This is a genomic window from Delftia sp. WSY_16 (assembly GCF_043104415.1).
GTDB lineage: Bacteria > Pseudomonadota > Gammaproteobacteria > Burkholderiales > Burkholderiaceae_C > Comamonas > Comamonas tsuruhatensis.
In genome coordinates, this window is the sequence record NZ_JBICKS010000037.1 from 168,075 (window position 1) to 224,094 (window position 56,020).

A 56,020-nucleotide genomic window follows, 5' to 3' on the forward strand; every position below is an offset into this window, starting at 1 on the left:
CCGTCTGCCAGTTGCCCTGCAGCACCATGCACAGGCCGGCGTCGGCGCGGCCGGCGTCGGCAGCGCTGTCCAGCACCTGAACCTGCGCCCGCCACCGGCCGCGCCGCGCCATCACGTTGAAGTCGGTGGAAGTGCCGCCCAGCAGCGAGCAGCCCAGCGCCACATCGCCGGAGAAGGCAAACGGCTGCCAGCGCGCGTCCAGCACATGGTCGATGCCTTCGCCGCGCAGGTGCACGCCGTCGCCATCGAGCAGCATGATCTGCCGGTCCACGCCCGCAAAGGCCGAGAACGGGCCGGGCTGGTCAATGGTGGCCACGCTGATGCGCCAGCCAAAGGCCTCCATGCCGGCCCCGGGCGGCCAGCAGGCGATCTCGCGCGTGCTGCCGCCCCCGTTCTTCCAGGGGCTGGCGGCGATCTGGTTCAGGTCGAAACGCTGCATGGCCGTGGTGTCCTGCAAGCGGCTCACTTGACCATGGGCAGGTTCAGCTGATGGCGCTTGGCGGCCGCCACGGCAATGTCGTAGCCCGCATCCGCATGGCGCATCACGCCGGTGGCCGGATCGTTCCAGAGCACGCGGCCCAGGCGGGCGGCGGCCTCGTCCGTACCGTCGGCCACGATGACCACGCCCGCATGCTGGGAGTAGCCCATGCCCACGCCGCCGCCGTGGTGCAGGCTGACCCAGGTGGCGCCGCCTGCGGTGTTGAGCAGGGCGTTGAGCAGCGGCCAGTCGCTGACGGCGTCCGTGCCGTCCTTCATGGATTCGGTCTCGCGGTTGGGGCTGGCCACCGAGCCGCAGTCCAGGTGGTCGCGGCCGATCACGATGGGGGCCTTGAGTTCGCCGTTCTTCACCATCTCGTTGAAGGCCAGGGCCGCCTTGTGGCGCTCGCCCAGGCCCAGCCAGCAGATGCGCGCGGGCAGGCCCTGGAAGCTGATGCGCTCGCGCGCCATGTCCAGCCAGCGGTGGGTGTGCTTGTTGTCGGGGAACAGTTCCTTGATCTTGGCGTCGGTCTTGTAGATGTCCTCGGGGTCGCCTGACAGGGCCACCCAGCGGAACGGGCCCTTGCCCTCGCAAAACAGCGGCCGGATGTAGGCGGGCACGAAGCCGGGGAAGTCGAAGGCGTTCTTCACGCCCTGGTCCAGGGCCACCTGGCGGATGTTGTTGCCGTAGTCCACCGTGGGAATGCCCATGGCCTGGAAGTCCAGCATGGCCTGCACGTGCTGGGCGCAGCCCTGGGCGGCGGCGGCCTTGAGCTGGGCATGGCGCGACGGGTCTGCCGCGGCGGCACGCCACTCGTCCACGGTCCAGCCCACGGGCAGGTAGCCGTTGATCAGGTCATGGGCGGAGGTTTGGTCGGTCACGATGTCGGGGCGGGCGCCGCCGGCCTTTGCGCGGCGCACCAGCTCGGGCAGGATTTCGGCGGCATTGCCCAGCAGGCCGATGGAGATGGCCTCGCCCGCGGCCGTGTGCTGGGCGATGAGCTCCAGCGCGTGGTCGATGTCGCGCGCCTGCTTGTCCAGGTAGCGCGTGCGCAGGCGGAAGTCGATGCTGCTTTGCTGGCATTCGATGGCCAGCACGCAGGCACCGGCCAGCACGCCGGCCAGGGGCTGGGCACCGCCCATGCCGCCCAGGCCCGCCGTGAGGATCCACTTGCCCGTGAGGTCGTTGTTGTAGTGCTGGCGGCCGGCCTCGACGAAGGTCTCGAACGTGCCCTGCACGATGCCCTGGGCACCGATGTAGATCCAGCTGCCGGCCGTCATCTGGCCGTACATGAACAGGCCCTTCTGGTCGAGCTCGTTGAAGTGCTCCCAATTCGCCCACTGGGGAACGAGGTTGGAGTTGGCCAGCAGCACGCGCGGTGCGTTCTCGTGCGTCTTGAACACGCCCACGGGCTTACCCGACTGGATCAGCAGCGACTCGTCGGCCTCCAGCTTTTTCAGCGACTCCAGGATCTGGTCATAGCACTCCCAGTTGCGCGCCGCGCGGCCGATGCCGCCGTAGACCACCAGGGCCTTGGGGTTCTCGGCCACGTCGGGGTCCAGGTTGTTCTGCAGCATGCGGTAGGCGGCCTCGGCCAGCCAGTTCTTGCAGTGCAGTTCGCTGCCGCGCGGGGCGCGGATGACGCGGCTGGCGTCATAGCGGGGATTGGTGGCAGCCGTGGCAGCGTTGGCGTTGAGGATGGCGTCGTTGGCGTTCATGGCGATCTCCTGGGTGCGTAGGGTGAGCGGTTGCGGGGTTCAGGCAGCCTGGTGGCTGGGCAGGTGGCGGACGATGGCCTGGGGCCAGTCCGTGGCAAGCGCCCACTGGCGCATGGTTTCGATGTCGGGTGCCAGGTAGCGGTCACGGTCCAGGTGCGGAACCTGGCTGCGGATCAGCGCGTACTGCGCCTCGATCAGCTCGGAGCTGCTCAGGCTGCGGTCGAAGTCCATGCCCTGGGCGGCGGCCATGGCTTCCACGCCCACGATGACGGCGGTGTTGCGCGCCATCTCGCCCAGGCGCCGCGCGCCGTAGGTGGCCATGGAGACATGGTCTTCCTGGTTGGCCGAGGTGGGCAGGCTGGTGACGCTGCTGGGATGAGCCAGGCACTGGTTCTCGGCAGCCAGGGCGGCGGCCGTGACCTGGGCGATCATGAAGCCCGAGTTCACGCCGCTGTCGGCAATCAGGAAGGCCGGCAGGCCCGACAGGCCGGTGTCCAGCAGCAGGGCCATGCGGCGCTCGGAGATGGCGCCGATCTCGGCCAGGGCCAGGGCGATGATGTCGGCCGCGAAGGCCACGGGCTCGGCATGGAAGTTGCCGCCCGAGATCACGTCGCCGTTGTCGAAGACCAGCGGGTTGTCCGAGGCGGCGTTGGCCTCGATCACCAGCACGCGGGCCGCATGGCTGAGGTTGTCCAGGCAGGCGCCCATGACCTGGGGCACGCAGCGGATGGAGTACGGGTCCTGCACGCGGCCGCAGTGGGGGTGGGAGGTGTCGATGGCGCTGCCGTCCAGCAGTTCGCGCACGGCGGCGGCCACGGCGATCTGGCCAAGCTGGCCGCGCGCCTCGTGGATGCGGGCGTCGAACGGCTTGACCGAGCCCTTGATGGCCTCCAGCGTCAGGCAGCCCGCCACCAGGCCGGCCGCGAACACGCTCTCGCCCTGGAACAGGCCCACCAGGGCCAGGGCCGTGGATACCTGGGTGCCGTTGAGCAGGGCCAGCCCTTCCTTGGGGCCGAGCACGAAGGGCTCCAGGCCCACGTGGCGCATGGCCTCGGCGCCGGACACCACCTGTCCATCGATCTTGGCCTGGCCTTCGCCGATCAGCACGCAGGCCAGGTGCGACAGCGGCGCCAGGTCGCCGGAGGCGCCCACCGAGCCCTTGGCGGGAATCACGGGCAGCACGTCGGCGTTGGCCAGGGCCAGCAGCGCGTCCACCAGCTCGGGGCGCACGCCCGAGTGGCCGCGCGCCAGGCTCACGGCCTTGGTGGCCAGCACCAGGCGCACCACGGCGTCGGGCAGCGGCTCGCCCGTGCCCACGCTGTGCGACAGCACCAGGTTGCGCTGCAGTTCGGCCAGGCGGTCATGGGCGATCTTGGTGGAGGCCAGCTTGCCGAAGCCGGTGTTGATGCCATAGACGACCTGGTCCTCATCCACGATGTGCTGCACATGGGCCTGGGCGGCGCGCATGCGCTCGTAGGCGGGCGCCGCCATGGACAGGCGCACGCCGCCCTGCTGTATGGCCCGCAGCTGGGCCAGGGTGACCTGGCCGGGCTGCAGCGTCAGCGCGGTGCCGGGACGGGAGGTGAGGCCGGGAGTCGTGATGGTGTTCATGGTGATGCCCTGTCGGTGTCTGGAAGGATGTGCCAGGATTGATGTCTATGCCTGTCTATACAATATCAATCGAAGCGGAACAGCGCAAGAGCGGGAACCCCGCCTTTCCGGCCTCAGCCGTCGTGCGATCCGCCGTCGGTGCGAAAGCGGCTGCCCAGCCGGTAGCGCATGCCCGGATGCACGCAGTGCACCCAGGTCACGGGCGTGCCCAGGTACCAGGTGCGGCGCGTCAGCGTCAGGCAGGGCTGGTCGGTCTCCATTTGCAGCCAGCGTGCCTGCTCGGGCGTGGGCAGCATGGCGTCCACCACATGCTCGATCTGGTCGAAGGGCACGTTGCGCACCAGGTACACCGAAGGCTGGATCAGCGAGAAGTCCTGCTCCATGAAGTCCGGCGCCATGCGCGGGTTCACATGGCGGTCTTCCAGCTGCACGGGCACGTCGTTCTCGAAATGCACGCCCTGCAGGTGGAACACCGAGCTGCCGGCGGACAGCTGCAGCGAAGCCGCCGCCTCGGGCGAGGCCGACTCGCGGCGCACGCTGATCAGCTCGAAGCGGTGGTCATGGCCGCGCTGGCGGATTTCCTCGGCGATGTTGGCGATGCGCAGCAGCGTGGACTGCGGCTTTTCCTCGGCCACGAAGGAGCCCACGCCCGCCACCCGCACGATCACGCCCTGCTCGGCCAGCTCGCGCAGCGCGCGGTTGGCCGTCATGCGGGCCACGCCGAACTCCTGCACCAGCTCCTGCTCGGACGGCACGCGCTCGCCGGCCGACAGCGAGCCATCGGCGATCTTGCGCATCACATGGTCCTTGACCTGCTGGTACAGGGCCATGGGCACCTCCGCCGTCGTTGCGGAAAGACGAGAAGCCGTGGAGCGGGAAGACATGGTGTGGGCAGTGGTCATGAAAAGCGTCAGTGTGCAGCAGCAGCCAGCGACTCTGCGCGAATCTCTTCGGTCAGCCGGGCTTTCAGCTCCATGAACTCGGGCGATGTCTTGACCGTGTAGTGGCGCGGATGCGGCAGGTTCACGGGGATGTCGGCCTTGATGCGGCCCGGGCGCGCGCTGAACACGGCCACGCGGTTGGCCATGAAGATGGCCTCGTCGATGTCGTGGGTGACGAACATCACGGTCTTGCGCTCGGCCTCCCAGATGCCCAGCAGCAGCTCCTGCATGAGCACGCGGGTCTGGTTGTCGAGTGCGCCGAAGGGCTCGTCCATGAGCAGGATCTTGGGATCGTTGGCCAGCGCGCGCGCAATGGCCGTGCGCTGCTGCATGCCGCCCGACAACTGCTTGGGAAAGTGGTTCTCGAAGCCGCGCAGCCCCACCTTGGCGATGAAGTAGTCGCTGCGCTCCTTTTGCAGCGCCTCGCTCACGCCCTTCTCGCGCAGGCCGAAGCGGATGTTCTGGGCCACCGTCAGCCACGGGAACAGCGTGTAGCTCTGGAACACCATGCCGCGGTCGGCGCCCGGCCCGTCCACGGCGCGGCCGTCCAGCAGCACCTGGCCCGTGGTCGGGAAATCCAGCCCCGCCGCAATGCGCAGCATGGTGGACTTGCCGCAGCCCGAGGGGCCGAGGATGGTGACGAAGTCGTTCTCGCGGACCTCGAAATCCACAGGCAGCAAGGCCTGCGTGCTCGTGCCCTTGTGGCTGGTGAAGGTGCGCGAAACACCTTGAATGGACAGCAGATTCATCACAGGGTGCTCCACTCGAACATGCGACGGTTCAGCGATTTGAAGATGAAATCGGACACCAGGCCGATGAGGCCGATCACGATGATGCCGAAGATGATCTGGCCCGTGTTCAGCAGCGCCTGGCTGTCGGTGATCATGTGGCCGATGCCCGAGGACGAGCCGATCAGCTCGGCCACGATCACATAGGTCCAGGCCCAGCCCAGCACCAGGCGCAGCGTCTCGGCAATGCCGGGCGCGGCGCCCGGGATCAGCACGCGGCGCACCACGCCGGTGTTGGAGGCGCCCAGCGTGTAGGCGGCCTCCACCAGGTCCTTGCGTGCGCCGCCCACGGTCACGGCCACCATCAGCGTGATCTGGAACACCGAGCCGATGAAGATGACCAGCAGCTTCTGCGTCTCGCCCACGCCGGCCCACAGGATCAGCAGCGGGATGAAGGCCGAGGCCGGCAGGTAGCGGCAGAACGAGACAAAGGGCTCGAAGAAGGCCTCGACCGGCTTCCAGGCGCCCATGGCGATGCCCAGGGGCACGGCCACGACCGAGGCCAGGATGAAGCCGCCCATCACGCGCCAGACCGTCATGCCGATGTCGTGCAGGAAGCCGTACTCGGTGAACAGCAGCACGCCCTCGCGCGCCATGGTCATGGGGCTGGCCAGGAAGGTCGGGGAGACGAAGCCGCCCAGCGTCACAGCCGCCCAGACGAGAAAGAACAGCACGAAGAAGGCCACACCCAGCACCCACTTGGCCGTGGGGCTGACGGGCTCCAGCGGCGCCATGCGGCGGCGGCGGACGGGGGCTGGCGCCGCGGCGGGCGCGGGAGCGTGCGGTGTGGCGTGGGTCATGGGCTTGTTAGCCGGCTGGACTGCGGAAGTGGATGCGGCTTGCATGGTCATCCCCTGGCGGGCTTACTGGATGAAGCTGGCGTCGTACATCACGCCATAGTTCTCGGGGATGGAGCGGATGATGCCGGCCTCCTTGAGGATCACGGCCGATTCCTTCATGAACGGCACCAGCTCGTTGGCGAAGAATTTCTGGTTGGCTTCCTTGTCGGACCACTTGAGGTAGGAGGCCGACTTGCCGAACTGCTCGCCGCTTTGCTTGACGGCCGTGCCCATGATCTCGAAGGACTTGGTCTTGTCGGCCTCGATCATGGCCACCGCATCGAAATACGACTGGGCCAGGGCCTTGGCGGCGGCCGCGTTGGCCTTGAGCCACTTGGGATCGCAGCCCACGGTGTCCATGACCATGGGGTAGTCGATGGTGGTGGCCAGGATCTTGCCCGCCGCCGGGTTGGCGCGGATGGTGGACAGGTAGGGCTCGTAGCTCATGGCCGCATCGTTCTGGCCGGCCACGAAGGCCTGGGCCGCGGGCTGGGGCTCCAGGGAGACGGTCTTCACATCCTTCATGGTCATGCCGTTCTTGTGCAGCATCCAGGCCAGGCCGAAGTACGGCGCCGTGCCCGGCGCGCTCACGGCCACCGTCTTGCCCTTGAGGTCGGCGAAGCCCTTGACATCATTGCGCACGGCGATGCCGTCGGCACCGTAGGACTTGTCCATCTGGAAGATCTGCACGATGGGCACGCCGTTGGTGTTCCAGGCCACATGCGTCTCGATGGTGGTGGCCGCGCACTGGATGGCGCCAGAGGCCAGGGCCAGGTGGCGGTCCTTCTGCGGAATCATCTTCAGGTCCACCGCCAGGCCGTTCTTCTTGAAGATGCCGGCCTTGTCGGCCAGGGTCAGCGGCGCGAAGCCGGTCCAGCCCGACATGCCCAGGGTGATCTTGGTCTCCTGCGCGGCAGCGGGCTGCAGTGCGGCGGCAAGGCAGAGGGCGGCGGCCAGCGGCCCCAGGGGCAGGCGGCGGAACGTGGGGATCGAACTCATGTGGCACTCCTCGGTCGGGAAAGCAAGTTGGCAATGGCAGTTTCGGGGTCCGCGGGCAGACCGGTGCGGAAGCCCGAAGTGTGTTTTTGCCGACCAAACATGTATATACAGGATTACCCGGCAAACCTGGCAAGGGCGGAAACCTGCATCCATCTGCGGTCAACACAGAGAGCGAGAGCAAGCACCGTGCCAACCCATCTTGTCCATACAAGCTGGGGAAAGTCCCTGGTCGCGATTCACCACCGTGGTGCAGGCCACCGCACGGCGCGCCGCTACGGTGCAATCACAGCCCGCGCCACCTTCAAAAAAGGTGCAATCAGCGGCGAGGCATTGCCCGCCGACACAGCCAGCACCACGGGCTGGGGGGCCACACGGCCCCGGATGCGGCGGCAGGCCAGGCGCTGGCCATCGTGGGCGCGGTCCACCACCGGTCGCGTGGTCAGCACGCTCAGGCCGTGGCCATTGGCCACCATGGAACGCAGCATCTCGATGGAGGCGAACTCATGGGCCACCAGCGGCGTCACGCCGGCCTCGCGGAACAGCGACAGGAAATACTCGCGGCTGTGCGGCAGGTTGATCAGCACCAGCGGGTGGGCCGCCACTTCGGCCAGGCTCACGCTGGTCCTGGCCGCCAGCGCATGGCGATGCGGCAGCAGCACATAGGGCGGCAACGCCGCCACGGGCAGCAGCTCCATGCGGGGACGCGCCAAGCCCGTGTTGTACTGCAGGGCCGCATCGAGCTCGCCGCGCTCCACCTGCTGCGTGAGCGAGGCGATATCGCCCTCCACCAGCTCCAGTGCAATGCCGGGATGGCGGCGCTGCATCTGCGCCAGCAGCGCCGGCACCCAGCGCGCGCCCAGCGTGCTCAGAAAGCCCAGGCGCAGCACGCCCGCCACCGCCGCCGTGCGCGGCCCCTGCAGGCTGCGTGCGCCGTCCAGCAGCGCCTGGGCATCGCGGCTGCGCACCGCGCCGGCCGCCGTGAGATCCAGCCCCCTGGCATGGCGGCGCACGAACAGCGCCTCGCCCCACTGCGCCTCCAGGTCGGCAATCGCCTTGGAGATGGACGGCTGGGACACGCCGATGGCTTCTGCCGCGCGCGCCGCACTGCCATGGCGTGCAGCGGCCACGAAGTACTCAAGCTGCCGGAGGCTGATATGGATCATCTTTTTGAATGCATTGCATCAGGATTGAATATTTTCCATTGATTCAATTGCGGGCCAGCATGCAGCCATCCACCACCTGTCCATGGCTGCATCAATGACCGAATCCGCCTCGCCCCCCGCCCCTGCCAGTACCGCCCGCCCGCTGGACGGCGTGCGCATCCTCGACTTCACGCGCGTGCTGGCCGGGCCGCTGTCCACGGCCCTGCTGGCCGACCTGGGCGCCGAGGTCGTCAAGATCGAGCCGCCGCAGGGCGACGACTACCGCGCCATCGGCCCCATGAACAACGGCGAAAGCGCGCTGTTCACGGTGATGAACCGCAACAAGCAAAGCCTGGTGCTGGACCTCAAGCACCCCGAGGCCGTGGCCCTGGTCCGCGAGATGGCCGCCCAGGCCGACGTGGTGGTGGAGAACTTCCGCCCCGGCGTGGCCGAGCGCCTGGGCATAGGCGCAAGCCAGTTGCGGGCGCTCAATCCGCGCCTGGTCTATGTCAGCGTCTCGGGCTTCGGCCAGACCGGGCCGCTGGCCCACCGGCCGGCCTACGACATCATCGTGCAGGCCATGAGCGGCCTCATGGAGGCCACGGGCGAGCCCGATGGCGCGCCCACCGTCGTGGGCGAGGCCGTCAGCGACGTGGTGGCCGGCCTGTTCGCCTCCTGGGCCACGCTGGCCGCGCTGCTGCAGGCCCGCGCCACCGGGCAGGGCCAGCAGGTGGACGTGGCCATGTTCGACACCACGCTGAGTTTTCTGGCCACCTCGGTGGCGCGCTACCTGTTCACGGGCCGGCCCGCGCGCCGCGTGGGCAACCGCCATCCGCTGTCGGCCCCCTTCGGCGTGTACCGCGCAGGCGATGGCCACTTCGCGCTGGCCGTGCTCAACAACAAGCTGTTCGCTGCCGCCCTGCAGGCCATGGAGCTGGGCAGCCTGGCCGGCGACCCGCGCTTTGCCAGCGATGAATCACGCTCGGCCCACGAACCCGCGCTGCGCGAGGCCATCGAGGCCTGGGCCGGCCGGCATGAAGTGGCGCAGGTGGTGGCCGCGCTGGATGCAGCGGGCGTGCCCGCCGCCCCCATCTGGAACATTGCCCAGGCGCTGGAGTCGCCCCAGAGCCAGGCGCGCGGCCTGCTCGGCGCGGTGCAGGACCCGCGCCTGCCCGGCCTGCGCCTGCCCACCCAGCCCGTGCATTTCAGCGGCGCCGCACCCAACCGCGCCGAGCGCGCACCGGCCCTGGGCGAGCACACCGAGGCCCTGCTCTCGCAGTGGCTGGGCCGGGGCGCCGAAGCCATTGCCGCGCTGCGCGCATCCGGTGCCCTGGGCACCGCAGGCGCAGCCCCCTCTTCCCCATCACATTAAGCGAACCTCCATGAACTTTCAACGACTGGGCACTACCGCCGACGACCACGCCATTGCCGATGCCGTGGCCCGCTTTGCCGACGACGCACTCGCCCCGCTGGCGCAGCGCATGGACGAAGAGGCGCTGTCCGCCACCTGCCATGTGCCGGGCCTGGCGGCCCTGGGCGTGATGGGCATGAACCTGCCCGAGGCCCTGGGCGGCCCCGGCGTCACGCCCACGGCCATGCTGCTGTCCCTGGTGGCCATCTCGCGCGCCTGCGCGGCCACCTCGTCCATGATCGGCGCCCACTACCTGGGCACGGACGCCGTGCTCATCGGCGGCGACGACGCCCAGCGCCAGCAGTGGCTGCCGCGCTGCGCCAGCGGCCAATGGCTGGCGGCCTTTGCGCTGACCGAGCCGCGCGGCGGATCCCACCCGGCCGACATGCGCACGCGCGCCGTGCGCGATGGGGACGACTATCTGATCACGGGCGTCAAGCACTTCATCTCCAACGCCGCCGAGGCGCGCTTCATGGTCGTCTTCGCCAAGACCGACATGGAGGCCGGTGCACGCGGCGTCAGCGCCTTCATCGTGCCGCGTGACCTGCCCGGCATCCAGATCTCGGCCCCCGAAAAACTCATGGGCATCCGCGGCGGCCATGCCTTCGAGGTCTCGCTGGACGGCGTGCGCGTGCCTGCCAGCCACCGGCTGGGCGCCGAGGGCACGGGCTTCAAAACGGCCATGAAGGTGCTGGACAACAGCCGCCTGGACGTGGCGGCCACCGCCCTGGGCGTGGCCGAGGCCGCCCTGGCCGCCGCCGCGCAATGGGCCAATCAGCGCCTGGTCGGCGGCGAGCCACTGGCCACGAAACAGGGCATCCAGTGGAAGCTGGCCGACATGAAGCTGCGGCTGGAGTCCTCATGGGCGCTGACCATGCAGGCCCTGGCCTTGCGCCAGGCAGGCCAGCCCTTCACCCAGCACTCGGCCATGGCCAAGCTCCATGCATCCGAAATGGTGGGCTTCGTCACCGACGAAGCCCTGCAGATCCACGGCGGCTACGGCTACACGCGCGAAATGCCGCTGGAGCGCCTGGTGCGCGATGCGCGCATCCTGCGCATCTACGAAGGCTCGTCCGAAGTGCAGCGCAGCATCATTGCGCGCGGGGTGCTGGGCGGCAGCTGAATGCAGCAGCGGGTGGCTAGGAGAAATCTGAAAATGGCACCCTCGCGCCCGGAAAAGGCCGTTGATGCAGAGCGGTTCAAACCCCAGGTCTTCCCTGGACCTTGCGAGGGGGCGCAAAATGGCGGCTGTTGCGGCCTTCGGGCCGCAGCGCATTTGTTGCGGGAAGCGCCCGCATCCCGCCCCCTCCCGCGCCAGCCGCCCCTGCCGAAAGAAGCCTCCGTTGTCCGCCGCGCATTCCGTCCTGCAAGCCGTGTTCGGCTACGAACAATTCCGCGGTCCGCAGGAGGCCATCGTCTCGCATGTGGTCGCCGGCGGCGATGCGCTGGTGCTCATGCCCACGGGTGGCGGCAAGAGCCTGTGCTACCAGGTGCCGGCCATCGTGCGCCAGCAGCAGGGCCACGGCGTGGCGGTGGTGGTGTCGCCGCTGATCGCGCTGATGCACGACCAGGTGGGCGCGCTGCACGAGGCCGGCGTGAGCGCGGCCTACCTGAACTCCACGCTGTCCTATGACGAGACGCAGGAAGTCGAATGGCGCCTGCAAAGCGGCGACATCACCCTGCTGTATGCCGCGCCCGAGCGCCTGAACACGCCGCGCTTCCTGGGCCTGCTCGACGACCTGCATGCCCAGGGCAAGCTGTCGCTGTTCGCCATCGACGAGGCGCACTGCGTGAGCCAGTGGGGCCATGACTTCCGGCCCGAGTACCGCGCGCTGAGCGTGCTGCACGAACGCTATGCGGGCGTGCCGCGCATTGCGCTCACGGCCACGGCCGATGCGCTGACGCGCGCCGACATCGTCGAGCGGCTGCAGCTGGAGAGCGCACGGCACTTCGTCAGCAGCTTCGACCGCCCCAACATCCGCTACCGCATCGCCGAGAAGAAGGACGTCAGCAACCAGCTGCTGCGCTTCATCGAGCGCGAGCACGAGGGCGAGGCCGGCGTGGTCTATTGCCAGTCGCGCAAGCGCGTGGAGGAGCTGGCCCAGACGCTGAGCCAGGCCGGCGTGCCCGCCCTGCCCTACCACGCGGGCCTGCCCTTCGAGACGCGCCAGCTGCACCAGGACCGCTTTCTGCGCGAGGACGGCATCGTCATCGTGGCCACCATCGCCTTCGGCATGGGCATCAACAAGCCCGATGTGCGCTTCGTGGCGCACGTGGACATGCCCAAGAACATCGAGGGCTACTACCAGGAAACCGGCCGCGCAGGCCGCGACGGGCTGCCCGCCGACGCCTGGATGGCCTACGGCCTGTCCGACGTGGTCAACCAGCGCCGCATGATCGACGAAAGCCCGGCCGAGGACACCTTCAAGCAGGTCATGCGCGGCAAGCTCGATGCCCTGCTGGGCCTGGCCGAGGCCACGGACTGCCGCCGCGTGCGGCTGCTGGCCTACTTCGGCGAGCAGTACGGCCTGGGCGCACCGGGAGAAGACGCAGAGACGGACATTGAAGGCCGGCCGCTGCAGCGCGTGGCAAAGACCGCCTGCGGCAACTGCGACAACTGCCTGGAGCCCCCGGCCCTGTGGGATGGAACGGACGCCGCGCGCAAGCTGCTGTCCACCATCTACCGCGTGCACGAGGCCAGCCAGCTGACCTTTGGCGCGGGCCACATCATGGACGTGCTGCGCGGCAAGGACACCGAGAAGGTGCGCCAGTACGGGCACGAGAAGATCTCCACCTTCGGCCTGGGCAAGGACTACAGCGAGCCCCAGCTGCGCGGCGTGATGCGCCAGCTGCTGGCCACCGGCGCCCTGGGCCTGCACAAGATCACCAGCGAGAACAGCGGCCACAGCTTCGACACCCTGTGCCTGGCCGAAGGCTCGCGCGAAGTGCTGCGCGGCAATGTCCAGGTGCAGCTGCGCGAGGCCGTCGCAGCGCCGCGCACGCGCACCTCCAAGCGCGCCACCCAGCCCAACGCGGCCGCCGCCAGCCTGGGGCCTGATGCCCAGGTGCGCTTCATCAACCTCAAGGCCTGGCGCGCCGAGGTCGCACGCGAGCACAACCTGCCGGCCTATGTGATCTTCCACGACGCCACGCTGGCCGCCATTGCCGAGCGCAACCCGGCCTCGCTGGACGACCTGCAGGGCATCAGCGGCATGGGCGCCAAGAAGCTGGACGCCTATGGCGCCGAGGTGCTGCGGGTGGTGGCCACGGGTTGAGGCGCATAGCCCTCATGCACATCGCCTGGGGCTGGGCTTCACCATGAGAAAAGGCCTGCACCTCCATGGCGGCAGGCCTTTTTCGTGAAGCCGGAACCCCTTACTGCGCCAGCACCCTGAACGTCAGCGTGTAGTTGTTGCCGTACTGCGGCGCGGCGGCGCCGGCGGGGGCGTCGGCGCGGTAGCGCACCAGGGCCAGGTAGATGCCGGACTTGGGCAGGGCGTAGGAGATGCGGCCCTGGCCATCGGTGGTCAGCGCGTCCACGCTGTGCTGGCTCGCCAGGTCCATGGCCGAGCGGAAGATTTCCACCTTCTGCGCGGCCAGCGGCTTGCCGTCGTATTGCACGGTGAAGTCGAACTTCTCGCCCGCGAACAGGTCGGCCGGATGCGTGACGGGCACGATCTCCAGGCCCTTGCCTGAGGGCGCGAGCGCGGCCCGGCTGGGCTTGCCCACCGTGATGTAGGTCTCGGAGACCGACAGCGACTGGTAGTGGCTCAGCAGCTTGGCATCGGCCGGCGTGGGCGTGGCGGGATCACGCGCCGTCTCGACCTTGCCGTTGCGCTCCCACGAACGGAAGACGGCGCCCAGGCGCGGGCCGGTGCTCACGCGGTAGGTGCCCTTCTCGTCGGGCAGTTGGTGCTCGGCCACGGTGCGGGTCTTGAACTGGCGCACATCGGCCATGGGCGTGACCGAGCCGTCGGGCGCCGTCACGGCGAAGCGCGTTTCGCCAAAAGCCACTTCGGGGATGAAGAACTTGTCGGCAAAGCTGGCGTCCACGCTGATGACGGCCCGGGGCTGGGCCTCGAAGCTGGTGGGCAGCAGGTAGGGCGTGTGGGCCTGGGCGGAGATGCACACGGCCGACAGCAGCGGCAGCCACCAGGCCAATCGCTTGGATGGGGTTTTGGCCATGTCCGCTCAGGGCTTCTTGACGTCGTTCTTGTCCACGACGCCATCGGCATTGACGTCGGCTTCCTTGAAGCTGCGTTCGGCGATGGCCATGTCTTCTTCCACGGTGTATTTGCCGTCGCGGTTCCTGTCCACGATGCCGAAGCGCACATGGGCCTGCTTCATGGACTGGGCATAGCGCTCGTCGGGCTGGCGGCCCGCGTACTGCTGCTTGAGGCGGGCCTCGAACTCGTCCACGTACTCCTTCTCGCTGAGCCAGCCGTCGCCATTGGTGTCGCCGGCCAGGAAGCGCTGCTTGCGCACGGTGTCGTACTCCTGGCGCGTGACCACGCCATCACGGTTGGCGTCGTAGCTGCCCATGAAGGCAGACTGGCCATGCCCGCCAGCAGGCTGGGCCGGGCCGCTGGCGGACGGTGCCGTGGGCGATGCGCAGGCGGTGAGCAGGGCCGCCAGGCCGGCAGCGGCCAGCATGCGGTGGGACAGAGAGAACTCGATCATGAAACGACTCCTGAAGTAGGCAGATACAGCGGCGGCTGCGATGGTGGTGGAGGCTTTCCGGCCGACACCGCCGCTGTAGGGAAGGCCGGCCGGCCCCTGGAGAAACTCCTCGGATCCGCGCCACGCGGCAAGTGAAGGTGGCGTGGATGCAATGGCATGGTGCGCAGGGTGCTCAGAACGCAACGTTCATGGACACGGCGAAGGTGCGGCCCGGGTTGCTCAGCAGCTCGATGTCGCGGCGGTCGCGCGCCACGCCGGGCTGCAGGCTGCGGGTGCTGGAATAGTCCCAGTAGCGCTTGTCGCCCAGGTTGTAGATGCCGGCGTTCAGGCGCACGTTCTTTGCGACCTGCCAGTAGCCGGCCAGGTCGAAGATGGCATAGCCGGGCACGCGGAACAGCTCGGTGGTCGAGTCGGTCAGGCCGGTGCCCGCGTTCTGGTAGCTGTCGCGGTTGGTGGCCACGGCCTGCTTGCCCGCGACGAAGGTGCCGGTCAGGTTCAGGCCCCATTGCCGGGCCGGTGCGTCATAGCCCACGCCGACGATGGCCTTGCGCGGCAGCACGCTGTCCAGCGGCACATCCTTGTCGCCTGCGTAGTAGGACTTGGAGGTGCCGCGGCTGAGGCCCAGCGCCCAGGTGGAGTACAGGCCCCTGGCGGCGGGCATCCACTGGCCGTGGTCCAGGCGCGCGCTGGCCTCGAAGCCGTAGATCTTTGCGCTGTCGCGGTTCTCGGCCTGGTAGATGGTGCCGATGTGGGCGGGCACGTTGACGAACAGGTCGGGACGGCCCGCGCGCAGGTAGCGCGTGTAGGCGATGAAGTCGGAGTACCTGGTATAGAAGACCGAGCTGTTGAAGGTCACGCCCGGCGTAGGCGAACCCTTGAGGCCGAAGTCGAAGGCATTGCTGCTTTCCTCCTTCAGGTTGGGGTTGCCCACCAGGGCGTACTGGCCTGCCGCGTTGTAGTTGCTGGCCATGTTCCACGAGCCGAAGATCTCGCCGGCCGAGGGCGCGCGCCCGCTGCGCTTGAACTGGGCATAGGCGCTGAACGTGGGCGTGAGGTCATAGACCAGGGCGAGGCTGGGGCTGAGGATGGTGTTGCCGCGCGTGCCGCCGTAAATCTTTTCCACATCGGCGGCCGTGAGCACGCCCGAGACGAAGTTGTCCAGGTCGCGTGTCTTGATCTCCACGCGGTCCACGCGCAGCGCGGGAATCAGCGCCAGGCGGCGGCCGCCGGCCTGGAAGCTGATCTCGTCCTGCAGGAAGGCGCCGTAGCGGCGGGTGGTGGTGTCGGGCTGGGGCTTCATGCTGCCGGACACGGCCCAGGGGCGCTCCGTGTCCTGGGTCGAGGCATTGACGCCAAAGCTCAGGCGGTGGCGGTCGATGCGCTTGTCGCCCGTGCTCGAGAAACCCCAGGTGCGCGTCTCGTTGCCCGAGACGTTGTGCACCTTGGCGCCCGTGGCCAGCGTGGTGGTGTCGGTGACGTCGTTGGTGTCCGTGTTCTGGAAGTACAGCCGCGTGTCCAGCTGGTCCACCCAGGCGCCGGCCGGTGTCCACAGGTGCTGCAGCTGCAGCGTGTTGCGGCTGGTGTCGCTGTTCTGGCGCGAGCTTTCGGTGATGCTGGTGTTGGTGGTGTCCCAGCCGTGGAAGGAGGTGTCGTTCTTGCGGCGATACAGGTCGGCCGACAGCACCAGGCGGTGGGCCGGGTTGATGCGCAGGCCGCCCTTGAGCAGCAGGGCGTTGGAGTTCCAGTCGTCGGGATAGCTGTTGACGATGGCGCTGTGGTTGCGCGTCTCGTGGCCGTCGCGGCGCGAGTAGGCGATCAGGCCGTCGAGGTCGCCCGAGCGGCCAGCGGCCGTGAAGCTCTCGTTCCAGGAGCGGTCGGCCGTGTCGTGGCCGATCTTGCCGCCCAGGTAGGAGGTCTTGCCGCCCACCAGGTAGTCCTCGGCGGACTTGGTGCGAAAGCCCACCGAGCCGCCGATGCCACCGGCCGCGCGCCGCGCCGTGGTGGTGCCGGAGTGGATGTCCACGCCCGAGAACATTTCCGGATCGATGAAGTCACGGCCCACGCCGAAGGTGTTGGCGCCGACACGGCTCACATAGGGGCGCGTGGTGGCGTCGGGCATCTCGACGCCGTCCACATCCATGCCGATGCGGTTGCCCTCGATGCCGCGGATGTTGTAGCCCGTGGTGCCCGAGCGGTCGAAGCTGCTGCGGTTGCGGCTGGTGCCCGAGGCCGTGCCGGGCGCTGAGACCAGGGGCTGGTAGCGCACCACGTCGGCCATGCTGCCGGCCTGCTCCAGCGCCGGGCCGCTGACGGTGGTGGAGGCGCCCGGGGTTCGCTGCGCGGGCTCGGCCGTGTCGACCACGTCGACCTGGGCCAGTGCCTTGGTGGGTGCCTGTGCCATCAGCCGGGCCTCATCGTCCAGGGCCCGAGGCCGGGGCTGGGCCCAGGCGCTGGACGTGGCCAGACCGATCACGGCGGCCTGCACGGCCACGGCCAGCAGGCTGGGCCGCAAGGCCGGCGCAGCGCAGGGATTCCAGAAAAGGGAGACAGGGGCGCAGGAGCGTGAAGATGGAGCCATGGCAGGAATCGGGGAACGAGGGTTGCTGGCTAGCTGCCGACCTCTTCGCGGAGTGCTCTTGCGAGACCATTGATTCCCCCCGGGTGTGATTTCTTCCTGCTGGCTTTCCGCGATTCTCCCATCAATTGATAATGATTATCATTTGTTTTGTATCATTTACGTCACAGGGGCAGATCACGGTCCCGCGCGGACCTCCTCCACAAACCCCACACAAAGACTCGACAGCGCAGCAAGATTGCCCGCTCACACTGCGGCGGCTGAATATCTGGAGCCCTTTGCTGTGACCAATAACGCCCAACTCCTGGCCGACGAAGCCAAGTACTGCTCGTTCGGGGATACCGTCCACTACGTCAATCCCCCCAAGATCTTTTCGGGCTGCGAAGGCAGCTACATGTACGACGAGGCCGGCACGCCCTACCTCGATCTGCAGATGTGGTATTCGGCCGTGAACTTCGGCTACAAGAACAAGCGCCTCGAGCAGAAGATGATCGAGCAGCTGCAGACCCTGCCCCAGGTCGCCAGCCAGTACCTGCACCCGACCAAGATCGAGCTGGCCAAGTTCATCGCCCAGGATGCGGAGCGCAAGTGGGGCCATGCCGGCCGCGTGCACTTCAACGTGGGCGGCGCCCAGGCCATCGAGGACTCGCTCAAGGTCGTGCGCAATGCCAGCGGCGGCAAGAGCCTGATGTTCGCCTTCGAGGGTGGCTACCACGGCCGCACGCTGGGCGCCTCCAGCATCACCTCCAGCTACCGCTACCGCCGCCGCTACGGCCACTTCGGCGACCGCGCGCAGTTCATCCCCTTCCCCTACCCGTTCCGCCGCCCCAAGGGCATGACGTCGGAGGAATACGCGGACTCCATCGTCCGGGAATTCGCGCGCAAGTTCGAGAACGAATACCACGCCATCTGGGACCCCAAGACCAACCAGTGCGAGTACGCAGCCTTCTACGTGGAGCCCATCCAGGGCACGGGCGGCTACGTCGTGCCGCCGCCCAACTTCTTCAAGGGCCTCAAGAAGGTGCTGGACGACCACGGCGTGCTGATGGTGGTCGATGAAATCCAGATGGGTTTCTGGCGCACCGGCACGCTGTGGTCGGTGGAGAACTTCGGCGTCAAGCCCGACGTGCTGGTCTTCGCCAAGGCGCTGACCAACGGCCTCAACGCCCTGTCGGGCCTGTGGGCGCGCGAGGAGCTGATCAACCCCACCATCTTCCCGCCGGGATCGACGCACTCCACCTTCGCTTCCAACCCGCTGGGCACGGCCCTGGGCCTGGAAGTCATGAAGATGACCCACGAGATGGACTTCGGCCGCCAGGTGCGCGAATCGGGTGCCTACTTCCTCGAAGGCCTCAAGGAGCTGCAAAAGCGCCACAAGGAAATCGGCGATGTGGACGGCCTGGGCCTGGCGCTGCGCGCCGAGATCTGCACCGAGGACGGCTTCACGCCCAACAAGGCGCTGCTGGACAAGATGGTGGACATCGGCCTCGAAGGCGGCCTGGAATACAAGGGCAGCAAGCGCGGCCTGGTGCTGGACGTGGGCGGCTACTACAAAAACGTGATCACCTTCGCGCCCTCGCTGATGATCTCGCGCCCCGAGATCGACGAGGCCATGGTCCTGCTGGACCAGTTGCTCACGAAAGCCAAGGCGGCCTGAAGGCGCGATGCCCGCAGAGCGCCTGCACAACCAGCTCGAACCCCCAGGCCTGCTCGCGCAGTTCGCGGCCCATCCTCCCGAGGGCTTCGCACTGCTGCAGGACTGGCCGGCGCCGGCCTTCACGGCGCCCTTCGATCTTCTGACCACGGCGGACGACGCGCTCAAGGCGCGTCTTTTGTCGTTGCCCGGTGGCGGCTGGCTGTCGCGCCGGCTGCGCCTGTCCACCGACTTCGTGGGCACCACGGTCAGCGAGTACGCCGTGCTGCCCATGGGCACCCCTGCCGCCCAGCAGGCTGCCGCGCTGCGTGCGCGCGCAGGCCGGCGCATGCTGACCATCGTCAAGGACCTGCCCCAGGATTCCCCGCTGCTGCCGGACGCCGACAACGCCCACGCACGGGCGCTGGCGCAGGCCCTGGCCGATGCGGGCTTCATCCTGGTCGAAGGCCAGGCCCTGGCCCATGTGCCCATCGACTTCTCCAGCCTGGACGAGTACCTTGCGCGCCTGTCCAGGAGCCGCCGCCAGAACCTGCGCCGCAAGCTCAAAAGCCGCGCGCAGCTGCAGGTGCAGCGCATTCCCACGGGCGCGGCCTTTGCCGATGACGCCCGGGTCGATGCCTACTACGCGCTGTTCGATGCGGTGTATGCGCAAAGCGAGATCCACTTCGACAGGCTCACGCGCGATTTCTTCGCGGCCGTGCTGCGCGATGCAGGCAACGGCGGCCTCGTCTTCGAGTACCGCGCGCTGCAGGACGACGGCGCGCCCGGCGCGCTGCTGGGCTGGAACCTGTGCTTCGAGCACGGCGGCAAGCTGATCGACAAGTACATCGGCCTGTCCTACCCGGCCGCACGCGAGGCCAACCTCTACTTCGTGAGCTGGATGGTCAACCTCGAATACGCCATCGAACGCGGCCTGAGCCACTACGTGGCCGGCTGGACCGATCCCGAGGTCAAGGCCCAGCTGGGCGCCAGCTTCACCTTCACGCAGCATGCGGTCTTCATCCGCAACCCGCTGCTGCGCGCACTGGGCCGGCGCTTTGCCGGCCACTTCGAAAGCGATCGCCAATGGAGCGAACAGAACTGAATGCCCAGCCGGTCGTGCTGGATGTGGATGGCTCGGTGGGGTCCTTGCCCGGCGAGCTGCGCCTGCCGCTGCAGCACTGGCAGGAGCAGGTGCGCTTCGGCTGCGGCCTGCGGCGCTTCGCGCGGTTCCGCGCGGCGCTCGATGCACAGCTGCCCGCCGCGCATGGCACGGCCCTCATGGGCAGCGGCGACTTCCACCATCTGAGCTGGCCGCTGATCGAGCGCTGCATCGCGGCGCGGGCCCTGTCCTCAGGCCGGCCGCTGCGCGTGGTCGTGCTGGACAACCACCCCGACAACATGCGCTTTCCCTGGGGCGTGCACTGCGGCTCCTGGGTGCGCCGCGTGGCCCTGCATCCGGCCGTCTCGCATGTGCACGTGGCCGGCATCACCTCCGGCGACATCGGCCGCGCACACGCCTGGGAGAACTACCTCACGCCGCTGCGCGCGGGCCGCCTGAGCTACTGGAGCGCGGGCGTGGACACGGGCTGGGCGCGCCGCCTGGGCGTGGACTCGGCCTTTCGCAGCTTTGCCAGCGTGGCCGAGCTGTCGCGCACGCTGGCGCGCATGCTGCGCGAGCAGGCCCAGCCCACCTACCTGAGCATCGACAAGGACGTGTTCGCGCCCGAGGTGGTGCGCACCAACTGGGACCAGGGCCGCATGCTGGAGAGCGAAGCCATGGACATCATTGGCGCGCTGTCCGGCCAGATCGTGGGCAGCGACATCACGGGCGATGTGTCTTCCTGGCGCTACGCGACCTGGTGGAAGCGCTGGATGAGCGCGGGTGACGGCCAGGACACGCAGATCGGCGCGCAGACGCTGGCCACCTGGCAACTGGGCCAGCATGCGTTCAACGAGCGCCTGGTGGAGCGTCTGCAGCAGGCCGGCTGAGGCCCCACCGGAGCTGCGGCGACCGGTGCTGTGAGGTCAGGCGGCGGTCTGCTTCATGGCGCTTTCCAGCACCTGGACCAGATCGCCAAAGCGCGCGTCGTCGAACCACAGGCTGTTGCCCACGGCCACCAGGCGCTGCGCCCAGTCGCGCCCCTGGTCCACCACGTCCTGGCGCGCCAGGCCCAGCACATGGTCGTAGCGTCCATAGTCGGGCAGCACATGGACGAAGGGCAGCGACAAACCCCAGCCCCGCCCCCATTGCGCGCGCAGCAGCGCATCGCGCGTGGCGGCATCGCGCAGGCGCAGCAGCAGCACGGGCCAGACGCCTTGCGCACCCGGCACGGTGTCGCCCACCACCTCGATGCCATCGATGGCCGACAGCCAGGCGCTGCGCTCACGCGCCTGGCGCTGCAGTTGCTGCTGGAAATCCGCCAGCCGCGCCAGCGCGCGCCGGCCCACGCGGCGGCGCCAGGCGCCCAGTTCATGGCGGGCAATGGCGTCGTCGAAATCATCGCCGGCGGCCTGCACCCAGTCGCTGCGCGACAGCGCATCGCGCAGGGGGCGGCCATAGGCCAGGTCCAGCCCGGCGGGGCGGTACAGCGCCGCATAGCCCAGCAGCTCCAGGCTGCGGCGCAACTCCCAGCCCCGGTCCTGGCGCACGCTGGCTGCATGTGTCTCGCGCAGTGCCTCGCGCAGCGCGGGGTCGCGCGCCAGCAGCACGCCGCCCTCGAAGGTGGTCAGGCCCTTGCCCACGGCCAGGCTGTAGAAGCCCACATCGCCCTGCCAGCCCACGGGCTCGCCGCGCAGGCGTGCGCCCAGGGCCTGGGCCGCGTCCTCCACCACCCAGGCGCCCACGGCGCGCGCGCAGTCCACCGCCGTGGCCACGTCGGCCACGCGGCCGCACAGATGCGTGGGCAGCACGGCCAGGGTGCGTTCGCTGCACAGCGCTCGCAGATGGTGGCGGCTCATGTCCAGCGTGTCGGGGCGCAGGTCGCACAGGCGCAGTTGCAGGCCGCAGTGCGCCACGGCCAGGGCCACCAGCGGGCAGGTATAGGCGGGGGCGATGACTTCGCTGCGGCCCGGCGCCAGGCGGCGCAGGGTCTGCAGCGCCACCATCAGCGCCGAGGTGCCCGAGCATTCAAGCTGCACGGCGGGCACGCCCAGCCACTGCGCCAGCGCCGTCGCCAGGTCTGCATCGCCCCAGGGCAGCAGGTCGGCCGCGCGCAGCGGCAGGCCTGCCGTGGGCGGCAGCACGCGTTCAGCCATGGCGCGTGCCGTGCTCGGCCGATGCCGCCAGATGCGCGGCGCCAGCGCTGGCCGAGCCCGCGCCCGGATTGCCGCCCGCATGGCCCGGCGTGTCGTCGTCTGCACCGGGCCCCTCGGCCTCCTGCGTCTCGCTGACCGCCAGGCAGGCGATGCCGGCCACGATGAACAGGCAGCCGATGATCTGGGGCATGCCTATGCGCTCGTCGAACAGCCAGTACGACAGCGCCAGCACGGAAAGAATCTCCAGATGCGATGCCGCAAAGGCCGGGCCGATGGGCGCGCGCTTGAGCAAGGTCATCCACGAGAAAAAGGCGCCGATGTAACCCACGAAGGCGCCATAGATCCAGGGCTGGCCGAACACGCGCGCCAGCCAGTCCACCGAGAACTCCAGCGGCAGCGCCGCATTGCCGGCCTGCTTGAAGCTCAGCTGGGCCAGCGTGTCGAAGGCCATGAGCACCAGAAAGCCAATGAAATAGAAACGTTTCATCTCAGTTATTCACGGGGCTGCGCGCCGCCCGCATCGTATGAAACTGGCGAGCCCCAAAGCCAGGGACACCGAGGAAGGGCCGCCCCGCACCGAGGGTGTCGTCCCCCTCCCGCGAAGCGAGAGAGGGCGCCGTGCACACGGGGGAAGGCGCGAAGCGACTCAGGGGGTGCTGTTTCATCTCAATGCAGGCCCACGATGGCGACGCCGATGGACACCAGAACGATGCCTGCCACGCGCATGGGTGCCAGCTTCTCGGCAAACAGCAGCCGGCCCGCGATCATGATGGCCACGATGTTGATGGAGCCCAGCAGCACACCTTCGGACAGCGGCACCAGCGAGAGAAAGGCCAGCCACAGCACGAACTCGGCCACATAGCAGCCCACGCCCAGCCACAGCCAGGGCCTGGAGGCCATGAAGCGCCAGCGTGCCAGGCCGTCGAGGTCACCGGGCTGGCTGGCGGCGGCCTTGAAGGCCAGCTGGCCGCCGCTGTCCACCAGCACGTTCAGCACCCACAGCGTGATGACCAGCGGCGAGAGATCACTGCCCATGCGGCGCAGCCTCCACAGCCCGGCCTTCGCGGGGGGCGGCACCGCTGGCGATGCGCGCCACGAACTCGGTGGTGCGCGCGATCACGGTGCGGCGGTCGCGGTCGATGGTGACCATGTGGTAGCTGTTGTCCAGCAGCACCAGCTCGACATGGGCCTGGCTGGCGCCGTGCACGATGTCGTGGGCGTTGGCCACCGACGAGATGTCGTCGTTGCGCGCATGGATGACCAGGCAGGGCGAGCGCAGCTGGGGCAGGCGCGCCAGCACATGGGCCGAGAGGCGGCGCAGCTCGATGATGGACCACCAGGGATTGCCCGGCAGGCCGGCCGCCGCGCTGTCGCCCGAGTGCATCTGCTCGACCACGCGTGCGCGCAGGGCCTCGTCCTTGATGCCGTAGGGCGGCTGCTCCATGAACACGCTGCGGCGGCCAATGCCCAGCGCGCGGAACAGCGGCAGCAAAAAGGCCAGGCGCGTGTAGAAGGGGATGCTCCAGCCGTCGTAGCGGAAGGTGGTGGACAGGGCGCAGACGCCGTCCACCTTGTCGGGATGACGCTGGGCCACGGCCAGCGAGAGCACGGCGCCCATGGACAGGCCGCCGACCACCACATGGTCCACATGCTGCGACAGCCGCTGCAGGCCGCCTTCCACGCTGGCCAGCCAGTCGGTCCAGCGCGTGTCCACGAGATCTTCCATGCTGCCGCAATGGCCGGCCAGCTGGACCGCATAGACGGTGAAGCCCTGCTTGTTCAGCCCCTTGGCCAGCAGGCGCATCTCGGCCGGCGTGCCCGTGAGCCCGTGCACCAGCAGCACGCCGGTGCGCGCGGCCGCGCCCGTGCCGGGCATGACGAATTCATGCTCGGTCACGCAGACGCTTTCCAGCCCCGTGGCAGGCTCGCTGCGCTGAACCAGGGAGAGCCCATCACTCAAATTCATGTCAATTTTCCATGACGCTGCGCGTCGCCCTCTGACCATGAAAATGGCGTGCCCCGAAGCCAGAGACACCAAGGAAGGGCCTTGGCCGGCCGCGCCGCCCCGCACCGAAGGTATCGTCCCCGTTGGGGGGCGCCGTGCAACGGGAAGGCGCGAAGCGACTCAGGGGGTGGTATGTCATGCCAGCGCCTCCAGGCCCAGGACGACCTTGTCGAGCAAGGCCGTGGCCTGCTCGAAATGCTCGAAGGGCGCATGGGCGATGCCCCGGCTTTCGCAGTGGGCGATGAGCTTGTACTTGGCCAGCACGAAGTCGGCGCGGCCCGAGACGCAGAAGTCCGAGGTGCTGTCGCCCACATAGAGCACGCGGCCATGCTGGGCCTGCTGCTCGGCCAGGCGCTCGCACTTGCAGTTGCCGCTGGCGCGCGCGCACTGCGCGCTGGCCCAGGGCGAGTCCAGGCGCCAGCTGCGCTCGCCGGTCGGCACCAGACGGTTGGCGATGACCTGCAGATGGCCCAGGCCATGGCGCTCCAGCACATGGCGTATGGCGTAGTCGATGCCGTCGCTGACCACCTGCACCACCATGCCGTGGGCCTGGGCGGCCGCCACGAAGCCGGCGAAGCCGGGATCGATCTCGATGGTGTCCAGGTGGGCGCGCAGCTCGGCCTCGTCCATGTCCAGCAGCGCGACCTGGCCCTTCATGCATTCGCGCGAGCCGATCTCGCCGCGCTCCCAGGCGTCTTCCAGCTCCTGCCAGCCGGGCTTGCCGAAGCGGTTGAGCAGGGTGTCGGTCACGTCCAGCAGGCTGATCGTGCCGTCGAAATCGCTTTGCACCATCCAGCCGGGCGCGGCGGTGTCCAGATACAGGGGAATGCGCTTATTCATGGAACTGCACCCTTACGTTTTGGCCCACGCGCACGGCGGCGGCGGGAGCTTGCTCGAAGACCAGCACACATTCGATGACACGCACCGGCCCGCGCTGCTGGTCGTCCTGCAGCCGCGCCGTGCCATAGACGGGGCTGATGCGCAGCACGCGTGCCGAAGGCAGCTGCTGCTGTGCGGAGCCATCGGCATCCAGCGTCACCGTGGCCCGCATGCCTTCGCGCACGGCGGCGGCGAAGCTTTCGTTGATTTCGGCGCGCACCTGCAGCGGGCGCTGCGGCAGCAGCACCACGGCCGGCGTGCCGGGCACGGCCTGGCTGCCCGCGTGGGTGGCCAGGCGCACCACGGTGCCGGCCTCGGGCGCGCGCAGTTCCTGGCGCTTGTGCTGGGCGCGCAATTGTTCGAGCTTGCGCTGCGCCACCTGGGCCTCGGCCGCGGCCACGTCGATCTCGGCCTGGGCATCGCGCAGTGCCTGCGCGGCCTCGTCCACGTTCTGCGCGTCGGCCGCGCCTTCGCGCGCTGCGGCCTGCCAGCGCACCAGGGTCTGCTTGAGCTGGGGCAGGCGCGCGGCGCGTGCCTTCTGGCGGGCCTTGGCCAGCTGGGCCTCGGACTCGGCCACGGCCAGGTCGGCCTGGCCCGTCTCGTCGGCCAGCCTCAGCAGCAACTGGCCGCGCTGCACGGACTGGCCTTCCTTGACGGACAGCTGCTGCACCACGCCGGCCACGGCGGGCGACAGGTCCAGCAGCCCGCCTTCCACCTCGATCTTGCCGCGCGCCACGGCCACGGCCGCCGGGCCGCTTTGCTGCGCCCTGGAGCTGGCCTGGCCCGCATTGGCGGGCGCATCGTGCGAAGGACCGCAGCCCGCCAGCAGCGCGGCGGCGGCCAGCGCCGCAGCCAGTCCGGCAGTGGAAGCGGCAAGGCCGCTCAGGGGGTGCTTCATTGTTTTTCCTTCAACGGGGAGGTCTGGCGCCAGTCGCTGCGGATGGCGCCGTCCTCCATGCCGAGCACGCGGTCGGCATGGCGCACCAGGCGGGGGTCATGGCTCACGCACAGCACAGTCGTGCCATGGTTGCGCGCCGCGCGGTGCAGGATGTCGATGACGCGCTGGCCGCTTTCGGCATCCAGCGCACTCGTGGGTTCGTCGGCGAACAGCAGCTGCGGCGCCTTGGCCATGGCGCGCGCAATGGCCACGCGCTGCTTTTCGCCGCCCGACAGTTCGGCCGGGCGCATGTGGGCGCGGTGGGACAGGCCGACCTCGTCCAGCGCCTGCTGCGCGCGGCGCAGGGCCTCGTCGCTGCGCAGGCCCATGTAGCCCAGGGGCAGCTGCACCTGCTCGATGGCCGTCAGTGCCGGGAACAGGTTGAAGCCCTGGAAGACGAAGCCCGTGTGGCGCAGGCGAAACTTCTCCAGCGCCCGCGTGCCCAGCTTGCCCAGGTCCTCGCCCAGCGCCATGGCGTAGCCGCTGTCCGGCGCCTGCAGGCCCGACATCAGCGACAGCAGGGTGCTCTTGCCGCAGCCCGAAGGGCCAGAGATCAGGCTCAGTTCGCCCGCGTACAGCGATACCGACAGGCCCTGCAGCACCTGCACGCTGACCATGCCCGACAGGAAGGACTTGCACAGCCGCACGGCCTCCAGGCTGGGCGCCGTGCGAGGCACCGCCGTGGGCGCGGGGGAAGAGGCATTCATCACGTTCATGGTGTCTGGAAGTCTTCAGCGCAGCAGCGTGGCCGGGTCGGCGCGCAGCAGGCTGCGCATGGCGCCCAGGCCCGACAGCAGGGACAGCACGGCCACCAGCACGGCACAGGCCAGCACGGCCGATGCGTTCAGCGCCACGGGCACGCGGTAGGCCGTGGCCACGGCCAGCAGCACGGCGCTGGCCAGCGCGGCCATCACGAAGCCCAGGCCGCCGATCCAGCAGGCCTGCTCCACCACCACGCGGCCCAGGGCCGCGCGGCTCACGCCCAGCGCGTTGAGCACGGCGTACTCGCGCGACGAGGCAGCCACCACAGCCTTGAGCGACTGGCTGGTGACCACCGAGCCCACCAGGCAGACGATGACGGCCATGAACAGCACGCCCGCGCCGGCGCCCGTGTCGAACATCCAGTAGCGCTGCGAGCGCCGCGCGAATTCCTTGGCTGTCCATGCCTCGTAGGGGCCGAAGCTGGGCGTGGACTGGTTCAGGCGCTGCTGGACGGCCTTGGCCGAGGCGCCGGGGCGCACGCGCGCCACGAAGTAGGTGCTGCCCTGGCCCGGGTCACCGGCAATCTCGCGCGCCGTGGCCAGCGAGGCCAGCACGTTCACGCCGCCCAGGCCGCGCAGCCCGTCCACGGCGGCCACCACCTGCACGCGGTGGTTGTTGACCCAGGCCACGCCGCCCTCGCTGGCGCCCAGCGTCTGCAGGTCGGCCCGGTCCACGATCACGGCGCCGGGTTCGCGCAGGCGCTGCCGCTGCCAGGGTTGGAGCACGCGGGAAAACAGCATGGAGGCATCATCGGTGGCAATGCCGGACAGGTAGACCGACACGCCGCCGCCGTGTTCGCTGGCCGCGCCGCCGGCCGGCGTGCTGGAGCGCCAGTCGCCATCGACCCAGACGTAGGGCTCGACGGCAGTGATGTCCGGGTCCATGCGCAGGCGCATGTCCACGTCGCGGCCGATGGTGCGGCCGAAATTCACGCTCTGCGTGCCCGGGTAGCCGATCCACAGATCGGCCGAGGACGCCGTCACATACAGCGCGGCCGATCCGAAGATGCCCAGCACCAGCGCGGCCTGCATGGCCAGCAGCACGCCGGAGAAGCCCACCGCGAAGACGGAGGGAATGAACCGGCGCCACTCGTGCACCAGCGTCTTGCGCGCCAGCGCGATCATGAGGATGCCCCCTGAGCCACGGGCGCAGGGCCGTTGCCGGAATCGTCCTCCGGCCTGTCCTCGGCAGGCAGCGGCGCGCCGCCCAGGGCCTTGTACAGCGCCACATAGGCCAGGGCATGGGCGGCCAGGGCGGTGGTCTGCTCGCTGCGCGCCTGCAATGCGGCGCGCCGGGACGCCAGACCACCGAACTCGCTGTCCAGGCCCAGCTTCTGGCGCTGGTGCTGCACGCGTTCGCGCTCGGCCAGCACCTGCTGCGAGTCCTGCAGCGCGGCAATGCGCTGGCGCTGGGCACCGATGGCGGCCAGTGCGGACTCGACCTCGGCCACGCCGTCCAGCACGCTCTGGCGGTAGCCCTGGATGGCAGCCTGCAGCGCCAGCTCGCTGGCATCGGCCTGCGAGCGGCGGCGGCCCCAGTCGAACAGGGGAATGTCGATCTGCGGCCCGAAGGTGGGCGCGTTGTCCTGCGTCGTGCGCAGGTTCTGGGTGATGTTGAACGAATACAGCAGCGAGCCGCCGATCACGAAGCGCGGGTACAGCGCCGCTTGCGCAATGCCCTGCTCGGCTGCGGCGCGTTCCACGCCGGCCTGCGCCACCTGGATGTCGGGGCGCGTGCGCAGCAGGTCGGCCGGAAGGACCGCCACGCCCAGCGCCTGCGGGCCAGGCAGCGGCGCTGTCGCATCGGCCTGCAGCCATTGCGCATCGGGCCGTGTGCGGCCCAGCAGTGCGGCCAGCATGTGGGCGCTGCGGGCCTGGGTTTCACGCAGGCCCGCACGCAGGGCAGCGCTCTGGCCGGCCTGCAGCTGCAGCTGGCGCACGGCCTCGGCCGTGCCCAGGCGCTGCTGCTGGCGCACCTGGGCCAGTTGCAGGGCACGCGCATCCAGCTGCGCCTGCTCGTCGATCAGGGCCAGCTGGCGCTGGGCCATGCGGATGTCCAGGTAGCGGTGCACCACGTCGGCCACCAGGGCCACGCGCGCTGCCTGCAGGCGGCCCCGTGCATCGAGCACGGCAGCTGCGGCATTGCGCTCGCCGGCCTCGCGGGCGCCGAACAGGCCCAGGTCCCAGCTCACGTCGATGCTGGCGTGGAAATACGAGTCGATGGCTGCGATGTCCTGCAGCGTGCGCGCACCGGCCGTGAACACGGGCCGGAAGGCAGCGCCGGCCGTGCCCGCCAGCAGCCGCTGCTGGCGCAGGCGCGACTGGGCCTGGGACAGATCGAGGTTGGCGGCCAGCGCCTCCTCGACCAGGGTGTTGAGGGATTCATCGCCCCAGGCCTTCCACCAGCCCTGCAGGTCGGGTGCGGCGGCCGAGCCAGGTGCGCCCGGCGCGGCGGCGGGCAGGGGCTGTGTCCACTGCGCAGGCACCGAGCCGTCGAGCTGTGCCGGGGGCGGCGATGAGCAGCCGGCCAGCGCCAGGGCGGCGCCCAGGCACAGGCTGGAGAGGCGTTGCGTCGCGGCGGCGTGGTTCACGGGATGGACAGGCGGGAGGGGATGATCGAGGGGGAGGACCGGGAAAACGAGGCCAGGGAACCATGTCCCCGGATAGCCATTGGACGCGGCCAAGCTTGCGCGAGGTTGCAGGCTTTATGGAGGAAACATGGAGAACGCGGCGCCGTGCGCAAGCCTCTCTTGCCCATCCCGGGCGGGAGTCAGTCGCGGACCGCGCCAGATTACCGCGGACTCGGATGATTCCGAGTTTATTTTCAGAACACTCCGATTCCAATGCCGCATACAGGTCGGTATATTGACCGGATATCGCGCCCGGTGCCGCCTGTCCCAAGGACATTGATCCATATCTTCCTGGCTGGAGTCCACAGCATGCCTTTCACAGCCATCTTGCGCCATGCATTGGCCATGCCGCTCCTCTTGATTTTCTTCATGGCCCCTATTTCATCCTGGGCCCGTTGTTCCTCCCAGGGCTGGAATGCCCAGTTTCCGGGTTCGGCCAACACCCCCACCATCGTCAACGAAAATTATCCGATTGGCAGCGTTGTCTATTCCAGGACAATGGCTTTGCAAAATACCGGGGCCGGCAGCTACCACATTTCTTGCGACAATGATTTTTATTACATAGAAGGCATTGGAACGGAAAGCGGTGGAATATATTCCACCTCCATTCCCAACCTGGGCATGAGAATCACGTGGGAAAGAGCCGCGCCTTATTCAGGGTCCATGCTGAAACAGGGCATATTCCATTCACTGCCAAGCAACAACATGACCCTCGAGCTCGTGAAAACCGGGGAACTCACATCTGGCGGTTTCCTGAATGGCAGCTTCGCACGAATCTACTCTGGGACCAGCAATGCCCGTGACTTGCTGGCCACGGTATTCTTTTCGAGTGGCATCACCGTCAACGTCAGCAGCCGCCCCAGGCCGCCGACCTGCCGGGTGTCCACGGGCAAGATCGACGTGACCATGGCCCCCGCCCCGTTCGCCGATTTCAAGGGAATCGGGACCGTCACGGCAGCCAAGGACTTCAGCATCGAGTTGACCTGCGCGGGAGGCGAAGCCAATACACGCCTGACCGCCTTCATCACGCTGACGGACGCCACCCAGGCGACCAACCGATCGAGCACGCTGACGCTGGCCCAAAACTCCAAGGCCCGGGGTGTCGGCATACAGGTACTGAGAAACAACGTGCCCGTGAGCTTCGGCCCCGACTCCGGTAGCCTGGGCAATGCCAACCAATGGAATGCGGGCCAGGTCGCACAGGGGCAGAACAGCCTGAAGATTCCGCTGAGCGCGCGCCTGGTGCAGACAGCCGGCAGCGTGACACCTGGCGTGGCCTATGGCAGGGCGACCTTCACGATGAGCTACCAATAGCCGCTGATGGGCCTGCAGGAAATGAACAGCGCCAGCCTTGCGCGCGATTGCAGACTTCGTGGAGCCAATATGGAGGGCTGCGGCTCGCAGGGCATCGCACCATAATGTGCGCTTGGCCCTGCCAGCTTTCCCATGAACTCCACAGCACAGCCAACGGCAACCACCCCCCTCGTGCTCGTCGTCGAAGACGAGCCCGCCATCGCCAGCATCCTGACGGCCTATCTCGAGCGGGACGGGCTGCGTTCGCGCATGGCCTCGGACGGGCAGGAGGCTCTGCAGCTGTTCCGCCAGCTGCGGCCCGATCTGGTGCTGCTGGACATCCACCTGCCCGGCATGGATGGCATCGACGTGCTGCGCGCCATCCGCGATGACAGCCAGACGCCCGTGATCATGGTCACGGCCCTGGCCGACGATGTGGACAAGCTGCTGGCCCTGCGCCTGGGCGCCGACGACTACGTGGTCAAGCCCTTCAATCCGCCCGAGGTGGTGGCCCGCGTGCGCGCCGTGCTGCGCCGCACCCAGGCACGCAAGAACCCGGCGCCCGCGCCCATCCGCGTGGGCCCCATCGAGATCGATACCGAGGCGCACAGCGCCGTGGTCTACGACAACGAGGGCCGCGCCCTGCCACTGCCCCTGACGCTGACCGAGTTCCGCCTGCTGGCCTGCCTGGCGGCCCAGCCCCGGCGCTGCTTCTCGCGCTCCCACCTGATCGAGCACTGCCTGCCCGAGAGCGATGCGCTGGAGCGCGTCATCGACTCGCACCTGTCCAAGCTGCGCCGCAAGCTGCAGCTGGCCGGCCAGGAAGGCCTGATCGAAACCGTGCGTGGCATCGGCTACCGGCTATGGCCCTGGGACTGAGGCCCAACCGCATCTGGGTGCGCTTCGGCCTGTGGATCACGGCCACAGTGCTCAGCACCATCGCCCTGCTGGCCATCGGCGTGCTGGTGTTCTCCGAGATCCAGTACCGCGACTTCTACAACAGCCTGCCGCCGGCCGTGCAGATCGAGCTGGACGAACTCAACGCCCAGTCGCTGGAGGACAGCCCGCGCGCCATGCAGATCTATGGCCAGTACTGGACGGGCGATCTGCTGTTCGGCGAGAAATGGTCGCTGGTCATCGGCCTGCTGGTGTGCCTGCCCTTCGGACTGGCCGTGGGCTTTTGGGTGTCTCGCCTGGTGACGCGGCCCCTGGCGTCCATGGTCGAGGTGGCCAAGCGCGTGGAGCTGGGCGACTTCAGCGCGCGCGCCCTGCCCGGCAAGGCCCACGGCGAGATGGCCGAGATGGTGGTGGCCTTCAACCGCATGATCGATTCGCTGGAGACGCTGGAGACCGAGCGCCGCGCCACGGCGGCCTCGATCTCGCATGAGCTGCGCACGCCGCTGACGGTGCTGCAGGCGCGACTGCATGCCATCTGCGATGGCGTCATCGCGGCGGACGACACCGAATTGAACACCCTGCTGTCCCAGGTCGAGCACCTGGGCCGGCTGGTGGACGACCTGCACACGCTGTCCATGGCCGATGCAGGCCAGCTCTCGCTGCAAAAGCAGCGCATGGACCTGACCCTGCTGGTGGCCGAGACGCTGGACCAGCTCCACCCCCAGCTGCAGCAGCACGGCATGCAGCTGGACCTGTCCCTGCCCGGCCCCACCGACGAAGGCATGACCGACATCCGCGCCGATGCCGACCGCATGCGCCAGATCCTCTCCAACCTGGTCAGCAACGCCATGCGCCATGCGGCCAGCGGCGCCTGGCTGGGCGTGGCGCTCACGGTGGAGTCCGATATCGAAGGCCGCGCCTGGACCGTGCTGCGCATCAGCGATGCAGGCCCCGGCCTGCCCAGCGAGCTGCGCGCCCATCCCTTCCAGCGCTTTGCCCAGGTGCCCGGCAAGCGCCGCCGCGAGGGTTCTGGCCTGGGCCTGTCCATCGTCAAGGCGCTGACCCTGTCCCAGGGCGGCAGCGTGGAGGCCGACGATTCCGAGCGGGGCGGCGCCCGCTTCACGCTGCGCTTTCCGCGCATCTGAGTCTCGGGCCCCTGGGCCCTGAGGGACTACGCAGCCTGCGCCTTGCGCAGCAGCGCATGAATGGCCCAGCCCAGCGGCTCGCGCAGTTGCTGCGGCGTCTGCTGCGGCCCCAGCGCCAGCAGCGACTGCGACACCCAGCCATAGGTCATCGTGTGCAGCAGCCGCGCAAGGGGCTGGGCCGGCTCGGGCAGCGGCGGATCGCAGTCCTGCAGCGCCATGGCCCACAGCTGCACATAGGCCTGGTAGTGGCGCCGGAAGGGCTCGGGCGCGGACACCTTGCGCTCGAGCATGAACAGCGCAGCCCACATCGGCGCCTCGCGCGCAATGCCGTCCACCAAGGTGTCCAGCAGCCGGTCCACGCGCGTGGCCGGCGCCATGCCGGCGCATCCCTGCAGCGTCTGCAGTCCCTGGGCATGCAGGGCCTGCACCTGGCGGTGGATGCACATGGCCGCCAGCGTGTCCATGTTGCCGAAGTATTCGTAGAAGGTGCCCAGGCCCACGCCGGCCACGGCCGCCACCTCGCGCACCGTGGTGCGCTCGTAGCCCTGCTCGATCACAAGCCGAACAAAGGCGTCCTGCAGCGCCTGCGAGGTGGCCTGCGCGCGCGATTGCAGGGGGCGGCGCCGCACTTTGGGCGGCTGCGGCTGCTGCCGTGAAACCCGAACACCTTTGCTGGGCATTTTTCCTAGACTTTTGCGTTGAGACCCACGATCACGGAGACACGCATGAGCACCGGCCAGACATTGCAGACAGGGCACACCTGGAACACGCACGACGTCCTGAACCAGGTCGACGAACTCACCGACTTCAACCTGCTGGAGGCCGACCCTGCCCTGGCCGATGCCCTGCAGCGCAGCGGCGCTGCGCGCCACATCCCTTCGCTGTCGCGCTATGCGCAGCAGCTGGGCGAGCGCGCCACCTGGGAGCTGGCCGAGCAGGCCAACCGCCACACGCCCGAGCTGCACCGCTTCGACGCACGCGGCCGCATCATCGACGCCGTGGAGTTCCACCCGAGCTGGCATGCGCTGCTGGGACTATACCGGCAGCAGGGGCTGATCTCCCTGCCCTTCGAGGACAGCAGCGCGGGCCGCTGGAGCGCCTGGGCCGCAGGTTTTTACCTGCACGGCCAGGTCGAACAGGGCACGCTGTGCCCGGCCACCATGACCACGGCCGCCATCCCGCTGCTGCAAAAGGAACCGGCGCTGTGGCAGCAGCTGCAGGGCAAGCTGTTCAGCCACGAATACGATCCGCGCGACCTGCCCGTGGCCGACAAGGCGTCGATGTGGCTGGGCATGGGCATGACCGAGAAGCAGGGCGGCTCCGACGTGCGCGCCAACACCACGGTGGCCATGCCGGTGTACGCCGGCGGGCGTGGCGGCGAGTACCTGCTGCGCGGCCACAAGTGGTTCTTCTCGGCCCCCATGTGCGATGCCCACCTGGTGGTGGCGCGCATGGGGGAAGGCGGTGGGCAGGCCTGCTTCTACGTACCGCGCTGGCGCCCCGACGGCACAAAGAATGCGGTGCGCGTGCAGCGCCTGAAGGACAAGGTCGGCAACCGCAGCAACTCCAGCAGCGAGGTGGAGTTCGAGGACGCCTGGGGCATCCTGATGGGCGAGGAAGGCCGGGGCATTCCCACCATCATCGAGATGGCCACCTACACGCGCCTGAACTGCGTGCTGGGCAGCGCCGCCATCCTGCGCTCGGCCACGGTGCAGGCCCTGGCCTATGCGCGCCGGCGCAGCGTCTTCGGCAAGCGGCTGGCCGAGCAGCCGCTGATGCGCAGCGTGCTGGCCGACCTGGCGCTGGAGAGCGAGGCCGCGCTGCAGATCGCCATGCGCCTGGCCCAGGCCTACGAGCGTGGAGGCGACGAGGGCGATCCGCTGGAGCGCGCCTGGAAACGCATCATGACGCCAGCGGCAAAGTTCTGGGTCTGCAAGCGCGGCGTGGAGCTGACGGGCGAGGCCATGGAGGTGCTGGGCGGCAACGGCTATGTGGACACGGGCGTGATGGCGCGCCTGTTCCGCGAGGCGCCCGTGAACTCGATCTGGGAAGGCTCGGGCAACGTCATGTGCCTGGACGTGCTGCGCGCCATCTCGCGCGAGCCCGACGGCGCGCAGCTGCTGCTGCAGGACCTGATCGACACGGCGGCGGGCGAGCCCGCGCTGCTGCAGCAGGCGCAGTCGCTGGCCCGGCGCCTGTCCGGCCCGCCTGACCAGCTCGAGGCCCAGGCACGCCGCCTGGTGCAGGACCTGGTGCTGCTGGCCCAGGCCTGCCTGCTGCGCCGCCATGCGCCGCCCGCCATGGCCGACGGCTTCATCGCCACGCGCCTGGGCGCGCAGCAGGGCGCCATGGTGGCGGGCGCCTTCGATCCCGCAGGCCTGGACATTGCCGCCATCCTGCAGCGCGCGCTGCCCGCCTGAAGCGGTGGCCGGCCCGCCACACAACAAAGCACAAGGAGACAAGACATGAACCTGCTCGACGCCTTCGACAGCGCCGTGCGCAAGACGCCTGCCAAGGCCTTTCTGCGCGACCGCGGCGCCTCCATCAGCTATGCCGACATGCAGCGGCGTTCGCAGCGCGCTGCCGCCGTCCTCCAGGCCCAGGGCGTGGGCCGGGGCGATACCGTGGCCCTGATGTGCCTGAACACGCCGGGCTTTGTCGAAGCCCTGTTCGGCGCCTGGCGCCTGGGCGCCGCGCTGGTGCCCGTCAACCACAAGCTGCAGGCGCCCGAGCTGCAGTACATCCTCGGCCACGCGCAGTGCAAGGCCCTGGTGTTTGACGCCGCACTCGCGCCCGTGGTCGCCGCCGCGCCACACCCCTGCGCCCGCCTTGTGACCGAGGCGCAAGAGGCCGTCCCGGGTGTCCAGGACTGGGACACGCTGGTGGCGGCCGCCAGGCCCCTGGAAGGCGCGCGGCCCGCCGATGGCGACATCGCCCAGGTGCTCTACACCTCCGGCACCACGGGCCGGCCCAAGGGCTGCCTGCTGAGCCACCGCGCCGTCACGCTGGCGGCGATCACGGCCGCGCTGGGCCTGTCCATCACGCGCGAGGAACGCACGCTGATGGCCATGCCCATCTGGCATTCCTCGCCGCTCAACAACTGGTTTGGCGGCACGCTGTACATGGGCGGCACCGTGGTGCTGCTGCGCGAGTACCACCCGCAGCATTTCCTGCAGGCCGTGCAGGACGAGGGCGTGACGCTGTACTTCGGCGCCCCCGTCTCCTACTTCGCGCCGCTGCAGATGCTGCCCGACTTTGCCCGCTACGACCTGAGCAGCGTGCGCGCCTGGGTCTACGGCGGCGGCCCCATCGGCGCCGACATGGCGCGCAAGCTGGCCACGGCCTACCGCAGCGACCGCTTCTACCAGGTCTACGGCATGACCGAGACCGGCCCCACGGGCACCACGCTCTACCCCGAGGAGCAGGTGGAGCGGGCCGGCTCCATCGGCCGCGTGGCCCTGCCCGGCGTGGACATGCGCGTGGTGCGCGACGACGGCGAGGATGCCGGCCCGGGCGACACCGGCGAGATCTGGCTGCGCACCGGCAGCGTGATGGACGGCTACCTGCACGACGCCCAGGCCACGGCCGCCGCCTTCGCGCCCGGCGGCTGGTACCGCACGGGCGATCTTGCACGCCTGGACGATGCGGGCTATCTCTTCATCGTGGACCGGACCAAGGACATGGTCATCACAGGGGGCGAGAACGTTTATTCCAAGGAGGTGGAGGATGCGATCTCGGCCCATCCCCAGGTCGCCGACGTCGCCGTCGTGGGCCGGCCCCACCCCGAATGGGGCGAGACCGTCATCGCCCATGTGGTGCTGCGCGGCGAGACCGCGCCCGATACCGAGGCGCTGCAGCAATTCCTGGCCGACAGGCTGGCGCGCTACAAGATCCCGCGTGAATTCGTCTTTGCGGCCAGCCTGCCGCGCACGCCCACAGGCAAGCTGCAGAAATTCCTGCTGCGTCAGGAGCGCAGCGCCCCCTGAGGCGCCGGCCCCCTGCGTGGCCTGCTTCGCGACCTGCTTCGCGGCCTACTTCGCGGCCTTGAAATCCGACTCGCTCATGCCGCGCCGCCAATAGGCCACGACCAGCTGCTCGTGCTTTTCCAGCCCGCGCTCCTCGCGCGCCCACTGGCGCACGGCCTGGGCGGTGTCGAACTCGCCAGCGGCCCAGACGAAGCGGCTGGCGGGGGAGGCCCCGGGCGAAGGCACGGGCCATTCCACGGCGCGCAGCGCGTCGATCAGCAGCGTGGTGGTCCCGGCCTCGGCAGCGCCACGGTGCAGCCAGTGCCATTGCAGTCCTTCGGGCGCCTGCACGGGCTGCTCGTCCTGCGGAAACTGGACTTCGGCAAACACATGGCCGCGCGTATGCGCGGGCAGGGCCGCCGCGATGCGCAGCATGGCGGGCAGGCCGGTGTCGTCGCCGGCCAGCAGCATCCAGTCGGCCGGGGTGGCCGTGCGCCCGCCGGGGCCGGTCATGCCGATGCGCTGGCCCGGCTGGGCGCGCGCGGCCCAGGCCGACCCGGGGCCGGCATCCTCGTGCAGCACGAAGTCCACGTCGATCCATCCGTTGGCGCCGTCTTGGGCCATTCCCATCGCACGCATGGTGTACGTGCGCATGTCCAGGCGCATGTCACCCTCGGGCAGGCGCAGCAGGCCGCTGGCCGACAGCGTGGGCCATTCGGGCTCGGTCACGCCGGGCTGGGGGAACAGCAGCTTGACGTGGATGTGGGTGTCCTGCGCATAGCGCGCCATGTCGTCGCAGGCAAAGCGCACGCGGCGCATGTGCGGCGTGAGGTCGTGCACGGCCAGCACCCGCAGTTCACGGAAGGCCGGCGGGCGCTGCAGCGCGGCGCCGACACCCTCCCAGGCCAGGGAGCCGTCGGCGGCGCCCGTGGCCTCCAGCAGCAGGTGGGCCAGCATGAGCTTCATGTCCTGCAGCAGTTCCACGCCGGGCGCGGCCACCTCGGCATGCACCTGCCGGCCCTCCAGCCACAGCTGGCCCCGGCCGCCTTCGTAGTCGGCCACCCAGCGCGTGCCTTCGCGGCGCACGGTGATGTCGTGCTCCTGCATGTGCCCGACGATGGCGGCAATGGCTTCGTCGGGCCTGTCCATGTGCACCGAGGTGCGCGCCTGCAGCTGTGTCATTCGCGTATGTCCTTTCTTTTGCCAGATTGCAGCACCGCCTGGCGCAAGCAGGCTTTGCGGCAGGCCTGCCGATGTTTGCGCCACGCGCCAAAGACGCCCGCCGGGCGTCAGACCCGGGCACGCACCAGCTTGGGGGAGATGCCGAAGCGGCGCTTGAAGGCCGTGGAAAAGTTGGCCGCGCTGGAATAGCCGGCCCCATGCGCGACCTCGGCCACGCTGCAGCCCGTCTGCTCCAGCGCGGCCCAGGCGCGCGCCAGCCGCTGCTCGCGCCGGTACTCGTCGATGCTGGAGCCATAGGCCAGGCGGAACTGGCGCTGCAGCGCACTGGCGCTCAGGCCCACTTCGCGTGCGATCTCGGCCAGCGTGCGGCAGCCGTCGCCGCCGCTGTCCAGCAGGGCCTTGAGGCGCGCCATGCGCCGGTGCTCGCGTACGCCCAGCACGCCCGGCACGGTCTGCGCCGGATCGGGCTCGGGCACCTCGAGGGACTGCACGGCCTCGTGCACCAGCTCCAGCGTGCGGCTGGCCAGCAGCAAGGGCGCCGAGCCCTCGCGTGCCAGCTGGATGATCTGCTCGGCCACCGCCACGGCGCGCGGCGAGGGCTGCCAGGGCCGTATGGCCAGCAATTGCTGCTCCATCCAGTGCTGCAGCAGCGGCGGCGCCGCCATGGGCAGGGTCTGTGCGGCAAACCACTGCGGCTGCACGGTGATACTGAGCTTGCGCTCGAACTTGCCGCGCCGCCACTGCCGCATGAACATGTCGCCGGGCCGCGTGTGGATGACGGCCCCGCAGGCCTGCACATGGGCACCGGCGGCGCTGGCGGGCGCCACCTGCAGCTGCAGGCCCTGGTTGCCGAAGGCCACGTCCACGCACCCCTCCAGCAGCACGACCATGTGCAGGCCCGGCACGGCCGGCGAACGCGTGCTCATGGTGCGCAGGTCGCGGGCTTCCACGCCATGCAGCCACAGGCCGGGCTGGACCTGCCAGGCCTGCAGGTGCCCGGCCAGCAGCGCATCCTGTGCCGTGACCTCGGCATCGAGGATGCGGTAGTCGGGCCCGCTGAAATCACAGGCACGCAGCGTGCCCCGCCCCAGCCAGCGCGGAGGGCGTGCAGGTGTTTGGACAGAGGAGAAAGCCATGGCCAGCCGGAGCGGTGCGCGCCCCACAGACAAGAATGATTCTTATTTTATGAAAGCCCCCTGCACCACGCTGGCTGCGGGGAATCCATTGCATGGCCTGGCGCGCGCAGGCCCGCGTGTGCGCCACAATGCGCCATGCTCAGCCTCCAAGACATCCAGAACGCCGCCGGCCGCCTGCGCGGCGCCGTGCTCGAAACGCCCTGCGTGGAATCGCGCACGCTGTCCCAGATCACGGGCGCGCAGGTGTATCTCAAGTTCGAGAACCTGCAGTTCACGGCCTCGTTCAAGGAACGCGGCGCCCTCAACAAGCTGGCCCAGCTCTCGCCCGAGGAGCGCGCGCGCGGCGTGGTCGCCATGAGCGCCGGCAACCATGCACAGGGCGTGGCCTACCACGCGCAGCGCCTGGGGGTGCGTGCCGTCATCGTCATGCCGCGCTTCACGCCGGGGGTGAAGGTGGAGCGCACGCGCGGCTTCGGCGCCGAGGTCGTGCTGCACGGCGACTCCCTGGCCGAGGCGCGCCAGCACGCCTACGCGCTGGCCGAGCAGCAGGGCCTGTGCTTTGTCCATCCCTATGACGACGAGCAGATCGCGGCGGGCCAGGGCACCCTGGCGCTGGAAATGCTGGCCGAACAGCCGGATCTGGACCTGCTGGTCGTGGCCATTGGCGGCGGCGGCCTGATCGCGGGCGTGGCCACGGCGGCCAAGGGGCTGAACCCGGACATCGAAATCATCGGCGTGCAGACCCAGCGCTTTCCGTCCATGTTCAATGCCGTGCGCCAGGCCGAGCTGCCGATGGGCACCTCGACCATCGCCGAAGGCATTGCCGTCACCCAGCCCGGCGCGATCACGCAGGAAGTCGTATCGCGCCTGGTGGACGACATGCTGCTGGTCGATGAGGGCGATATCGAGCAGGCCGTGCTCATGCTGCTGGAGATCGAGAAGACCCTGGTCGAAGGCGCGGGCGCCGCAGGCCTGGCCGCGCTGCTGCGCCATCCGCAGCGCTTTGCGGGCAAGAAGGTGGGAATGATCCTGTCGGGCGGCAATATCGATCCGCTGCTGCTGGCAGCCATCATCGGGCGCGGCATGGTGCGCTCCGGGCGGCTGGCGCGCATCAAGGTCAGCGCGCGCGACGTGCCCGGCGTGCTGGCGCGCATCACGGCCACGGTGGCTGCAGCGGGCGCCAATATCGAGGAAGTCCACCACCAGCGCGCCTTCACCATGCTGGCCGCACAGAGCGTGGAAATCGAGCTGGTGCTGCAGACGCGCAACAAGGCCCATATCGACGAGGTCATAGCCGCCCTTCAGGCCGAAGGCATGCAGGTCAATGCCGTCTAGCAGGCCCGGTGTCATGGCTTTCCCCGAAGGCGCCAGGGGACAGGCCTGCCTAGAATCAGGCATCCCCATTGGCAAGCCAGGAGCTTTTGCATGACGCACGATCCCGCAGCGCACCACGGCGAGCAGCCGGCCCCCGAAGACGCCACCGAGGCCGTCGTCCCCTACATGCCTGTCATCCTGCCCCTGGCAGGCGCCGTGCTGATGTTTCTGCTGGCCTTCATTGCCGTCAACATGGCCTGATTCCGGCCCTCCTGCCCCTGCACCAGGCCCCGCTTTGCGGGGCTTTTTGCTTGCCTTTTCAACAGGCAATTTCATCGTTCATATTGCATACTTCAATGCATAGAATGCATAGTTTTTGCCATTCGTTTGCTGACAAATTCGTGACCGCTCCCTAGAATCGAATCCCCAGCCGGTGCGCCGCCAGCTTCCGCCAGCGCCGCTTCGCCGCCCAGAGAAGAGCTTCCTTCGCGCGCCGACTGAACGAGAGCCCGTTTCTCAAAGTTGGCGCGGTGCAGCAGGCGCGTCCCCTTTGAAAAACTGGTTTTTTCAATTGAAGGAAGCTCCGCGATGAACGCACCCGTCATGCAAGGCCTGAACATCCAGGCCCCCGCCTATGTCAAGAACAGCCGCCTGATCGCCTGGGTGGCCGAGATGGCCGCACTGTGCAAGCCCGCCAAAATCCATTGGTGCGATGGCTCGCAGGAGGAATACGAGCAGCTGTGCCAGCAGCTCGTCGATGCCGGCACCTTCAAGAAGCTCGATCCCGTCAAGCGCCCCGGCAGCTACCTGGCCTGGTCCGATCCGTCCGATGTTGCGCGCGTCGAGGACCGCACCTACATCTGCTCGGCCAACAAGGAAGACGCAGGCCCGACCAACAACTGGATGGCCCCGAACGAGATGCGCGCCACGCTGCAGCCGCTGTTCGACGGCTGCATGGCCGGCCGCACCATGTATGTGGTGCCTTTCTCCATGGGCCCGCTGGGCTCGCCCATCGCCCACGTGGGCGTGGAGCTGTCCGACAGCGCCTATGTGGCCGTCAACATGAAGATCATGACCCGCATGGGCCGTGCCGTGTATGACGTGATCGGCGTGGAAGGCGAGTTCGTGCCCTGCGTGCACACCGTGGGCGCGCCCCTGGCCGAAGGCGAGAAGGACCAGACCAGCTGGCCCTGCAACAAGACCAAGTACATCGTCCACTACCCCGAGACGCGCGAAATCTGGAGCTATGGCTCGGGCTACGGCGGCAACGCCCTGCTGGGCAAGAAGTGCTTTGCGCTGCGCATCGCCTCCACCATGGGCCGCGACCAGGGCTGGCTGGCCGAGCACATGCTCATCCTGGGCGTGACCAACCCCGAAGGCAAGAAGTACCACGTGGCTGCGGCCTTCCCCAGCGCCTGCGGCAAGACCAACTTCTCGATGCTGGTGCCGCCCAAGGTCTTCGAAGGCTGGAAGGTCACCACCATCGGCGACGACATCGCCTGGATCAAGCCCCAGGCCGACGGCTCGCTGCGCGCGATCAACCCCGAAGCCGGCTATTTCGGCGTGGCCCCGGGCACGAACTATCACACCAATCCCAACTGCATGGCCAGCCTCGACAAGAACGTGATCTTCACGAACGTCGCGCTGACCGACGACAACGACGTGTGGTGGGAAGGCATGGACAAGGACACCGGCAAGCTGCCCGATCACCTGATCGACTGGCAAGGCAAGGACTGGACGCCCCAGATCGCCCGCGAGACCGGCGCCAAGGCCGCCCACCCCAACGCCCGCTTCACCGTGGCCGCGACCAACAACCCCGCGCTGGACGAAGCCTGGGACGATCCCAAGGGCGTGAAGATCGACGCCATCATCTTCGGCGGCCGCCGCTCCACCACCGTGCCGCTGGTGACCGAGGCCCGCAACTGGACCGAAGGCGTCTACATGGCCGCCACCATGGGCTCGGAAACCACGGCCGCCGCCTTCGGCGCCCAGGGCGTGGTGCGCCGCGACCCCTTCGCCATGCTGCCGTTTGCCGGCTACAACATGAGCGACTACTTCCAGCACTGGCTCACGCTGGGCGCCAAGATCCAGGCCCAGGGCGCGGCCCTGCCCAAGATCTTCACCACCAACTGGTTCCGCAAGAATGCCGACGGCAAGTTCGTCTGGCCCGGCTACGGCGAGAACATGCGCGTGCTCAAGTGGATGATCGACCGCCTCGAAGGCCAGGCACAGGGCGAGCAGACCGCCTTCGGCATTGCGCCCCAGTACGCCGAGATCAACTGGACCGGCCTGGACTTCTCCGCCGACCAGTTCGCCAGCGTGACCAGCATCGACAAGGCCGCCTGGGCCGAGGAAATGCAGCTGCACACCGAGCACTTCGACAAGCTGGCCCACAAGCTGCCCCAGGAGCTGCTGGTGACCAAGGCCGAACTGGAAAAGCGCCTGGGGACATAAAGCTCCCCCTGAGCGGCTACGCCGTTTCCCCCTCTCGCTTCGCGGGGGGGACGGCACCCTCGGTGCGGGGCGGCCCTTCCTCGGTGCCCCTTGCTTTGGGCAGCGCCCGTTTCATGGACTGTGGAAGATGCACAGAACAATGAATCCCTGAGTAGCTCTCGACCCATGGAAAAAGCCTCGCACTGCGAGGCTTTTTTTGTGGCGTTTCAACGACGCCCCCAGACAACAAAAAAGCCGCGCCTTGTGGGCAGCGGCTTTTTTTGGAGGAGCACCGCAAGGCGCCCCAGGCAGAGATCAGCTACCTTGCCTATCCATGGCGCGGGCCAGGTCGGCCATCAGGCGGGCGTCCTGCAGGGCGGCGTTCCAGATGCGCTCGTCAGCGGCGGCCTGCTGGCGGCTCTCGGTCCAGGCGCGGTAGCCGGCACGGGCCATCATGGCGGCGCGGCGGGCGGGGGCGGAGAACAGGGCCAGGCCCATGAAGGCGGCAACCCACAGCACGACCCAGGCGCCCAGCATGTGGCCGTCGGTCCAGTTGTGGGCGACCTCGTTGACCACCACCATCAGCGCGGCCACCAGGGCAGCGAGCAGCAGGGCGCTGGCGCCGCGCTTGCCGGAGAAACGCTTGACGGCGCTCTTGCGGTCGTCGGCGGCTTGATAGACATGCACCACACCAGGGTGCTCGACACAGTAGGAGTTGTAAATGAAGTTGCTCATGGCAGATAAACCCAGTTAAATGGCCGCTTTTGACGGCGTGGCGGGCGACTAGGTGTAACTATAGGGTTTACCCTAGAGTTCTTCAAATTTATATCTTGAATCTGTAGCATTCACGTCAGTGATGACTCAGCGCTCGCTGCCACGGCCATGTCCGCCCTGAACTTCCGCACACTGGATCTGAACCTGCTGCGCGTCTTCGACGAGGTGATGGCGGAGCGCAGCCTCACGCGGGCGGCCCACAAGCTGGCCATCACCCAGCCGGCCGTGAGCAATGCGCTGCGCCGCCTGCGCGAGGCGCTGGGCGACGAGCTCCTGGTGCGCCAGGGCCAGGGCGTGGAGCCCACGCCGCGCGCGCTGGCGCTGTGGCCCGTGATCCGCGAGGCGCTGCAGCAGCTGCAGGACACGCTGACGCCAGGCGAATTCCACCCATCCACCGCCACCGCCACCTTTGTGCTGGCCATGGCCGACGCCACGGCCGCCACGCTGATTCCTCCCATGTTCAGCCTGCTGGAGCGCGAGGCGCCCGGCATCGGCATCCGCGTGCTGCCGCTGACCACGCGCGACCCGCGCAGCCTGCTGGAGGCCGGCGAGGCCGACATGGCCGTGGGCTACTTCCCCGCCGCGCTGGCCGACCTGACGGCGCGCGCGCAGTCGGGCGCCCTGGTGGCCTTCGACAGCCGGCGCCTGTATGAAGGCGAGTACCTGTGCGTGATGCGCCAGGGCCATCCGCTGGCCGATGTGCCGCTGACGCTGGACAACTACTGCGCGGCGCGCCACATGCTGGTGAGCTTCTCGGGCCGCTCCTTCGGCTTCATCGACGAGGCCCTGGCCTCGCTGGGCCGCACTCGCCAGGTGGTGCTTACCGTCAACCAGTTCTTCACGGCCGGGCGCGTGGTCATGACCTCCAACCTGCTGACCATATTGCCGCGCCACTTCGTGCCCGTGACCGGCATGGCCGACAAGCTGGTGCTGCGCGAGCTGCCCTTCGACGTGCAGCCCGTGCACGTGGACGCGCTGTGGCGCCGGCGCGGCCAGCATCCTCAGGCCTACGACTGGCTGCTGCGCACGCTCACGCGCTCTGCAGAGGCGACCTTCCCGCACACCTGAGCGCCGTTTGCGGGGCGCCCGCGCCAGCGCAGGTTCTACACTTGGCCGCATGAAGATCCAGCTGCTGTCCGACCTGCACCTCGAGGCCCATCCGCATTTCACCGCAGAGCCCGCACCCGATGCCGACGTGCTGGTGCTGGCCGGCGACATAGGCTCCTACCAGAGCGGCAGCCTGCTGCCGGGCCAGGATTTCGGGCTGGAGCGCTTCTCTCCCCTGCCCCAGTACGCGGGCTGGCCCTGCCCCGTGATCTTCGTGCCGGGCAACCATGAGTACGACATGCAGGACTTCGACGCCGCCCACGCCCGCCTGCGTGCCACCTGCGAGCGCATGGGCATGGTCTGGCTGGAGCGCGAGACGGCCGTGCTGGACGGCGTGCGCTTCGTGGGCACCACGCTGTGGAGCGACTACGACGCCATGTCCATGCATGAAGGCGTGACCGATCTGGCCCGGCTGCTCAAACTGCGCGAGAAGGCCTTTCGCGCCGCCAATTTCTACCTGCAAAAGACCGGCGGCACGCGCGACGGCGAGCCCTTCCTGGCCGAGCCCATGCGCGAGCAGTCGCTGGTCTGCCAGCAATGGCTGCGCCAGGCGCTGGCCAGGCCCTTCGATGGCCCCACGGTGGCCGTCACGCATTTCGCGCCCAGCCTGCGCAGCGCCGACCCGCGCTACGGCCTGGTGCCGGGCACGGCCGGCTTTTGCAACGTGCTGGATGAACTGCTGCCCTTTGCCGATCTGTGGCTGCACGGCCACCTGCATTCGCCCAGCGACTATGTGGCCGAGGGCCTGCGCGGCGATGGCAGCGCCTGGCGCTGCCGCGTGGTGGCCAACCCGCTGGGCTACGCGCGCAAGGGCGAGCAGGAGGGGTTTTCGCCGCGCTCTACCATCGAGTTGCCGGTGCATGCGACCGCAGGGGCGGCAGAGGCACCGGCCCGTGCTTGACCTGGATCAAGCACTCCACCCCGGCTTGGGCTTAGTCTCGGGCCATATCCAAGGAGGACCTTCATGAACATCCTGCTCGCTGTCGATGGCAGCCCCTACACCCAGAAGATGCTGGCCTACCTGACCTCGCACCCGGAGATCCTGGGTTCGGCCCACAGCTACAGCGCCATCACCGTCCAGCCCCAGCTGCCGGCCCGCGCGCGCGCCGCCCTGGGCAAGGACGTGGTGGACGAGTACTACGCCGAGGAGTCGACCAAGGTGCTGGACCCCGTGTGCAGCTACCTGGCCGAGCACGGCGTGCAGGCAGCCCGCCTGAGCAAGGTCGGCCCGATTGCCGACTCCATCATCAAGGCGGCCGAAGAAGGCAAGTTCGACCTGCTGGTCATGGGCACGCATGGCCACGGCACGCTGGGCCGCCTGGTCATGGGCTCGGTCAGCACCCAGGTGCTGGCCGGCAGCCAGGTGCCTGTGCTGCTGATCCGCTGATCGACCGCTCGATACGCTGCCCCGTGCACACGCAGCGCCCATAACCAGAAAAAGCAAAGCGCGGGCATCACGGCGCAATGAGGCAAGGACGGCTCCCCTGAGGGAGCCGTCTTTTTTTTGCATGGTGCCTTCCCACCATCCTGCGGGCCTGCCGTCACCGGGCTGTCACAGCCGCCTCTTACAGTCGCGCGATTTGTCACACAGGGGGATGGTGAGCATGCGCGCGAGTACTTTGGATTGGCGGCACAAGGCGATTGCAACGGCCTGCCTGGCCCTGTGTGGCGCTGCATGGTCCGCGCCCTTCACCCCGGGCAACCTGGTGGCCTACCGCGTGGGCACGGGCACAGGCGCGCTGCCCGTGTTCCTGGATGAGTACCGCGTGGACGGCACCCTGGTGCAATCGCTGCCGCTGTCAGGCGGAGCGACGCCGCTGACGGCCAGCAGCAAGGGCTCGGAAGGCCTGCTCAACCGCTCGGACAATGGCCTGTGCCTGGTGGTTCCCGGCTATGCCGTGGCCACCGGCGGCACCGAGCCCAACGGCGTCACTGCAGCGGCGGCCCCGCGCGCCGTGGCCGTGGTGGGGTTCGACTCCGACGTGAAAAGCCTGCGCCCGCTCGGCACCACGGCCTTCAGCAAGGACACCATCCGCGCAGCAGCCAGCAGCGACTGCGGCGCCGTCTGGGCCAGCGGCAAGGGTACGGCCACGGCCAACAATGGCATCTGGCATGTGGCTGCCGACGGCACGGGCATCTCCCAACTGAACAGCAGCAATGTCCAGGGCCTGGCGGTCGCCGGCGGCCAGTTGATCGCCGCCATCAACGGCGGCTCGCTCAACCAGATCGGCACGAATTTGCCGACCACGGGCATCCAGACGGCCCTGCCCCTGGCGGGCCTGACGCCCTCCACCTACCGCGGCATCGCCTTCCTGCAACTCGATGGCGGCCCCGCCCTGGCGAACACCGTCTACGTGGCGGACAACGATGCCGGCGCCATCCGGAAATTCCGCCTCTCGATGGACGGCACCAGCTGGCAGCCCGCAGGCTCCATTGCCGGCCTGTCCAAGGTCCACGGCCTGGCCGCCTTCGATACCGGCGGCGGCAATGTGATGCTGATGGCCACCGACACCACGGGCCGCCTGTACCGCGCCTTCGATCACGGCGGCTACGCCGGCACGCTGTCGGGCACGGCCGAGTCCATCGCCGCGCCGCAGGACGGCGTGTTCTATGGCGTGGCCTGGGCCCCGCTGGAGACCGTGCCGGCGACCGTGCCCGCCGCCCCCTCCAACCTGGCGGCCACCCCAACCGGCAACCGCGTGACGGCCGCCTGGGACGCCGTGCCGGGCGCCGCCTACTACGTGGTGGAGCTGTCGCAGGACAGCTTTGCATCGGTAGCCTCCACGGCCGTGGCCCTGGGCAACAGCCAGGCGCTGGAAGGCCTGCAGCCCGGCAGCTATACGCTGCGCGTGCGCGCGGTCAACGGCCTCGGCGGGAGCACGGCTGCAGTGAGCGTGCCTTTCATGGCCTCGGCCCCGCCGACGGCCTCGCTGCCCGAACTGACCGCGTTTTCCGGCGTGGTCGGCGACGCCAACGACCCGCTGGCCTCGGCAGGCATCGGCTTCACGGTGCAGGATGCGGGGGGCGCTGGCGGCGTACAGGTCACTGCGCGTTCGAGCAACCAGGCCGTGGTGGCCGACGCCGGCCTGGCCGCGTCCAACCAGGCCGGCAACGCCGTGCTCAGGATCACGCCCACGGGCGTGGGCTATGCCGACATCACCGTCACGCTGACCAACGCGGGCGGCGCCTCCGTCAGCCGCACCATCAAGTACGCGGCCTCGGCCAACACCGCAGCCAACACCAGCCCGCGCTGGCTGGCCGGGCGCTCGGACGCATCGACGGCCATCGTCATCGATGCCGCCACCATGCTGGTGGGCGACGACGAGGCGCCCGCCCAGGATGCCTCGGGCAATGCGCTGCCGGCCGGCAACTCCTTCTCGGCCTATGGCCCTGCCGGCGGGCTGCCCATCAAGCCGCTGATGCTGGACAGGACCGCCCTGGGCCTGGCCGATGCCGCCGCCTGCACCGCCCCCGGCCTCACGGGCCTGGACAGCTGCAAGAGCGACGAGGAAATGGACATCGAGGCCAGCTTTGCCCTGGGCAGCCGCGTGTACGTGGCGGGCTCGCACTCCAACAACAAGAGCGGCAAGTCGCGCACCGACCGCTGGCGCCTGGCGGCGATGGATGTGACCGGCTCCGGCGCCTCCACGGCGCTGACCGCCAGTGGCTACTACCGCTGGCTGCGCGAGGACCTGCGCAGCTGGGACGCGGCCGCGCATGACGGCCTTGCCGCCAACTACCTGGGCCTGGTGGCCAGCTCGGACGGCGGCGCCACCAAGGCGCCCGAGGCCGAGACGATGAGCGGTTTTTCCATCGAAGGCATGTCCACCAGCCCCGACGACGGCGCCGCATGGCTGGGCTTTCGCGCGCCGCTGGTGCCGGAGCCGGGCGCGCCCGCCGTCACGGCCGACGACGCCACGGGCCGCACGCATGCGCTGATCGTGCCCGTGACCAACTTCGCGGCCCTGCCTGCGGCCGATGGCGGCAGCAAGGGCAGCGCGTCCATGGGCCAGCCGATCCGCCTGGACCTGGGCGGCCGCGGCATCCGCGAAATCCGCAAGAACGCAGCCGGCGAGTACCTGATCATTGCCGGTCCCTCGGCCAGCGCCACGGGCACCGCGCCGCGCAACTTCCAGCTCTATTCCTGGGACGGCCGGGTGAACAGCGCAGGCCTGGCACTGAACCTGCGCCCGCGCGCTGCCGACCTGGCCGCCATCACCGCGCCCCACACCGCCTGCTCGGCCGAAGGCATAGGCGCCATGCCGGCCAGCCTGGACGCGGGCGGCAGCGTGGACATCCTCAGCGACTGCGGCGATGCCGATTTCTACGGCGATGGCACCGTGGCCAAGGACCTGCCCCATGCAGCCTGGAAAAAGGCGCGCCTGGACAGCCTGGCGGTACCCGCCCTGTCCACCGTGGCCCTGTCCGCCCAGGCCGTGGACCAGACATCGGCCGTGGTCCAGGCCACGCCCAGCGTGGGCGGCAGCCTGCGCGCCGTGGCCCTGCCCGCCAACGCCCCCGTCCCCAGCTGGGAACAGGTCATGGCCGGCCTGGATGCCGCCGGCTTGCCGGCCCTTGCCAGCAACACGGTCAGCACCGCGGCCAACACGGCCGCCACGCTGTCCTTCACCGGCCTGGACCCCGCCGTGAGCTACCGCGCGCATGCGGTCAACCTGCCGGCCTCGGGCACGGCCAGCGCGCCGGCTGTGCTGGCCCTGAGCAAGCCCGTGCCCATCGGCACGCAGATCGGCACGGGCAGCAACACGGCAGGTGTCAGCAACGGCACGGGCAATGTGGGTGCAGACCAATGGCAGTTCGCCTCGAACTCGGCAGGCTTTCAGCCCGCGCCCTCGCAAAGCCCGCTGCCGGGCAACCTGCGCCTGCCCTATGGCAGCCTGAGCTTCGTGCTCATGGGCGGCACGCCGGGCTCCATGGCCACCATCCGCATGGACCTGCCTGAAGCCGCACCCGCCCAGGCCACGCTCTGGAAGTACGGCCCCACGGCCGCCACGCCCACGGCGCACTGGTATGAGCTGGCCGCGTCGGCCTACCGCTTCGCACCCGACCGCCGCTCGGTGAGCTTCGACATCACCGACGGGCAGACGGGAGACAGCGACCTGGCCGTCAACGGCGTCATCGTGGACCCCGTGGCGGTGGCCGCGCCTGCGGCCCTGCCGCCCGGCGCCACGGCCACCCCCGTGCCCGGCCTGTCCACACTGGCCCAGGCGCTGCTGGCGCTGGCCCTGGGCGGCATGGCCGCACTGCGCCGCCGCCGCGGCTGACGCCAGCACCGGCCAGCCCCCCGCCAACACCGGCAGCGCCCGGTGCCCCTTCAAGCCCCTGCACGGTTCGCCGCGCAGGGGCTTTTTGCTGCGGCCTGGGAAAACCCTGAATCCACCGTGTTGACGGGGCTTGTTGCAAAAACAATAATTACCACGTTAACTAAATCCACACCATGCAGATTCAGCCCTTTCTCCTGGATGACGGCCTTGCGCTGGGCACGGTCTACGGCACGCTGCTCAACCAGCAGGTCACCGTGCAGCGCCTGTCGCCGCAGTTCGACAGCGCGCCCTACAAGGCCGCTCCGCGCGCCCCCGTGCTCTACCTGAAGCCGCGCAACACCTGGGCGCGCGATGGCGCTGCGGTGGCCGTGCCGGCCGATCCGGGCGAGGTCCGCGTCGATGCCAGCATCGGCCTGGTGATCGGCCGCAGCGCCACGCGCGTCAGCGAAGCAACGGCCCTGGACCATGTGGCCGGCTGGCTGATCGCCAGCGACCTCACGCTGCCGCACGAGAACTACTACCGCCCCGCCATCCGCCAGCGCTGCCGCGACGGTTTCTGCCCGCTGGGCGCCCTCGTTCGCGGCACAGGCTTTGACGCACAGGCGGCCACGCTCACGGTGTCCATCAATGGTGAACAGGTCTGGCAGCGCGGCTTTGCCGACCTGGTGCGCCCGCCCGCAAGGCTGCTGGCCGACGTGACCGAATTCATGACGCTGTCGCCCGGCGACGTGCTGCTGCTGGGCCCGGGCGAGGGCGCGCCGCTGGCGCGGCCCGGGGACCGCGTGGTCATCGAGGTGCCCAGCCTGGGCCGGCTCACGCATTTGGTGGTGGCAGAACAGGGAGCAGCAGCATGAAGCACGGACGCGTCATCTTCGAAGGACAGACCCTGCAGGTCACCGAAGGCCCGCACGGACAGGTGCAGTTGCCCGATGGCCGCCTGGTGGCGGAGACCGCCGTGCAGTGGCTGCCGCCGCTGCAGTTCGGCACGGTCTTTGCGCTGGGCCTGAACTATGCGGACCATGCCAAGGAAATCGCCTTCAACAAGGCGCCCGAGGAACCGCTGGTCTTCCTCAAGGGCCCGAACACGCTGAACGGCCACCACGGCCGCACGTACCGGCCCGCCGACGTGACCTACATGCACTTCGAGTGCGAGCTGGGCGTGGTCATAGGCAAGACCTGCCGCAACGTGCGCCGCGAAGACGCCTACGGCGTGGTCGCCGGCTACTGCACGGCCAACGACTACGCCATACGCGACTACCTGGAGAACTTCTACCGGCCCAACCTGCGCGTGAAGAACCGCGACGGCGCCACGCCCGTGGGCCCGTGGTTCGTCGATGCGGCCGATGTGCCCGACCCCATGAACCTGCGCCTGCGCAGCTGGGTCAACGGCGAGCTCAAGCAGGACGGCAGCACGCGCGACATGGTGCATGACATCCCCTCGCTGATCGCCCATCTGTCGGGCTTCATGACGCTGAACCCCGGCGACCTCATCCTCACCGGCACGCCCGACGGCGTGGCCGACTCCCGCGTGGGCGACGAGATCGTCACCGAGATCGAAGGCCTGGGCCGCCTGGTCAACACCATCGTCGGCGACGCGCCGGCCGCCTCCTGAACCCACCGCACACGCCAAGGAATCCCCATGCGCATTGACCACCTGATCGACGGCAAGGCCGTCGCCGGCAAGGACTACTTCGAGACCGTCAACCCCGCCACCCAGGAGGTGCTGGCCGAGGTTGCCGCTGGCGGCGAGGCCGAGGTGCAGGCCGCCGTCGCCGCCGCGAAGAACGCCTTCCCGAAATGGGCCAACACGCCCGCCACCGAACGCGCCAAGCTCGTGCGCAAGCTGGGCGACCTGATCGCCCGCCATGTGCCCGAGATCGCGCAGACCGAGACCAACGACTGCGGCCAGGTCATCGCCCAGACCGGCAAGCAGCTGGTGCCGCGCGCGGCCGACAACTTCTACTACTTTGCCGAGATGTGCACGCGCGTGGACGGCCATACCTATCCCACGCCCACGCACCTGAACTACACCCTGTTCCACCCCGTGGGCGTGTGCGCGCTGATCTCGCCCTGGAACGTGCCCTTCATGACGGCCACCTGGAAGGTGGCGCCCTGCCTGGCCTTCGGCAACACGGCCGTGCTCAAGATGAGCGAGCTGTCGCCCATGACGGCCGCGCGCCTGGGCGAGCTGGCGCTGGAGGCGGGCATTCCGCCCGGCGTGCTCAACCTGGTGCACGGCTACGGCAAGGACGCGGGCGAGCCCCTGGTGCGCCACCGCGATGTGCGCGCCGTCTCGTTCACGGGCTCGACCCAGACCGGCAACCGCATCGTGCAGGCCGCCGGCCTCAAGAAGTTCAGCATGGAGCTGGGCGGCAAGAGCCCCTTCGTGATCTTTGACGACGCCGACTTCGAGCGCGCGCTGGATGCGGCCGTGTTCATGATCTTCTCCAACAACGGCGAGCGCTGCACGGCCGGCAGCCGCATCCTGGTGCAAAAGGGCATCTACGCGAAGTTCGTGGACCGCTTCGTGGAGCGCGCCAGGAGGATCAGCGTGGGCGACCCTCTGGACGAGTCCACCATCGTCGGCCCCATGATCAGCGCCAGCCACCTGGCCAAGGTGCGCCACTACATCGAGCTGGGCCAGAAGGAAGGCGCCAGCATGCTGTGCGGCGGCCTGGACGCGCCCGTGCTGCCCGAGCGCGTGCGCAAGGGCAACTACGTGCTGCCCACGGTGTTTGCCGACGTGGACAACCGCATGCAGATCGCCCAGGACGAGATCTTCGGCCCCGTGGCCTGCATCATCCCCTTCAGCGACGAGGCCGAAGCCGTGCGCCTGGCCAACGATATCCAGTACGGCTTGTCCAGCTATGTCTGGACCGAGAGCGTGGGCCGCGCCCACCGCGTGGCCGCCGCCATCGAGGCCGGCATGTGCTTCGTCAACAGCCAGAACGTGCGCGACCTGCGCCAGCCCTTCGGCGGCACCAAGGCCTCGGGCACGGGCCGCGAGGGCGGCAGCTGGAGCTACGAGGTCTTCTGCGAGCCCAAGAACGTGGCCGTCTCGCTGGGCTCGCACCATATTCCGCACTGGGGCGTCTGAACGGGCGACCAGCGACAACGACAAAGAGAACCGAGGAGACAAGACATGCAACGCCGCCATTTCCTGCAATCCACCGCAGCCACCACGGCCGCAGCGCTGATGCTCCCGGGCCTTTCCCAGGCCCAGCCCGGTAGCCCGGCCGGCACCTGGCCCGCCAGGCCGCTGCGCATCATCGTGCCCTTCACGCCGGGCGGCACCACCGACCTGGTGGCGCGCCTGGTGGGCACCGAGCTGGGCAAGTCCCTGGGCCAGCCTGTGATCGTGGAGAACAAGCCCGGCGCGGGCACGGTGATCGGCGTGGACTATGTGTCCAAGCAGCCGGCCGACGGCTACACCCTGGTGTGCGTGGCCAACAGCTTCACGGCCAACAAGACGCTGGTGAAGAACCTGCCCTACGACACCACGCGCGACCTCAAGCCCGTGGCGCTGATGGGCCTGTCCGAGCATGTGCTGGCCACCCACCCGGGCAGCGGCCTGAAGACGCTGGCCGACCTGCGCAGCCGCGCCAAGGCCAGGCCCGGCGAGCTCAGCTATGCCTCGTTCGGCAACGGCACCTCGGCCCATCTGTCGGGCGCGCTGCTGTGCCAGGAGATGGGCATCGACATGGTCCACATCCCCTACAAGGGCCAGGGCCCGGCGCTGGCCGACCTGCTGGGCGGCCAGGTGGACGTGATGTTCGGCAACTGGCCCGAGTTCCGTGGCCATGTGCAAAGCGGCAAGCTGGTGGCCCTGGGCATGGCCACGCGCCAGCGCTCGCAGTTCGCTCCCCAGGTGCCCACGCTGGCCGAGCAGGGCGTGGCGCTGGAATCCAACTCCTGGCAGGGTCTGCTGGCACCCGGCGCCACGCCCGATGCGCTGGTGCAGCGCATCAACGCCGCCGTGGTCAAGGCCCTGGCCGAGCCCGCCGTGGTGGACGCCTTCGCGCGCGGCGGCATCGTCTCGCAGGCCGGCACGGCGCAGCAGTTCGCAGCCTTCGTCACCAGCGAAATCGCCAAGTACGAAGCCATCATCCGCCGCGCCAACATCACGCTGGGTTGAGGCCGGATCACCGGGAGCCGCCATGAGCCTGTACACCATGCAGAAATTCCTGTTCCAGCTCAACCGCGAGCCCGAGGTGCAGCGGCGCTTCGCCGAGGACCGCGCCGCGCTGCTGGCCGAGTACGCGCTGGAGCCCGAGGAGTACGAAGCCATGTTCCACGGCGACATCGGCAAGCTCTACGTGCTGGGCTGCAACGGCCAGCTGCTGATGCACTTCGCGCCGCTGCTGGGCATGCCCTGGGCCGACTACCTGCAGGCCATGCGCGATGGCGTGCAAAAGCACGGACCGGTGCGCGCGGGCGTCTACGCGATGACGACAGCCACCAACGAAAAGATCGCAGGAGTTTGAGATGAGTCTGGTATTTGCAGGCGTTTGCAGCCATGCGCCCGGCATCACGGGCCGCGCACACCTGGCCGATCCGGCCACCAGGGATGCCTTCCATGCCGCCTTCCGCGACATGGGCGCACGGCTGGAGGCGGCGCGGCCCGATGCGGTGATCGTCATCGCGGCCGAGCACTTCGCCAACTTCTTCATGAACAACATGCCGGCCTATGCCATCGGCATGGCGGACCACTACGAAGGGCCCATTGAGGACCCGGCCTGGCTCGGCATAGAGCGCCACCGCATTCCCGGCAATGCCGAGCTGTCGCGGCGCCTGATCACCGAGGTCATGCAGACCGTGGACGTGGCCTTTGCCGAGGAGTGGAAGTTCGACCACGGCATCATGGTCCCGCTGCACTTTCTGACGCCGGCCTATGACAAGGACATCATCCCCGTCAACATCAACTGCCAGGGCCCGCCGCTGACGCCGCTGCACCGCGCCTGGGCCTTTGGCGAGGCCCTGCGCCGCGCCTGCGACAAGGCGCCCGAGCGCATCGCCATCGTGGGCACGGGCGGCATCTCGCACTGGCCGGCCACGCCCGACTCGGGCAAGGTCAACTGGGAATGGGACCAGCAGTTCATGGACCGCTGGTGCCGCAACGACCGGGACGCGCTGCTGTCGTACACCGACGCCGAAACCTACCGCGACGGCGGCCAGGGCGGCTTCGAGATCCGCAGCTTCATCGCCGTGGCCGCCGCCGCGCGCGGCGCGGGCCAGGTGCTGTACTGCCAGCCCATTCCCATCTTCGCCGTGAGCTGCACGGCCGCCACCATGGAGGTGGCCTGAATGCCGCACGTGGTCATCCTCTACACGGCCAGCCTGGACGCGCACACCGACATGACGCAGCTGTGCCGCGCCCTGGCCGACACCATGCTCACCGTGCGCGCCGAAGACGGCGCCCAGGTCTTTCCCACGGGCGGCACGCGCGTGCTGGCCTACCCCGCGCCGCACAGCGCCGTGGCCGATGGCGGGGCCGCGGGCCGCGCAGCGGGCGGCGATGGCGACTACGGCTTCATCTACATCAACCTGCGCATGGGCCGGGGCCGCTCGGCCGCCGTGCAGCAGCAGGCCGGCGACGCCCTGCTGGCCTGCGCGCGCCGCCATCTGCAGCCGCTGTTCGCGCAGCGCCACCTGGGCCTGACCGTGCAGGTCGATGAAAGCCCGGGCCAGGTGTATGACGGCAAGCACAGCACCCTTCATCCCCTCTTTTCCAGGCCTTGAAATGTTTTCCCAAGAACTGTTGACCCAACTGGCCCAGGAGCTGGACCGCAGCGAGAAGACGCGCGTGCAGGTCGAGCATTTCTCCAAGCGCTTTCCCGGCATGACCGTGGAGGATGGCTACCGCGTCTCGCGCGAATGGGTGCGCCTGCAGATCGCGGCGGGGCGCAAGGTGATAGGCCACAAGATCGGCCTGACCTCGCGCGCCATGCAGATATCGAGCCAGATCGACGAGCCCGACTACGGCACCCTGCTCGACAGCATGCTCTACCGCTGCACGCCGGGCCAGGTGCTGGACATCCCGGCCGCCCACTTCATCGCGCCGCGCGTGGAGGTGGAGCTGGCCTTCGTGCTCAAGGCGCCGCTGCGCGGCCCGGGCCTGCCCGGCGGCAAGGAGATCACGCTGCAGGACGTGCTGGACGCCACCGACCACGTGACGCCGGCCATCGAGATCATCGACGCGCGCATCGA

General features: G+C 68.9%; 50 protein-coding genes and 1 pseudogene (2 of these 51 only partly in view). 26 read left to right on the plus strand and 25 right to left on the minus strand.

The window, feature by feature from the left end; all coding sequences use genetic code 11:
- The 8 genes from ACF8O7_RS18735 to ACF8O7_RS18770 form a co-directional block, all read right to left on the minus strand.
- Positions 1-439: the 5' portion of a HutD family protein gene (locus ACF8O7_RS18735; protein ID WP_126311576.1), read on the minus strand. The gene continues 122 nt to the left of window position 1, outside the view; only the first 439 of its 561 coding nucleotides appear in the window; it begins with the start codon at positions 437-439; its stop codon lies beyond the left edge, outside the window.
- A gap of 23 nt (positions 440-462) precedes the next feature.
- Complete coding sequence (hutU, locus tag ACF8O7_RS18740; RefSeq protein ID WP_016447381.1) at positions 463-2,196, minus strand: urocanate hydratase; 1,734 nt, start codon at positions 2,194-2,196, stop codon at positions 463-465.
- A 39-nt stretch (positions 2,197-2,235) separates the two neighbouring features.
- Positions 2,236-3,807, minus strand: a complete 1,572-nt coding sequence (gene hutH, locus ACF8O7_RS18745) for a histidine ammonia-lyase (RefSeq protein ID WP_046240484.1) — start codon at positions 3,805-3,807, stop codon at positions 2,236-2,238.
- Positions 3,808-3,920: 113 nt separating this feature from the next.
- A complete protein-coding gene (gene hutC / locus ACF8O7_RS18750) occupies positions 3,921-4,691 on the minus strand; it encodes a histidine utilization repressor (RefSeq protein ID WP_026062963.1) in 771 nt (256 codons plus the stop codon).
- A gap of 26 nt (positions 4,692-4,717) precedes the next feature.
- A complete protein-coding gene (locus tag ACF8O7_RS18755) occupies positions 4,718-5,497 on the minus strand; it encodes an ABC transporter ATP-binding protein (RefSeq protein WP_012202086.1) in 780 nt (259 codons plus the stop codon).
- Positions 5,497-6,381, minus strand: a complete 885-nt coding sequence (locus tag ACF8O7_RS18760; protein WP_016447378.1) for an ABC transporter permease — start codon at positions 6,379-6,381, stop codon at positions 5,497-5,499. The genes ACF8O7_RS18755 and ACF8O7_RS18760 overlap by 1 nt, the downstream gene beginning before the upstream one ends.
- Before the next feature lie 18 nt (positions 6,382-6,399).
- Positions 6,400-7,374 (minus strand): ABC transporter substrate-binding protein, encoded by a 975-nt coding sequence (locus tag ACF8O7_RS18765; protein ID WP_013800043.1) that lies wholly within the window; start codon positions 7,372-7,374, stop codon positions 6,400-6,402.
- A gap of 272 nt (positions 7,375-7,646) precedes the next feature.
- Positions 7,647-8,537: a LysR substrate-binding domain-containing protein gene (locus ACF8O7_RS18770; protein ID WP_160851100.1), complete on the minus strand. Its 891-nt coding sequence runs from the start codon at positions 8,535-8,537 to the stop codon at positions 7,647-7,649.
- 94 nt (positions 8,538-8,631) lie between these two features.
- On the opposite strand from ACF8O7_RS18770, the gene ACF8O7_RS18775 reads away from it, so the two are divergent.
- The 3 genes from ACF8O7_RS18775 (at position 8,632) to ACF8O7_RS18785 (ending at position 13,202) form a co-directional block, all read left to right on the plus strand.
- The gene (locus tag ACF8O7_RS18775; RefSeq protein ID WP_277849215.1) at positions 8,632-9,888 is read left to right on the plus strand and encodes a CaiB/BaiF CoA-transferase family protein; all 1,257 of its coding nucleotides are present in this window, start codon (positions 8,632-8,634) and stop codon (positions 9,886-9,888) included.
- 10 nt (positions 9,889-9,898) lie between these two features.
- On the plus strand, positions 9,899-11,050 hold the full coding sequence (locus tag ACF8O7_RS18780; protein WP_392443987.1) for an acyl-CoA dehydrogenase family protein: 1,152 nt from the start codon (positions 9,899-9,901) through the stop codon (positions 11,048-11,050).
- A gap of 220 nt (positions 11,051-11,270) precedes the next feature.
- A complete protein-coding gene (locus ACF8O7_RS18785; protein WP_017405658.1) occupies positions 11,271-13,202 on the plus strand; it encodes a RecQ family ATP-dependent DNA helicase in 1,932 nt (643 codons plus the stop codon).
- A 100-nt stretch (positions 13,203-13,302) separates the two neighbouring features.
- On the opposite strand, the gene ACF8O7_RS18790 is transcribed toward ACF8O7_RS18785, so the two are convergent.
- From ACF8O7_RS18790 to ACF8O7_RS18800, 3 genes are all read right to left on the minus strand, one after another.
- Positions 13,303-14,112: a DUF4198 domain-containing protein gene (locus tag ACF8O7_RS18790; protein ID WP_133074030.1), complete on the minus strand. Its 810-nt coding sequence runs from the start codon at positions 14,110-14,112 to the stop codon at positions 13,303-13,305.
- A gap of 6 nt (positions 14,113-14,118) precedes the next feature.
- Positions 14,119-14,607 (minus strand): hypothetical protein, encoded by a 489-nt coding sequence (locus ACF8O7_RS18795; RefSeq protein WP_012202078.1) that lies wholly within the window; start codon positions 14,605-14,607, stop codon positions 14,119-14,121.
- A 172-nt stretch (positions 14,608-14,779) separates the two neighbouring features.
- Positions 14,780-17,185: a TonB-dependent hemoglobin/transferrin/lactoferrin family receptor gene (locus ACF8O7_RS18800; RefSeq protein WP_392443989.1), complete on the minus strand. Its 2,406-nt coding sequence runs from the start codon at positions 17,183-17,185 to the stop codon at positions 14,780-14,782.
- A 280-nt stretch (positions 17,186-17,465) separates the two neighbouring features.
- Between ACF8O7_RS18800 and ACF8O7_RS18805 the strand changes: the two genes are divergently transcribed.
- Genes ACF8O7_RS18805 through ACF8O7_RS18815 form a run of 3 tightly spaced genes read left to right on the plus strand, consistent with a single transcriptional unit; the run spans position 17,466 to position 20,807 of the window.
- Entirely contained in the window at positions 17,466-18,839 is a 1,374-nt protein-coding gene (locus tag ACF8O7_RS18805; RefSeq protein WP_016452231.1) for an aspartate aminotransferase family protein, read from the plus strand.
- A gap of 7 nt (positions 18,840-18,846) precedes the next feature.
- Positions 18,847-19,920, plus strand: a complete 1,074-nt coding sequence (locus ACF8O7_RS18810; RefSeq protein ID WP_392443991.1) for a GNAT family N-acetyltransferase — start codon at positions 18,847-18,849, stop codon at positions 19,918-19,920.
- The gene (locus tag ACF8O7_RS18815; protein ID WP_016447368.1) at positions 19,902-20,807 is read left to right on the plus strand and encodes an arginase family protein; all 906 of its coding nucleotides are present in this window, start codon (positions 19,902-19,904) and stop codon (positions 20,805-20,807) included. Before ACF8O7_RS18810 ends, ACF8O7_RS18815 begins: the two co-directional genes overlap by 19 nt.
- Positions 20,808-20,843: 36 nt before the next feature.
- Here the strand turns inward: ACF8O7_RS18815 and ACF8O7_RS18820 are convergent, their stop codons facing one another.
- The 9 genes from ACF8O7_RS18820 to ACF8O7_RS18860 form a co-directional block, all read right to left on the minus strand.
- A complete protein-coding gene (locus ACF8O7_RS18820) occupies positions 20,844-22,073 on the minus strand; it encodes a DegT/DnrJ/EryC1/StrS family aminotransferase (protein ID WP_392443992.1) in 1,230 nt (409 codons plus the stop codon).
- Positions 22,066-22,560: a multidrug efflux SMR transporter gene (locus ACF8O7_RS18825; RefSeq protein WP_016447366.1), complete on the minus strand. Its 495-nt coding sequence runs from the start codon at positions 22,558-22,560 to the stop codon at positions 22,066-22,068. The genes ACF8O7_RS18820 and ACF8O7_RS18825 overlap by 8 nt, the downstream gene beginning before the upstream one ends.
- Before the next feature lie 179 nt (positions 22,561-22,739).
- Positions 22,740-23,108: an EamA family transporter gene (locus tag ACF8O7_RS18830; RefSeq protein ID WP_012202070.1), complete on the minus strand. Its 369-nt coding sequence runs from the start codon at positions 23,106-23,108 to the stop codon at positions 22,740-22,742.
- The gene (locus ACF8O7_RS18835; protein WP_016452235.1) at positions 23,098-24,039 is read right to left on the minus strand and encodes a carboxylesterase; all 942 of its coding nucleotides are present in this window, start codon (positions 24,037-24,039) and stop codon (positions 23,098-23,100) included. The genes ACF8O7_RS18830 and ACF8O7_RS18835 overlap by 11 nt, the downstream gene beginning before the upstream one ends.
- 174 nt (positions 24,040-24,213) lie before the next feature.
- A complete protein-coding gene (locus tag ACF8O7_RS18840) occupies positions 24,214-24,918 on the minus strand; it encodes an MtnX-like HAD-IB family phosphatase (protein WP_016452236.1) in 705 nt (234 codons plus the stop codon).
- Positions 24,911-25,855 carry an HlyD family secretion protein gene (locus ACF8O7_RS18845; RefSeq protein WP_043789456.1) on the minus strand — a complete coding sequence of 315 codons (945 nt, stop codon included), beginning with the start codon at positions 25,853-25,855 and terminating at the stop codon, positions 24,911-24,913. The genes ACF8O7_RS18840 and ACF8O7_RS18845 overlap by 8 nt, the downstream gene beginning before the upstream one ends.
- Positions 25,852-26,610: an ABC transporter ATP-binding protein gene (locus ACF8O7_RS18850; protein ID WP_016447362.1), complete on the minus strand. Its 759-nt coding sequence runs from the start codon at positions 26,608-26,610 to the stop codon at positions 25,852-25,854. Before ACF8O7_RS18850 ends, ACF8O7_RS18845 begins: the two co-directional genes overlap by 4 nt.
- A gap of 15 nt (positions 26,611-26,625) precedes the next feature.
- Positions 26,626-27,780, minus strand: coding sequence for an ABC transporter permease (locus ACF8O7_RS18855; protein ID WP_016447361.1), 1,155 nt, complete (start codon positions 27,778-27,780; stop codon positions 26,626-26,628).
- On the minus strand, positions 27,777-29,246 hold the full coding sequence (locus tag ACF8O7_RS18860; protein WP_046982603.1) for an efflux transporter outer membrane subunit: 1,470 nt from the start codon (positions 29,244-29,246) through the stop codon (positions 27,777-27,779). The genes ACF8O7_RS18855 and ACF8O7_RS18860 overlap by 4 nt, the downstream gene beginning before the upstream one ends.
- A 348-nt stretch (positions 29,247-29,594) precedes the next feature.
- On the opposite strand from ACF8O7_RS18860, the gene ACF8O7_RS18865 reads away from it, so the two are divergent.
- The 3 genes from ACF8O7_RS18865 to ACF8O7_RS18875 all read left to right on the plus strand — a co-directional run bounded on the left by ACF8O7_RS18865 (position 29,595) and on the right by ACF8O7_RS18875 (position 32,620).
- Positions 29,595-30,599: a fimbrial protein gene (locus tag ACF8O7_RS18865; RefSeq protein ID WP_212645568.1), complete on the plus strand. Its 1,005-nt coding sequence runs from the start codon at positions 29,595-29,597 to the stop codon at positions 30,597-30,599.
- A 132-nt stretch (positions 30,600-30,731) separates the two neighbouring features.
- Positions 30,732-31,457, plus strand: a complete 726-nt coding sequence (locus ACF8O7_RS18870; protein ID WP_016447358.1) for a response regulator — start codon at positions 30,732-30,734, stop codon at positions 31,455-31,457.
- A complete protein-coding gene (locus ACF8O7_RS18875; protein ID WP_016452240.1) occupies positions 31,442-32,620 on the plus strand; it encodes a cell wall metabolism sensor histidine kinase WalK in 1,179 nt (392 codons plus the stop codon). Before ACF8O7_RS18870 ends, ACF8O7_RS18875 begins: the two co-directional genes overlap by 16 nt.
- 26 nt (positions 32,621-32,646) lie before the next feature.
- On the opposite strand, the gene ACF8O7_RS18880 is transcribed toward ACF8O7_RS18875, so the two are convergent.
- Positions 32,647-33,300, minus strand: a complete 654-nt coding sequence (locus ACF8O7_RS18880; protein WP_016452241.1) for a TetR/AcrR family transcriptional regulator — start codon at positions 33,298-33,300, stop codon at positions 32,647-32,649.
- A 45-nt stretch (positions 33,301-33,345) separates the two neighbouring features.
- On the opposite strand from ACF8O7_RS18880, the gene ACF8O7_RS18885 reads away from it, so the two are divergent.
- Complete coding sequence (locus ACF8O7_RS18885; protein WP_126311568.1) at positions 33,346-35,040, plus strand: acyl-CoA dehydrogenase family protein; 1,695 nt, start codon at positions 33,346-33,348, stop codon at positions 35,038-35,040.
- 45 nt (positions 35,041-35,085) lie between these two features.
- Positions 35,086-36,606 (plus strand): class I adenylate-forming enzyme family protein, encoded by a 1,521-nt coding sequence (locus tag ACF8O7_RS18890; RefSeq protein ID WP_074921187.1) that lies wholly within the window; start codon positions 35,086-35,088, stop codon positions 36,604-36,606.
- A gap of 45 nt (positions 36,607-36,651) precedes the next feature.
- Here the strand turns inward: ACF8O7_RS18890 and ACF8O7_RS18895 are convergent, their stop codons facing one another.
- Together ACF8O7_RS18895 and ACF8O7_RS18900 are read right to left on the minus strand one after the other, a co-directional pair.
- The gene (locus ACF8O7_RS18895; protein ID WP_126311567.1) at positions 36,652-37,767 is read right to left on the minus strand and encodes a siderophore-interacting protein; all 1,116 of its coding nucleotides are present in this window, start codon (positions 37,765-37,767) and stop codon (positions 36,652-36,654) included.
- A gap of 107 nt (positions 37,768-37,874) precedes the next feature.
- Positions 37,875-38,903 (minus strand): AraC family transcriptional regulator, encoded by a 1,029-nt coding sequence (locus ACF8O7_RS18900; protein WP_016452245.1) that lies wholly within the window; start codon positions 38,901-38,903, stop codon positions 37,875-37,877.
- 135 nt (positions 38,904-39,038) lie between these two features.
- Here ACF8O7_RS18900 and ACF8O7_RS18905 point away from each other — a divergent pair, with 135 nt between their 5' ends.
- Together ACF8O7_RS18905 and ACF8O7_RS18910 are read left to right on the plus strand one after the other, a co-directional pair.
- Entirely contained in the window at positions 39,039-40,238 is a 1,200-nt protein-coding gene (locus ACF8O7_RS18905; RefSeq protein WP_126311566.1) for a threonine ammonia-lyase, read from the plus strand.
- A 90-nt stretch (positions 40,239-40,328) separates the two neighbouring features.
- On the plus strand, positions 40,329-40,478 hold the full coding sequence (locus tag ACF8O7_RS18910) for a hypothetical protein (protein ID WP_016447350.1): 150 nt from the start codon (positions 40,329-40,331) through the stop codon (positions 40,476-40,478).
- A 92-nt stretch (positions 40,479-40,570) separates the two neighbouring features.
- Here ACF8O7_RS18910 and ACF8O7_RS18915 read toward each other — a convergent pair whose 3' ends face one another.
- Positions 40,571-40,822: a hypothetical protein gene (locus ACF8O7_RS18915; RefSeq protein ID WP_126311565.1), complete on the minus strand. Its 252-nt coding sequence runs from the start codon at positions 40,820-40,822 to the stop codon at positions 40,571-40,573.
- Here ACF8O7_RS18915 and ACF8O7_RS18920 point away from each other — a divergent pair.
- Entirely contained in the window at positions 40,806-42,671 is a 1,866-nt protein-coding gene (locus tag ACF8O7_RS18920) for a phosphoenolpyruvate carboxykinase (GTP) (protein WP_016447349.1), read from the plus strand. The two genes, ACF8O7_RS18915 and ACF8O7_RS18920, sit on opposite strands and share 17 nt — an antisense overlap.
- 294 nt (positions 42,672-42,965) lie before the next feature.
- On the opposite strand, the gene ACF8O7_RS18925 is transcribed toward ACF8O7_RS18920, so the two are convergent.
- Positions 42,966-43,385 carry a hypothetical protein gene (locus tag ACF8O7_RS18925; protein ID WP_016447348.1) on the minus strand — a complete coding sequence of 140 codons (420 nt, stop codon included), beginning with the start codon at positions 43,383-43,385 and terminating at the stop codon, positions 42,966-42,968.
- A 147-nt stretch (positions 43,386-43,532) separates the two neighbouring features.
- On the opposite strand from ACF8O7_RS18925, the gene ACF8O7_RS18930 reads away from it, so the two are divergent.
- The 12 genes and pseudogenes from ACF8O7_RS18930 to hpaH form a co-directional block, all read left to right on the plus strand.
- The gene (locus tag ACF8O7_RS18930; protein WP_016452246.1) at positions 43,533-44,492 is read left to right on the plus strand and encodes a LysR family transcriptional regulator; all 960 of its coding nucleotides are present in this window, start codon (positions 43,533-43,535) and stop codon (positions 44,490-44,492) included.
- 49 nt (positions 44,493-44,541) lie between these two features.
- Positions 44,542-45,432 (plus strand): metallophosphoesterase, encoded by an 891-nt coding sequence (locus tag ACF8O7_RS18935; RefSeq protein WP_016447346.1) that lies wholly within the window; start codon positions 44,542-44,544, stop codon positions 45,430-45,432.
- Positions 45,433-45,495: 63 nt separating this feature from the next.
- Positions 45,496-45,918 carry a universal stress protein gene (locus ACF8O7_RS18940; protein WP_016447345.1) on the plus strand — a complete coding sequence of 141 codons (423 nt, stop codon included), beginning with the start codon at positions 45,496-45,498 and terminating at the stop codon, positions 45,916-45,918.
- Positions 45,919-46,135: 217 nt separating this feature from the next.
- On the plus strand, positions 46,136-49,813 hold the full coding sequence (locus tag ACF8O7_RS18945) for an IPTL-CTERM sorting domain-containing protein (RefSeq protein WP_392443998.1): 3,678 nt from the start codon (positions 46,136-46,138) through the stop codon (positions 49,811-49,813).
- A gap of 173 nt (positions 49,814-49,986) precedes the next feature.
- Positions 49,987-50,667 carry a fumarylacetoacetate hydrolase family protein gene (locus ACF8O7_RS18950; protein WP_392444000.1) on the plus strand — a complete coding sequence of 227 codons (681 nt, stop codon included), beginning with the start codon at positions 49,987-49,989 and terminating at the stop codon, positions 50,665-50,667.
- Positions 50,664-51,425 (plus strand): fumarylacetoacetate hydrolase family protein, encoded by a 762-nt coding sequence (locus tag ACF8O7_RS18955; protein ID WP_392444002.1) that lies wholly within the window; start codon positions 50,664-50,666, stop codon positions 51,423-51,425. Before ACF8O7_RS18950 ends, ACF8O7_RS18955 begins: the two co-directional genes overlap by 4 nt.
- Before the next feature lie 27 nt (positions 51,426-51,452).
- A complete protein-coding gene (hpaE, locus tag ACF8O7_RS18960) occupies positions 51,453-52,910 on the plus strand; it encodes a 5-carboxymethyl-2-hydroxymuconate semialdehyde dehydrogenase (RefSeq protein ID WP_392444004.1) in 1,458 nt (485 codons plus the stop codon).
- A gap of 42 nt (positions 52,911-52,952) precedes the next feature.
- Positions 52,953-53,948 (plus strand): annotated as a pseudogene (locus ACF8O7_RS18965) (tripartite tricarboxylate transporter substrate binding protein); the annotation flags it as partial.
- Positions 53,949-53,970: 22 nt separating this feature from the next.
- Positions 53,971-54,297 (plus strand): aromatic ring-opening dioxygenase subunit LigA, encoded by a 327-nt coding sequence (locus tag ACF8O7_RS18970; RefSeq protein WP_012202043.1) that lies wholly within the window; start codon positions 53,971-53,973, stop codon positions 54,295-54,297.
- A gap of 1 nt (position 54,298) precedes the next feature.
- A complete protein-coding gene (locus ACF8O7_RS18975; protein WP_012202042.1) occupies positions 54,299-55,117 on the plus strand; it encodes an extradiol ring-cleavage dioxygenase in 819 nt (272 codons plus the stop codon).
- Positions 55,118-55,552 (plus strand): 5-carboxymethyl-2-hydroxymuconate Delta-isomerase, encoded by a 435-nt coding sequence (locus ACF8O7_RS18980; RefSeq protein WP_012202041.1) that lies wholly within the window; start codon positions 55,118-55,120, stop codon positions 55,550-55,552. It abuts the gene before it with no gap.
- A gap of 1 nt (position 55,553) precedes the next feature.
- Positions 55,554-56,020 carry the 5' portion of a 2-oxo-hept-4-ene-1,7-dioate hydratase gene (gene hpaH, locus ACF8O7_RS18985; RefSeq protein WP_034365851.1) on the plus strand. Its footprint extends 367 nt past the window's final position, so the window shows 467 of its 834 coding nt (coding positions 1-467); it begins with the start codon at positions 55,554-55,556; its stop codon lies beyond the right edge, outside the window.

Bases quoted from the DNA above. Each gene is read 5' to 3' on its own strand.
- hutU (WP_016447381.1), bottom strand. From the start codon at position 2,196: ATGAACGCCAACGACGCCATCCTCAACGCCAACGCTGCCACGGCTGCC.
- hutH (WP_046240484.1), bottom strand. From the start codon at position 3,807: ATGAACACCATCACGACTCCCGGCCTCACCTCCCGTCCCGGCACCGCG.
- hutC (WP_026062963.1), bottom strand. From the start codon at position 4,691: ATGTCTTCCCGCTCCACGGCTTCTCGTCTTTCCGCAACGACGGCGGAG.
- ACF8O7_RS18755 (WP_012202086.1), bottom strand. From the start codon at position 5,497: ATGAATCTGCTGTCCATTCAAGGTGTTTCGCGCACCTTCACCAGCCAC.
- ACF8O7_RS18760 (WP_016447378.1), bottom strand. From the start codon at position 6,381: ATGCAAGCCGCATCCACTTCCGCAGTCCAGCCGGCTAACAAGCCCATG.
- ACF8O7_RS18765 (WP_013800043.1), bottom strand. From the start codon at position 7,374: ATGAGTTCGATCCCCACGTTCCGCCGCCTGCCCCTGGGGCCGCTGGCC.
- ACF8O7_RS18770 (WP_160851100.1), bottom strand. From the start codon at position 8,537: ATGATCCATATCAGCCTCCGGCAGCTTGAGTACTTCGTGGCCGCTGCA.
- ACF8O7_RS18775 (WP_277849215.1), top strand. From the start codon at position 8,632: ATGACCGAATCCGCCTCGCCCCCCGCCCCTGCCAGTACCGCCCGCCCG.
- ACF8O7_RS18780 (WP_392443987.1), top strand. From the start codon at position 9,899: ATGAACTTTCAACGACTGGGCACTACCGCCGACGACCACGCCATTGCC.
- ACF8O7_RS18790 (WP_133074030.1), bottom strand. From the start codon at position 14,112: ATGGCCAAAACCCCATCCAAGCGATTGGCCTGGTGGCTGCCGCTGCTG.
- ACF8O7_RS18795 (WP_012202078.1), bottom strand. From the start codon at position 14,607: ATGATCGAGTTCTCTCTGTCCCACCGCATGCTGGCCGCTGCCGGCCTG.
- ACF8O7_RS18800 (WP_392443989.1), bottom strand. From the start codon at position 17,185: ATGGCTCCATCTTCACGCTCCTGCGCCCCTGTCTCCCTTTTCTGGAAT.
- ACF8O7_RS18810 (WP_392443991.1), top strand. From the start codon at position 18,847: ATGCCCGCAGAGCGCCTGCACAACCAGCTCGAACCCCCAGGCCTGCTC.
- ACF8O7_RS18815 (WP_016447368.1), top strand. From the start codon at position 19,902: ATGGAGCGAACAGAACTGAATGCCCAGCCGGTCGTGCTGGATGTGGAT.
- ACF8O7_RS18820 (WP_392443992.1), bottom strand. From the start codon at position 22,073: ATGGCTGAACGCGTGCTGCCGCCCACGGCAGGCCTGCCGCTGCGCGCG.
- ACF8O7_RS18825 (WP_016447366.1), bottom strand. From the start codon at position 22,560: ATGAAACGTTTCTATTTCATTGGCTTTCTGGTGCTCATGGCCTTCGAC.
- ACF8O7_RS18830 (WP_012202070.1), bottom strand. From the start codon at position 23,108: ATGGGCAGTGATCTCTCGCCGCTGGTCATCACGCTGTGGGTGCTGAAC.
- ACF8O7_RS18835 (WP_016452235.1), bottom strand. From the start codon at position 24,039: ATGAATTTGAGTGATGGGCTCTCCCTGGTTCAGCGCAGCGAGCCTGCC.
- ACF8O7_RS18840 (WP_016452236.1), bottom strand. From the start codon at position 24,918: ATGAATAAGCGCATTCCCCTGTATCTGGACACCGCCGCGCCCGGCTGG.
- ACF8O7_RS18845 (WP_043789456.1), bottom strand. From the start codon at position 25,855: ATGAAGCACCCCCTGAGCGGCCTTGCCGCTTCCACTGCCGGACTGGCT.
- ACF8O7_RS18850 (WP_016447362.1), bottom strand. From the start codon at position 26,610: ATGAACGTGATGAATGCCTCTTCCCCCGCGCCCACGGCGGTGCCTCGC.
- ACF8O7_RS18855 (WP_016447361.1), bottom strand. From the start codon at position 27,780: ATGATCGCGCTGGCGCGCAAGACGCTGGTGCACGAGTGGCGCCGGTTC.
- ACF8O7_RS18865 (WP_212645568.1), top strand. From the start codon at position 29,595: ATGCCTTTCACAGCCATCTTGCGCCATGCATTGGCCATGCCGCTCCTC.
- ACF8O7_RS18870 (WP_016447358.1), top strand. From the start codon at position 30,732: ATGAACTCCACAGCACAGCCAACGGCAACCACCCCCCTCGTGCTCGTC.
- ACF8O7_RS18875 (WP_016452240.1), top strand. From the start codon at position 31,442: ATGGCCCTGGGACTGAGGCCCAACCGCATCTGGGTGCGCTTCGGCCTG.
- ACF8O7_RS18880 (WP_016452241.1), bottom strand. From the start codon at position 33,300: ATGCCCAGCAAAGGTGTTCGGGTTTCACGGCAGCAGCCGCAGCCGCCC.
- ACF8O7_RS18885 (WP_126311568.1), top strand. From the start codon at position 33,346: ATGAGCACCGGCCAGACATTGCAGACAGGGCACACCTGGAACACGCAC.
- ACF8O7_RS18890 (WP_074921187.1), top strand. From the start codon at position 35,086: ATGAACCTGCTCGACGCCTTCGACAGCGCCGTGCGCAAGACGCCTGCC.
- ACF8O7_RS18895 (WP_126311567.1), bottom strand. From the start codon at position 37,767: ATGACACAGCTGCAGGCGCGCACCTCGGTGCACATGGACAGGCCCGAC.
- ACF8O7_RS18900 (WP_016452245.1), bottom strand. From the start codon at position 38,903: ATGGCTTTCTCCTCTGTCCAAACACCTGCACGCCCTCCGCGCTGGCTG.
- ACF8O7_RS18905 (WP_126311566.1), top strand. From the start codon at position 39,039: ATGCTCAGCCTCCAAGACATCCAGAACGCCGCCGGCCGCCTGCGCGGC.
- ACF8O7_RS18910 (WP_016447350.1), top strand. From the start codon at position 40,329: ATGACGCACGATCCCGCAGCGCACCACGGCGAGCAGCCGGCCCCCGAA.
- ACF8O7_RS18920 (WP_016447349.1), top strand. From the start codon at position 40,806: ATGAACGCACCCGTCATGCAAGGCCTGAACATCCAGGCCCCCGCCTAT.
- ACF8O7_RS18915 (WP_126311565.1), bottom strand. From the start codon at position 40,822: ATGACGGGTGCGTTCATCGCGGAGCTTCCTTCAATTGAAAAAACCAGT.
- ACF8O7_RS18925 (WP_016447348.1), bottom strand. From the start codon at position 43,385: ATGAGCAACTTCATTTACAACTCCTACTGTGTCGAGCACCCTGGTGTG.
- ACF8O7_RS18930 (WP_016452246.1), top strand. From the start codon at position 43,533: ATGTCCGCCCTGAACTTCCGCACACTGGATCTGAACCTGCTGCGCGTC.
- ACF8O7_RS18935 (WP_016447346.1), top strand. From the start codon at position 44,542: ATGAAGATCCAGCTGCTGTCCGACCTGCACCTCGAGGCCCATCCGCAT.
- ACF8O7_RS18940 (WP_016447345.1), top strand. From the start codon at position 45,496: ATGAACATCCTGCTCGCTGTCGATGGCAGCCCCTACACCCAGAAGATG.
- ACF8O7_RS18945 (WP_392443998.1), top strand. From the start codon at position 46,136: ATGCGCGCGAGTACTTTGGATTGGCGGCACAAGGCGATTGCAACGGCC.
- ACF8O7_RS18950 (WP_392444000.1), top strand. From the start codon at position 49,987: ATGCAGATTCAGCCCTTTCTCCTGGATGACGGCCTTGCGCTGGGCACG.
- ACF8O7_RS18955 (WP_392444002.1), top strand. From the start codon at position 50,664: ATGAAGCACGGACGCGTCATCTTCGAAGGACAGACCCTGCAGGTCACC.
- hpaE (WP_392444004.1), top strand. From the start codon at position 51,453: ATGCGCATTGACCACCTGATCGACGGCAAGGCCGTCGCCGGCAAGGAC.
- ACF8O7_RS18970 (WP_012202043.1), top strand. From the start codon at position 53,971: ATGAGCCTGTACACCATGCAGAAATTCCTGTTCCAGCTCAACCGCGAG.
- ACF8O7_RS18975 (WP_012202042.1), top strand. From the start codon at position 54,299: ATGAGTCTGGTATTTGCAGGCGTTTGCAGCCATGCGCCCGGCATCACG.
- ACF8O7_RS18980 (WP_012202041.1), top strand. From the start codon at position 55,118: ATGCCGCACGTGGTCATCCTCTACACGGCCAGCCTGGACGCGCACACC.